General features: G+C 62.8%; 55 protein-coding genes (2 of these 55 only partly in view). 30 read left to right on the plus strand and 25 right to left on the minus strand.

Going from position 1 to position 55,987, the window contains the following annotated elements; translation table 11 throughout:
- The 5 genes in view from ribD to LUA85_RS03055 are tightly spaced (at most 46 nt apart) and all read right to left on the minus strand, a layout consistent with a single transcriptional unit that may run on beyond the window.
- A protein-coding gene (ribD, locus tag LUA85_RS03035) for a bifunctional diaminohydroxyphosphoribosylaminopyrimidine deaminase/5-amino-6-(5-phosphoribosylamino)uracil reductase RibD (protein ID WP_231466862.1) crosses the window boundary here: on the minus strand, positions 1–556 show its 5' portion. It extends 416 nt beyond the left edge of the window; only the first 556 of its 972 coding nucleotides appear in the window; its start codon is at positions 554–556; its stop codon lies off the left edge, out of view.
- Positions 553–1,044, minus strand: a complete 492-nt coding sequence (locus LUA85_RS03040) for a hypothetical protein (protein ID WP_231466863.1) — start codon at positions 1,042–1,044, stop codon at positions 553–555. The genes ribD and LUA85_RS03040 overlap by 4 nt, the downstream gene beginning before the upstream one ends.
- Before the next feature lie 46 nt (positions 1,045–1,090).
- Entirely contained in the window at positions 1,091–1,882 is a 792-nt protein-coding gene (locus LUA85_RS03045) for a M48 family metallopeptidase (RefSeq protein ID WP_231466864.1), read from the minus strand.
- Positions 1,857–2,318: a YcgN family cysteine cluster protein gene (locus LUA85_RS03050; protein WP_231466865.1), complete on the minus strand. Its 462-nt coding sequence runs from the start codon at positions 2,316–2,318 to the stop codon at positions 1,857–1,859. The genes LUA85_RS03045 and LUA85_RS03050 overlap by 26 nt, the downstream gene beginning before the upstream one ends.
- Before the next feature lie 7 nt (positions 2,319–2,325).
- Positions 2,326–2,940 carry an SCO family protein gene (locus LUA85_RS03055; RefSeq protein ID WP_231466866.1) on the minus strand — a complete coding sequence of 205 codons (615 nt, stop codon included), beginning with the start codon at positions 2,938–2,940 and terminating at the stop codon, positions 2,326–2,328.
- Between the two features lie 76 nt (positions 2,941–3,016).
- On the opposite strand from LUA85_RS03055, the gene LUA85_RS03060 reads away from it, so the two are divergent.
- The 5 genes from LUA85_RS03060 (at position 3,017) to ssb (ending at position 7,550) form a co-directional block, all read left to right on the plus strand.
- Positions 3,017–3,634, plus strand: coding sequence for an ankyrin repeat domain-containing protein (locus LUA85_RS03060; RefSeq protein ID WP_231466867.1), 618 nt, complete (start codon positions 3,017–3,019; stop codon positions 3,632–3,634).
- A gap of 2 nt (positions 3,635–3,636) precedes the next feature.
- Entirely contained in the window at positions 3,637–4,293 is a 657-nt protein-coding gene (locus LUA85_RS03065; RefSeq protein WP_231466868.1) for a COQ9 family protein, read from the plus strand.
- A gap of 263 nt (positions 4,294–4,556) precedes the next feature.
- A complete protein-coding gene (locus tag LUA85_RS03070) occupies positions 4,557–4,814 on the plus strand; it encodes a FeoA family protein (protein ID WP_231466869.1) in 258 nt (85 codons plus the stop codon).
- On the plus strand, positions 4,811–6,670 hold the full coding sequence (locus LUA85_RS03075; protein ID WP_231466870.1) for a ferrous iron transporter B: 1,860 nt from the start codon (positions 4,811–4,813) through the stop codon (positions 6,668–6,670). The genes LUA85_RS03070 and LUA85_RS03075 overlap by 4 nt, the downstream gene beginning before the upstream one ends.
- 334 nt (positions 6,671–7,004) lie before the next feature.
- Positions 7,005–7,550 (plus strand): single-stranded DNA-binding protein, encoded by a 546-nt coding sequence (gene ssb, locus LUA85_RS03080; RefSeq protein ID WP_231466871.1) that lies wholly within the window; start codon positions 7,005–7,007, stop codon positions 7,548–7,550.
- A 27-nt stretch (positions 7,551–7,577) separates the two neighbouring features.
- Here the strand turns inward: ssb and LUA85_RS03085 are convergent, their stop codons facing one another.
- Both LUA85_RS03085 and LUA85_RS03090 read right to left on the minus strand, forming a co-directional pair.
- Entirely contained in the window at positions 7,578–8,321 is a 744-nt protein-coding gene (locus tag LUA85_RS03085; protein ID WP_231466872.1) for a 7-carboxy-7-deazaguanine synthase QueE, read from the minus strand.
- 160 nt (positions 8,322–8,481) lie between these two features.
- Positions 8,482–11,514: a valine--tRNA ligase gene (locus tag LUA85_RS03090; RefSeq protein ID WP_231466873.1), complete on the minus strand. Its 3,033-nt coding sequence runs from the start codon at positions 11,512–11,514 to the stop codon at positions 8,482–8,484.
- Positions 11,515–11,654: 140 nt separating this feature from the next.
- Here LUA85_RS03090 and LUA85_RS03095 point away from each other — a divergent pair, with 140 nt between their 5' ends.
- Genes LUA85_RS03095 through LUA85_RS03110 form a run of 4 tightly spaced genes read left to right on the plus strand, consistent with a single transcriptional unit; the run spans position 11,655 to position 15,239 of the window.
- Positions 11,655–12,773, plus strand: a complete 1,119-nt coding sequence (locus LUA85_RS03095; protein WP_231466874.1) for an ABC transporter permease — start codon at positions 11,655–11,657, stop codon at positions 12,771–12,773.
- A gap of 47 nt (positions 12,774–12,820) precedes the next feature.
- The gene (locus LUA85_RS03100) at positions 12,821–13,681 is read left to right on the plus strand and encodes an ABC transporter ATP-binding protein (protein WP_231471749.1); all 861 of its coding nucleotides are present in this window, start codon (positions 12,821–12,823) and stop codon (positions 13,679–13,681) included.
- 9 nt (positions 13,682–13,690) lie between these two features.
- A complete protein-coding gene (locus LUA85_RS03105) occupies positions 13,691–14,650 on the plus strand; it encodes an MlaD family protein (protein ID WP_231466875.1) in 960 nt (319 codons plus the stop codon).
- Positions 14,651–14,663: 13 nt separating this feature from the next.
- Positions 14,664–15,239, plus strand: a complete 576-nt coding sequence (locus LUA85_RS03110; RefSeq protein ID WP_231466876.1) for an ABC-type transport auxiliary lipoprotein family protein — start codon at positions 14,664–14,666, stop codon at positions 15,237–15,239.
- On the opposite strand, the gene LUA85_RS03115 is transcribed toward LUA85_RS03110, so the two are convergent.
- The 6 genes from LUA85_RS03115 to crcB are packed head-to-tail and all read right to left on the minus strand — an operon-like array spanning position 15,236 to position 19,263.
- Entirely contained in the window at positions 15,236–15,931 is a 696-nt protein-coding gene (locus tag LUA85_RS03115) for an ATP12 family chaperone protein (protein WP_231466877.1), read from the minus strand. The genes LUA85_RS03110 and LUA85_RS03115 overlap by 4 nt on opposite strands.
- On the minus strand, positions 15,928–16,161 hold the full coding sequence (locus LUA85_RS03120) for a hypothetical protein (protein WP_231466878.1): 234 nt from the start codon (positions 16,159–16,161) through the stop codon (positions 15,928–15,930). Before LUA85_RS03120 ends, LUA85_RS03115 begins: the two co-directional genes overlap by 4 nt.
- Positions 16,158–16,814 carry an HAD-IA family hydrolase gene (locus tag LUA85_RS03125; protein ID WP_231466879.1) on the minus strand — a complete coding sequence of 219 codons (657 nt, stop codon included), beginning with the start codon at positions 16,812–16,814 and terminating at the stop codon, positions 16,158–16,160. Before LUA85_RS03125 ends, LUA85_RS03120 begins: the two co-directional genes overlap by 4 nt.
- Entirely contained in the window at positions 16,811–17,413 is a 603-nt protein-coding gene (locus tag LUA85_RS03130) for an FMN-binding negative transcriptional regulator (RefSeq protein ID WP_231466880.1), read from the minus strand. Before LUA85_RS03130 ends, LUA85_RS03125 begins: the two co-directional genes overlap by 4 nt.
- Positions 17,414–17,422: 9 nt before the next feature.
- Positions 17,423–18,865: an RluA family pseudouridine synthase gene (locus tag LUA85_RS03135; RefSeq protein ID WP_231466881.1), complete on the minus strand. Its 1,443-nt coding sequence runs from the start codon at positions 18,863–18,865 to the stop codon at positions 17,423–17,425.
- Positions 18,862–19,263 carry a fluoride efflux transporter CrcB gene (gene crcB, locus LUA85_RS03140; RefSeq protein ID WP_231466882.1) on the minus strand — a complete coding sequence of 134 codons (402 nt, stop codon included), beginning with the start codon at positions 19,261–19,263 and terminating at the stop codon, positions 18,862–18,864. The genes LUA85_RS03135 and crcB overlap by 4 nt, the downstream gene beginning before the upstream one ends.
- Before the next feature lie 186 nt (positions 19,264–19,449).
- Here crcB and rpsU point away from each other — a divergent pair, with 186 nt between their 5' ends.
- The 6 genes from rpsU (at position 19,450) to gatB (ending at position 24,969) form a co-directional block, all read left to right on the plus strand.
- Entirely contained in the window at positions 19,450–19,656 is a 207-nt protein-coding gene (gene rpsU / locus LUA85_RS03145) for a 30S ribosomal protein S21 (protein WP_011446475.1), read from the plus strand.
- Between the two features lie 149 nt (positions 19,657–19,805).
- Positions 19,806–20,387 (plus strand): FKBP-type peptidyl-prolyl cis-trans isomerase, encoded by a 582-nt coding sequence (locus tag LUA85_RS03150; protein WP_231466883.1) that lies wholly within the window; start codon positions 19,806–19,808, stop codon positions 20,385–20,387.
- A gap of 106 nt (positions 20,388–20,493) precedes the next feature.
- Positions 20,494–20,796, plus strand: coding sequence for an Asp-tRNA(Asn)/Glu-tRNA(Gln) amidotransferase subunit GatC (gene gatC / locus LUA85_RS03155; protein ID WP_231466884.1), 303 nt, complete (start codon positions 20,494–20,496; stop codon positions 20,794–20,796).
- Complete coding sequence (gene gatA, locus LUA85_RS03160; protein WP_231466885.1) at positions 20,796–22,280, plus strand: Asp-tRNA(Asn)/Glu-tRNA(Gln) amidotransferase subunit GatA; 1,485 nt, start codon at positions 20,796–20,798, stop codon at positions 22,278–22,280. Before gatC ends, gatA begins: the two co-directional genes overlap by 1 nt.
- A complete protein-coding gene (locus LUA85_RS03165) occupies positions 22,274–23,434 on the plus strand; it encodes an acyltransferase (RefSeq protein WP_231466886.1) in 1,161 nt (386 codons plus the stop codon). The genes gatA and LUA85_RS03165 overlap by 7 nt, the downstream gene beginning before the upstream one ends.
- Before the next feature lie 41 nt (positions 23,435–23,475).
- Positions 23,476–24,969 carry an Asp-tRNA(Asn)/Glu-tRNA(Gln) amidotransferase subunit GatB gene (gatB, locus tag LUA85_RS03170; protein WP_231466887.1) on the plus strand — a complete coding sequence of 498 codons (1,494 nt, stop codon included), beginning with the start codon at positions 23,476–23,478 and terminating at the stop codon, positions 24,967–24,969.
- Positions 24,970–25,215: 246 nt separating this feature from the next.
- Here gatB and LUA85_RS03175 read toward each other — a convergent pair whose 3' ends face one another.
- The gene (locus LUA85_RS03175) at positions 25,216–25,512 is read right to left on the minus strand and encodes a hypothetical protein (RefSeq protein WP_231466888.1); all 297 of its coding nucleotides are present in this window, start codon (positions 25,510–25,512) and stop codon (positions 25,216–25,218) included.
- A gap of 69 nt (positions 25,513–25,581) precedes the next feature.
- Positions 25,582–28,437 carry a pitrilysin family protein gene (locus LUA85_RS03180; protein WP_231466889.1) on the minus strand — a complete coding sequence of 952 codons (2,856 nt, stop codon included), beginning with the start codon at positions 28,435–28,437 and terminating at the stop codon, positions 25,582–25,584.
- A 209-nt stretch (positions 28,438–28,646) separates the two neighbouring features.
- Here LUA85_RS03180 and LUA85_RS03185 point away from each other — a divergent pair, with 209 nt between their 5' ends.
- Together LUA85_RS03185 and clpB are read left to right on the plus strand one after the other, a co-directional pair.
- Positions 28,647–30,266: a M28 family metallopeptidase gene (locus tag LUA85_RS03185; protein ID WP_231466890.1), complete on the plus strand. Its 1,620-nt coding sequence runs from the start codon at positions 28,647–28,649 to the stop codon at positions 30,264–30,266.
- 256 nt (positions 30,267–30,522) lie between these two features.
- A complete protein-coding gene (gene clpB / locus LUA85_RS03190) occupies positions 30,523–33,102 on the plus strand; it encodes an ATP-dependent chaperone ClpB (protein WP_231466891.1) in 2,580 nt (859 codons plus the stop codon).
- A gap of 82 nt (positions 33,103–33,184) precedes the next feature.
- On the opposite strand, the gene LUA85_RS03195 is transcribed toward clpB, so the two are convergent.
- The 6 genes from LUA85_RS03195 to ligK all read right to left on the minus strand — a co-directional run bounded on the left by LUA85_RS03195 (position 33,185) and on the right by ligK (position 38,835).
- The gene (locus LUA85_RS03195; RefSeq protein WP_231466892.1) at positions 33,185–33,529 is read right to left on the minus strand and encodes an energy transducer TonB; all 345 of its coding nucleotides are present in this window, start codon (positions 33,527–33,529) and stop codon (positions 33,185–33,187) included.
- A gap of 50 nt (positions 33,530–33,579) precedes the next feature.
- Positions 33,580–35,469, minus strand: a complete 1,890-nt coding sequence (locus LUA85_RS03200; RefSeq protein ID WP_231466893.1) for a methyl-accepting chemotaxis protein — start codon at positions 35,467–35,469, stop codon at positions 33,580–33,582.
- A gap of 188 nt (positions 35,470–35,657) precedes the next feature.
- Positions 35,658–36,074, minus strand: coding sequence for a secondary thiamine-phosphate synthase enzyme YjbQ (locus LUA85_RS03205; RefSeq protein ID WP_231471750.1), 417 nt, complete (start codon positions 36,072–36,074; stop codon positions 35,658–35,660).
- A 26-nt stretch (positions 36,075–36,100) separates the two neighbouring features.
- Positions 36,101–36,985, minus strand: a complete 885-nt coding sequence (locus LUA85_RS03210) for an amidohydrolase family protein (RefSeq protein WP_231466894.1) — start codon at positions 36,983–36,985, stop codon at positions 36,101–36,103.
- A 121-nt stretch (positions 36,986–37,106) separates the two neighbouring features.
- On the minus strand, positions 37,107–38,168 hold the full coding sequence (locus tag LUA85_RS03215) for a 4-oxalomesaconate tautomerase (RefSeq protein WP_231466895.1): 1,062 nt from the start codon (positions 38,166–38,168) through the stop codon (positions 37,107–37,109).
- The gene (ligK, locus tag LUA85_RS03220; protein ID WP_231466896.1) at positions 38,161–38,835 is read right to left on the minus strand and encodes a 4-carboxy-4-hydroxy-2-oxoadipate aldolase/oxaloacetate decarboxylase; all 675 of its coding nucleotides are present in this window, start codon (positions 38,833–38,835) and stop codon (positions 38,161–38,163) included. Before ligK ends, LUA85_RS03215 begins: the two co-directional genes overlap by 8 nt.
- A 105-nt stretch (positions 38,836–38,940) precedes the next feature.
- Between ligK and LUA85_RS03225 the strand changes: the two genes are divergently transcribed.
- The 9 genes from LUA85_RS03225 to LUA85_RS03265 all read left to right on the plus strand — a co-directional run bounded on the left by LUA85_RS03225 (position 38,941) and on the right by LUA85_RS03265 (position 47,719).
- Positions 38,941–40,092 carry a LysR family transcriptional regulator gene (locus LUA85_RS03225; RefSeq protein ID WP_231466897.1) on the plus strand — a complete coding sequence of 384 codons (1,152 nt, stop codon included), beginning with the start codon at positions 38,941–38,943 and terminating at the stop codon, positions 40,090–40,092.
- Between the two features lie 62 nt (positions 40,093–40,154).
- A complete protein-coding gene (locus tag LUA85_RS03230; protein ID WP_231466898.1) occupies positions 40,155–40,994 on the plus strand; it encodes an NAD(P)-dependent oxidoreductase in 840 nt (279 codons plus the stop codon).
- Positions 40,991–42,016: an amidohydrolase family protein gene (locus LUA85_RS03235; protein ID WP_231466899.1), complete on the plus strand. Its 1,026-nt coding sequence runs from the start codon at positions 40,991–40,993 to the stop codon at positions 42,014–42,016. The genes LUA85_RS03230 and LUA85_RS03235 overlap by 4 nt, the downstream gene beginning before the upstream one ends.
- Positions 42,013–42,459 carry a protocatechuate 4,5-dioxygenase subunit alpha gene (gene ligA, locus LUA85_RS03240; protein ID WP_231466900.1) on the plus strand — a complete coding sequence of 149 codons (447 nt, stop codon included), beginning with the start codon at positions 42,013–42,015 and terminating at the stop codon, positions 42,457–42,459. Before LUA85_RS03235 ends, ligA begins: the two co-directional genes overlap by 4 nt.
- 1 nt (position 42,460) lies before the next feature.
- The gene (locus LUA85_RS03245; protein WP_231466901.1) at positions 42,461–43,303 is read left to right on the plus strand and encodes a class III extradiol dioxygenase subunit beta; all 843 of its coding nucleotides are present in this window, start codon (positions 42,461–42,463) and stop codon (positions 43,301–43,303) included.
- 135 nt (positions 43,304–43,438) lie between these two features.
- Positions 43,439–44,383, plus strand: a complete 945-nt coding sequence (locus tag LUA85_RS03250) for a Gfo/Idh/MocA family oxidoreductase (protein ID WP_231466902.1) — start codon at positions 43,439–43,441, stop codon at positions 44,381–44,383.
- A gap of 89 nt (positions 44,384–44,472) precedes the next feature.
- Positions 44,473–45,264, plus strand: coding sequence for a CmcJ/NvfI family oxidoreductase (locus LUA85_RS03255; RefSeq protein WP_231466903.1), 792 nt, complete (start codon positions 44,473–44,475; stop codon positions 45,262–45,264).
- Between the two features lie 50 nt (positions 45,265–45,314).
- Positions 45,315–46,799 carry a carotenoid oxygenase family protein gene (locus LUA85_RS03260; protein WP_371823639.1) on the plus strand — a complete coding sequence of 495 codons (1,485 nt, stop codon included), beginning with the start codon at positions 45,315–45,317 and terminating at the stop codon, positions 46,797–46,799.
- Positions 46,796–47,719, plus strand: a complete 924-nt coding sequence (locus LUA85_RS03265) for an NAD(P)H-binding protein (RefSeq protein WP_231466904.1) — start codon at positions 46,796–46,798, stop codon at positions 47,717–47,719. Before LUA85_RS03260 ends, LUA85_RS03265 begins: the two co-directional genes overlap by 4 nt.
- 11 nt (positions 47,720–47,730) lie before the next feature.
- On the opposite strand, the gene LUA85_RS03270 is transcribed toward LUA85_RS03265, so the two are convergent.
- Together LUA85_RS03270 and LUA85_RS03275 are read right to left on the minus strand one after the other, a co-directional pair.
- Positions 47,731–48,105 (minus strand): Rap1a/Tai family immunity protein, encoded by a 375-nt coding sequence (locus LUA85_RS03270; protein WP_231466905.1) that lies wholly within the window; start codon positions 48,103–48,105, stop codon positions 47,731–47,733.
- A 108-nt stretch (positions 48,106–48,213) separates the two neighbouring features.
- Positions 48,214–49,095 (minus strand): dienelactone hydrolase family protein, encoded by an 882-nt coding sequence (locus tag LUA85_RS03275; RefSeq protein ID WP_231466906.1) that lies wholly within the window; start codon positions 49,093–49,095, stop codon positions 48,214–48,216.
- Positions 49,096–49,254: 159 nt separating this feature from the next.
- On the opposite strand from LUA85_RS03275, the gene LUA85_RS03280 reads away from it, so the two are divergent.
- A complete protein-coding gene (locus tag LUA85_RS03280) occupies positions 49,255–49,974 on the plus strand; it encodes a nuclear transport factor 2 family protein (RefSeq protein WP_231466907.1) in 720 nt (239 codons plus the stop codon).
- 9 nt (positions 49,975–49,983) lie between these two features.
- Here the strand turns inward: LUA85_RS03280 and LUA85_RS03285 are convergent, their stop codons facing one another.
- Positions 49,984–50,475 (minus strand): MarR family winged helix-turn-helix transcriptional regulator, encoded by a 492-nt coding sequence (locus tag LUA85_RS03285; protein WP_231466908.1) that lies wholly within the window; start codon positions 50,473–50,475, stop codon positions 49,984–49,986.
- 175 nt (positions 50,476–50,650) lie between these two features.
- On the opposite strand from LUA85_RS03285, the gene LUA85_RS03290 reads away from it, so the two are divergent.
- Together LUA85_RS03290 and LUA85_RS03295 are read left to right on the plus strand one after the other, a co-directional pair.
- Positions 50,651–53,032 (plus strand): TonB-dependent receptor, encoded by a 2,382-nt coding sequence (locus LUA85_RS03290; protein ID WP_231466909.1) that lies wholly within the window; start codon positions 50,651–50,653, stop codon positions 53,030–53,032.
- A gap of 133 nt (positions 53,033–53,165) precedes the next feature.
- Positions 53,166–54,635, plus strand: a complete 1,470-nt coding sequence (locus LUA85_RS03295) for an aldehyde dehydrogenase (RefSeq protein WP_231466910.1) — start codon at positions 53,166–53,168, stop codon at positions 54,633–54,635.
- Between the two features lie 51 nt (positions 54,636–54,686).
- On the opposite strand, the gene LUA85_RS03300 is transcribed toward LUA85_RS03295, so the two are convergent.
- Positions 54,687–55,343 (minus strand): alpha/beta hydrolase, encoded by a 657-nt coding sequence (locus tag LUA85_RS03300; protein WP_231466911.1) that lies wholly within the window; start codon positions 55,341–55,343, stop codon positions 54,687–54,689.
- 116 nt (positions 55,344–55,459) lie between these two features.
- On the opposite strand from LUA85_RS03300, the gene LUA85_RS03305 reads away from it, so the two are divergent.
- Positions 55,460–55,987, plus strand: the 5' portion of a protein-coding gene (locus LUA85_RS03305) for a cysteine desulfurase family protein (protein ID WP_256448213.1). Its footprint extends 492 nt past the window's final position; 528 of the gene's 1,020 nt are visible here — the first part of the coding sequence; the start codon lies at positions 55,460–55,462; the stop codon falls past the right edge of the window.

Consider the following 55,987-nt stretch of genomic DNA (forward strand, 5'->3'; position numbering starts at 1 on the left):
CTACATGGCAATGCGCGCGCGCCTCCGGCCCGGTGATCCACTGGCTCGATCCATCGGCCAGCGCGATCCTGCCATCGAGTGACGTGGCCAGTTTCAGCGTAATGTGCGGCCGCCCCATCGCCGAGCGCTTGAGATATCCCGCCAGTGAGGTGCGCGCGGCGGGGGAGGGCAGTATTTCAGCGGATATGCCTGCTTCCAGCAATGCCGCAATGCCGCTGCCTGCCGTGCGTGGATCGGGGTCTTCCACACCGATCACCACGCGGGCAAGACCGCTGCCAAGCACCAGCGATGTGCACGAAGGCCCGCGCTGGCTGGCATGGGCGCACGGTTCCAGCGTGACGTAAAGCGTTGCTCCGCGCGCGGCATTGCCCGCCATGGCCAAGGCTTCCGCTTCGGCATGGGGCCTGCCGCCGGTGCGCGTCCATCCGCGCCCGACGACTACTCCATCTCTGATGATAACCGCGCCGACCGCCGGATTCGGGCGGCTCAGCGGACGTCCGCGCAGGGCCAGCGCAGCAGCCGCATCGAGCCAGCGCAGATCATCGGCGCGGCTCATTGCGCTTCAGTTTGCTCTGCCTGTTGGGCCTTGTCAAACACGGGATTGTCGATCAGGTGCTTGTCGAGGATCGACTTGCGCTGGGCATCGATCCGGGCCTTTTCGGCGGCGCGTTCGGCCTTGCCCTTTTCATAGGCGTCCACCGTATCGACGCCGGTTGCGTTGCCCACCGCGCGATACATCTGGCGAACGCGTTCCTGGCTGGCTTCCTCTTCGGCTTCCTCGGCGCGGGCCTTGGCTGTAGCCGCACGGTTCTCCGCAAGGATTTCGGCGTCGGTGCGGCCTTCGATGAAGCTGGGGAAATAGACCACCTTTGGTGGCAGCGGCAGCCCGCGTCCGCCCTGGTTGCTCATCACGAAAAAGATGCCGCCGGTCACCGCTGCGGACAGTACCAGCGCAATCGTGCGGTATTCGCTGGGAGCGCCAAGCACCTGCCACAGATCAACCAGGGCGCGGCGTGGCGAAACATTGCGGAAAAAGGCTTTCATGCGCGCCTAGATAGGGCGTGCGGGCGGCTTGCGCTACCCTTCTGCGTCAGCCGAAAGGCGCATAAAGCGAACGCCCGTTCCGTTTCAGCCAGCGATTGGCCGCTCCCACGTCTCCTTCGAACAGCATTTCCAGATGGGCGTGGAAGGCTGGACTGTGATCGAAGTGCGTCATGTGCGCCACTTCATGCGCAACGACCGAGCGCCGGACGAAATCCGGCGCCATGATCAGCCGCCAGTTGATGCGGATCGCACCGTCCGCTGCGCAACTGCCCCAGCGCCGTTGCGCCCGCGACAGTGTGAGGCGCGGGACCGCATGAGCCGCCTTCGTGCAATAGTGGGCCAGATCGATCGCGAGCAATGCCAGGGCTTCGGCTTCGAGCCATCGCTGCAAGCGGCGGCTCAACGATTCGCGCGGGCCACCGATGACGACGGCACCGCCCTCGATCACCGGCTTGCGCCGTGCCGCCTCGGTCCAGGCGATCACCAGCGCCTCGCCGCGCAAGTGCAGGGTGGTGCCGGGCGCGATCATCCGCGCTTCTGGAAGATTGGCGAGCTGGCCCGCCAGCCAGTCCGCACGATCCCGCGCGAAGGCCTCTGCATCGCCGACGCGGCCCCATGCCGGGATCGAAACCCGTGCCTCGCTGCCATCGGGGGCCAGCCGCAGCGTCATCCGGCGGGCATGGCCCAGCTTGCGGATGACCAGCGGCAATTCGCGTTCTCCCACCACGACCGTCCTTGGGGCGGGCGCGCGTACTGCTACCTTGCGTGGAGCAGGGGTTTCCTTTGCGCGGGTATCGGCACGGCGCAGCCAGTCAAGCATCGCGGGTGCCTTTGCCATCGAAGTAGTCCGCCGGAACGACATGCTCTTCCAGCGGCCCTGAAACCGTTTCGCTGATCGCCTTGCCGATGACGGATTGCCCTGCCCGATGCACTGCCTCGCGATCACCCGAAATCAGGTAATGCCAGTCTGGCAGCGGATCGCCATCGGCGCGCAGGCGATAGGCGCAGGTATCGGGCAACCACGGCAGATCACGCGCGAGCTTGGGCGTCAACCGCAGGCAATCGGGCACATAGACGCGGCGATGCTTGTAATCGCTGCAACGCCCGGTCTTGAGGTCAAGCAAACGACATGAGACATTGGTGTGGTAGACTTCGCCGGTGATGTCGTCTTCCAGCTTGTGCAGGCAGCACTTGCCGCAGCCATCGCACAGCGCCTCCCACTGTTCGCGGTTCAGCGTTTCGACCGGACGGTTCCAGAACGGGTCTGCGCTCATCGGGCGATCAGCGCACCCATCTGGCGAGGTCCGCAGCCACGGCCTTGGCGTCTTTTTCAGCAGGCAGCAGCGCAATCGGTTCGCCCTGCGGTCCCATCAGATAGGCCGCGCGGCTGTGGTCCATCAGGTATTCGGTGGGGGACCCACCATCGCGCTTCTCATAATAGACCGCCCACTGCTTGGCTACGGCGGCGATCTGTTCGGACGTGCCCGAAAGGCCGATGACCGAAGGGCCGAAATTGGCAGCATAAGCGCCGACCACTTGCGGGGTATCGCGTTCGGGATCGATGGTGATGAATATCGGCTGGATTTTCGCTGCGGCCTCAGGCTTGTCCTTCGCGAACAGCCTCAGCCCTTGGGCGATGTTCTGCAGATCGATCGGGCACACATCCGGGCAGAACGTGTAGCCGAAATAGACGATGCGGTATTTGCCGGAAAAATCGGCGTAGCGTACCGGCTTTCCATCCTTTCCCGTCAGCGTGAAATCGCCGCCGATCGTCGCGCCTTGCAACGGTGGGCTTTCAGTGGGCGCGCCTCCGCAGGCGGCAAGTGCGAAAGTGCAGGTTGCGGCAATCGCGGCGAAAAGGGATCGAAGGTTGTGGGCCATGGCGCGGCGGTTCATGCTCTGCTAACCGTGCCCTTGCAAGAGGCGAGTCCGTCAGGCCCGACAGGGCAGGGGCACGCAACAGGAGGAAACAATGCTGTCGATCATGCGCAGGGCATCCGCCATTCTGGCGATCCTGCTCGCCGCTGCGGTCTCTATTCCTGCGCAGGCCCAGTTTTCCGACAGCTACAAGTTTCTGGAAGCCGTCCGCAAGAAAGAGGGCGATAAGGTCACCGAGGCCCTCAATGAGCCGGGCACCCAGATCATCAATACGCGCGATGTTACCACCGGCCATTCGGCACTGCATATCGTGGTTGCGCGGCGCGACTTGACGTGGATGCAATTCCTGATCGGCAAGGGTGCGAACGTGAATATTCGCGACAACAAGGGCATGACTCCGCTGGTACAGGCTTGCGAGCTTGGCTTTATCGAAGGCGTGGACGAACTGATCAAATCCGGCGCGCGCGTTGAAGATGCGAACAATACCGGCGAGACTCCGTTGATCAGCGCCGTCCACCGCCGCGACCTCGCCCTCGTCCGTCTGTTGATCAAGGCAGGTGCCAATCCCGACCGTCCCGACAACTCCGGCCGCTCGGCGCGCGATTACGCGGTGCTTGAAGGCAAGAGCAGCCCCGTGCTGGGCGAAATCGAACGTGCCACAAAGGACGTCAAGGCCGCTGGTCCCAAGAAAACCTACGGGCCGTCTTTCTGACCATGACCGAAGATTTCAGCCTTGACGCCCTCCGCCTTCGCATTGCCCCGGCAATTGCCGAATCCGCCGTATTCGACGGCTGGACCGACGCCGCCGTAACCGCAGCCGCCGGGGTGGAAGGTGTTGATCCGTCAGTCGCCCGATTTGCCTTCGATGGCGGCGCGATGGCGATGATTTCCGCATGGATCGCCCGGATCGATGCCGACATGGCCGAAGCGTTGCCGCAGGTGCAGTTGTCCAACCTGCCGATGCGCGAACGCATCCGCCGCCTTGTCCAGTTCCGGCTCGATGCGCTGGTGGGCAAGGAGGAGGCCCTTCGCCGGGCGCTGGCGATCATGGCCATGCCGCAGAACGTCGCCGCCGCCACCCGCCTCGGCTGGTCGAGTGCCGACAGGATGTGGCGGCTGGCGGGCGATACCGCCACCGATTACAATCACTATACAAAGCGCCTGACGCTGGGCGCGATCTATGCCGCGACGCTCTCGGTGTTCGCAAGCGATACCAGCGACAATCACGCCGACGCCCGCGCCTTCCTCGATCGCCGGATCGATGGCGTGATGAAGTTTGAAAAGGCCAAGGCCAAGTTGACCAAGCCGCGCGAGGGTGAGACGTTCTCGTTTACCCGCTTGCTTGGCCGTCTGCGTTATCCAGCGACCTGAAGTCGGTTTCGCGCAGAGGCGCAAAGGAAGCAGAGAGCGCAAAGGGGTGGCGCTTGCGGCAAGGCAGCCTTTTGATCGTCACTTGCGCCAAGCCCGGCGTCTGCAAAAATAGGGTTCTTGTTCGCCCAGAGCTACATCCCGGCGGCCTTTGCTTCCTCTGCGCCTCTGCGCGAAGCGTCCTATCCTGACCCAGCATTTTTGATGCAGCGCAATTCTATTGCGAATGACTTGCAAAGTCTTTCGTGCTATGGCAGCGCGGTCGGGTGACACTCGACGAACTCCCCCTTGGCACGCCTGCGCGAATCGCGTCGGTTGATTGGTCCACGCTTGTCGCTGAAGAGGCGCAGCGGCTGCAGGCGCTTGGCCTTGATGTGGGCGCGCGGGTAACGCTGGCCTATCGCGGCGTGTTCATGGGGCGCGATCCGCTGGCCGTGGAGATCGGCCGGATGACCGTGGCGCTGCGCCGCGTCCACGCACGGGCGATGACAGTCGAACCCATCACGCAAACCGCCATCGCATGAGCCGTATGCCCATCGTCGCAGCCCTTGTCGGCAATCCCAATGCGGGCAAGAGCGCGCTGTTCAACGCGCTGACCGGCGCGCGCCAGAAAATTGCCAACTATCCCGGCGTCACGGTGGAGCGGAAGGCGGGGCGGTTGCTGCTGCCCACGGGCGAACCTGTCGAGCTGGTCGATCTGCCCGGTTCCTATGGCCTTGATTCCACCAGTCCCGATGAGGAGGTGACCCGCAAGGTCATCATGGGCGAACAGGCGGGGCAGGCCAGGCCCGACGTGATCGTGCTGGTGCTCGATAGCTCGAACCTCGAACAGCATCTGGTGTTTGCGCAGGAAGTGATCGAACTGGGCCGACCCACGGTGGTTGCGCTCAACATGGTCGATCTGGCCGAGCGTGACGGGCTGGTGCTCGATCCCGCCGCGCTGGAAGGGGCGCTGGGCGTTCCTGTGATTCCGACAGTCGCTGTGCGCCGCCGTGGCCTGAACGAACTGGCCAGTGCCATCGGCGAGGCCCGCGACCGTGCGACCGCGCATGAAGCGGCACCGCGCCCGCATGTGACTCTGCCCGAACGGCGGATGCTTGCGCATGAAATCGCCAACGCGGCGATCATTTCGGAAACCGCAAAGCACCGTATTCACGCGCGGATGGACAAGCTGCTGCTGCATCCATGGGCCGGGCCGCCGATCCTGTTTGCGCTGCTGTTCGTGGTGTTCCAGGCGGTGTTCACCTGGGCCACGCCGTTTGCCGATGGACTCGACGCGGGCGTATCGGCGCTGGGCGATCTGGTCCGGGCCAGCGTCCCGGAAAGCCTGCTGCGTGATCTGGTAACGGACGGGATCATCGCCGGCGTCGGTTCGGTCGTCGTGTTCCTGCCGCAGATCGTGATCCTGTTCTTCTTCATCCTGACGATGGAGGCGACCGGCTACATGGCCCGCGCCGCTTTCCTGATGGACCGGATGATGGCGGGCGTCGGCCTTTCCGGGCGCAGCTTCATTCCGCTGCTGTCCAGCTTTGCCTGCGCCATTCCCGGCATCATGGCCACGCGCAGCATCACCGATCCCAAGGACCGCCTGACCACGATCCTGATTGCGCCGATGATGACCTGTTCGGCGCGCCTGCCGGTCTACGCCGTCATCATCGCGGCGTTCATTCCCAACACTTCGGTCGGACCCGGCATAGGGCTTCAGGGGCTGGTGATGTTCGCCCTCTATGTTGCCGGGATCGTCGGCGCGATGGTCGTCGCGCTGGTCCTGCGCCGTTCGGTGACCAAGGGGGCGGCTTCGGGCTTCATCATGGAACTGCCCAAGTACCAGCTGCCCACGATCAAGGACCTTGCCATCGGCCTGTGGCAGCGCGCGTGGATATTCCTGCGCCGCGCAGGCACGATGATCTTCACGGTCACCATCGCGCTTTGGATACTGCTGAACTTCCCGCGCGCCGAACCGGGGCAGGACCAGATCAACGCCTCGGTCGCGGGCACGCTGGCAAACGGACTTTCGGTCGTTCTCGAACCCATCGGCTTCAACCGCGACATGAGCCTGGCGATCATCCCCGCCATGGCCGCGCGCGAAGTGGCGGTCAGTTCGCTCGCCACCACTTACGCGGTCGGCACCAGCGACGATGAAGATGCGCAGGCGATGGCGCTGGGCGATCAGCTCAAGTCACGCTGGACCCTGCCCATGGCGCTGTCGTTCCTCGCCTGGTTCGTGTTCGCGCCGCAGTGCCTTTCGACCATCGCCGTCGCACGGCGCGAGACGAACGGCTGGAAGTGGCCCGCCTTCATGCTCGCCTATCTCTTCGCACTTGCCTACCTTGCGGCCTTCGCCACGTTCTGGACTGCTACTGCTTTAAGGTTGGGTTAGTTTCGGTTTTGCGCAGAGGCGTAGATGGCGCTGAGAAGGTTTTAAGTTTGTTCGCGCAAAGGCGCAAAGAGAAGGAAGGCGCGAAGGTGTCGCTCCTGCGGCACACCCCCTCAATTTCACCAATTCCGCGTACCGCCGAGTTCAAGTTAAGGCCCTGCCGGGCAGAAAAACCCCTTCGCGCCTTTCTTCTCTTTGCGCCTTTGCGCGAAACCCAAAACACTTTCAAAGCTGCGCTACCGCAAAGCGAAACCATAGGGAAAACTCGGTCATCTGACTCGCCGCAGCCTATGCCGATGCGCTAGGCAAACCGCCAGATCACAAGGGACTCGATTCGATGGCAGGCAGCGTCAACAAGGTCATCCTCGTCGGCAATCTGGGGGCAGACCCTGAAACGCGCTCGTTCCAGAATGGCGGCAAGGTGTGCAACTTGCGCATCGCCACTTCGGAAAGCTGGAAGGATCGCAACACCGGCGAAAAGCAGGAGCGCACCGAATGGCACACCGTCGCCATCTTCGGTGAAGGGCTTGCAGGCGTTGCCGAACGCTTCCTCAAGAAGGGCAGCAAGGTCTATATCGAAGGCCAGTTGCGTACGCGCAAGTGGCAGGACCAGTCCGGTGCGGATCGCTATTCCACTGAAGTCGTGCTCCAAGGCCCCGGCGCGGTGCTGACCATGCTCGATGGTGCACCGGGCGGCGGCGGCGGCGGTGGTGGCCGTTCGGGCGGCTGGAATGAAGGCGGCTCGTCGGGCGGCGGTTCACGCGGTGGCGCAGGCGGCGGCTGGAATCAGGGCGGCGGCGGCGGTTCGTCCGGCGGCTTTGGTGGCGGCGCTGCGACAGGCGGCGGTTTCGGCGAAGATCTGGACGACGATATTCCGTTCTGATCTGCGTCTGTAACTATCGCGTCGCGCTCACGTCCCTCGCGTATCGCCATACAAATGGATGTGCAGGCGGTCGGTAAAGCGCCAGCCGCGCTCCAGCGCCTCTTCGGCCAGCCAGCGTGACCGTTCGCGCAAGGTTGCGCTGGTCGTGCCTTCGGGCATTACGAACAGGTGATCGGCGGCAATCCGGTAACGATGCTGTAGCGCGGCGATTTCGGCAAGGTCCGCAGGCGTCGCAACCACGAACTTGAACCATGCGCGCGGATCGCTGGCCCATGCCTCAAGCCGTTCGGGCGGCAGTGCAAGGTCTGCCGCATTGCCCGAATGGGCCAGCTTGGGGCTGACATTGTATTGATCCACCAGCGGGTCCAGCGCCGGGTGAGGGGCAACCGTTCCGTTCGTCTCGATCTCGATATTCAGGCCGGGCCGCGCGTCCTTCAAGTGCTCCACCAGACGCACCAGTGCGGCACCTTGCAGCAAGGGTTCGCCGCCGGTGATGACCAGCCGGTCTTCCGGGTGCCCAAGGATCAGCGCGGCAACCTCCGCCTCGTCGAGCGCCAACTGGTTGTCGCCACGCTCGAACGCCACTTCATCGCGGTGGGGGCGATTATCCCCGGTGAAGCGCCAAGTGTAGGCGGTGTCGCACCAGCGGCAGGCAAGGTTGCAACGTGACAGGCGCACGAAGATCGAAGGCCGCCCCATGGATGGCCCTTCGCCCTGCAACGATGCGAAGATTTCCGGTTCGCCGGGATTGACGGTGGCGAGGGTCAGCATGACGGCAACAGCAAACGCCATCCTCCCCGGCACGGGGAGGGGGACCGCCGCAGGCGGTGGAGGGGGCTATCGTCCTGGCGTTGCGTGGGAGGAGAGTCCCCTCCACCACGCTTCGCGCGGTCCCCCTCCCCGTGCCGGGGAGGATGGGCGTTGCGATTCGTCACCCCAGCCGCTTCAGCGCTGCGGCCAGACGCTCGGCCTCGGCGGCATGCATCGCATGGTCGGCACGGGCCTTTTCGACGGCTTCGGGCTTGGCCTTTTCGACGAATGATGCGTTCGAGAGGCGGCCTTCCAAGGATTTGGCTTCCTTTTGCGAAACCGCCAGCGCCTTTTCCAGACGGGCCTTTTCCGCCGCGATGTCGATCACGCCTTCCAGCGGCACGATCAGGTTCGCATCGCCCGCGCCGATCTGCATCGCCGCGCCCGCAGGCGCTGCCTCGAAACGGATTGCGGTCAGGCGGGCGAGGCGCTCGATCGCTGCCGGATTGGCTTCGATGATCGCGCGCGTTTGCGCCGATGGTTCGGGCAGGTAGGCTTCCAGCCGCGCGCCCGGTGCAATGCCCAGTTCGTTCTTGGCGGTTCTAATATTGGACACGAGTGCAATCAGCCATTCGACCTCACGTTTAGCTGCTGCATCGATTGTTGTTTCAGGTTTCGGCCACGCAGCTACGATCAGCTCACTCTCGCGGTCACCAAGTGAATGCCACAGTTCTTCTGTAACAAAAGGCATGAATGGGTGGAGCATAACGAGGATCTGGTCGAGAACCCAACCCGCGACAGTGCGAGTCTCACCTTCCAGGATAGGGTCGCTCACCGCGCCTAAAATCGGCTTGAGGAATTCGATGTACCAGTCGCAGAACTGGTCCCAGACGAAGTGATAGACGGTGTTCGCCGCCGCATCGAAGCGCAGGTCGGCCATCGCCTGATCGAGCGCGGCGACGGTTTCCACCACTTCGCCGATGATCCATTTATTGACTGCGGAGGTTGCAGTAGGAGCTGCTACTGACGAGCTAGCCCCTATTCCGACATTTTGGCAGAAGCGCGCGGCGTTCCACAGCTTCGTGGCAAAGTTGCGGTAACCCTCGACGCGGCGCTCATCCATCTTCACGTCGCGGCCCTGGCTTTCCATGGCGCACATGAAGAAGCGCAGCGCATCGGCCCCGTACTTGTCGATCAGCAGCAGCGGGTCGACCACGTTGCCCTTGGACTTGGACATCTTCGCGCCGTCAGCCGCGCGGACAAGGCCGTGGAGGTAGAGCTTTTTCCACGGGTTCTGCCCGGTCATCGCCTGCCCCATCATCATCATGCGGGCATCCCAGAAGAACAGGATGTCGAAGCCGGAAACGAGCAGGTCGTTGGGGTAGTGCTTGGCAAGGAGCGAACGATCCTCCCCGGCACGGGGAGGGGGACCGCCCGCAGGGTGGTGGAGGGGGCTATCGTCCGGGCGCGACGCCGAGGGGGTGGCATGATCCGGAGAGTCCCCTCCACCATGCTGCGCATGGTCCCCCTCCCCGTGCCGGGGAGGATTGTCTTCGGGCCAGCCGAGCGTGGCGAACGGCCACAGCGCGGAGGAGAACCATGTGTCGAGGACGTCTGGGTCGCGGGTTAAGAACACTCGACGTTTGTTTTCTGAGGTTTGGAAACTCAGTCGATTAACTTCGCGCTCAGTGTCCGAATCTAGGCGAACCTCGAAGTCATCTCCGTAATAGTCTTGTGCTTTTTGGAGTGCGGAAGCGTCATCTTCAGCAACAAAACATTGCCTTAGTGATCCTGTATCGCGGACGGGCCTAACTGTGTGGACGAGCAAACCGTCGTCATCTTTCCTGGGTCCATACCACGCCGGAATCCGGTGTCCCCACCACAGTTGCCGCGAAACGCACCAGGGCTGGATGTTTTCCATCCAGTTGAAAAAGGTTTTTTCCCAGGTCTTGGGCACGATTTCCACCGCGCCGGACTTCACCGCTTCAATGGCCGGTTGAGCCAAGGTCTCGGCATCGACATACCACTGATCCGTCAGCCAAGGCTCGATCACCACGCCGCCACGATCACCGAACGGTGTCTGGATCGTCCGCGGTTCGAAATCGGCGGCAACTTCGTTGCCTTCCTTGTCCTTCGTGATGTGCGGGATGAGGAAACCTTGTTCCTTCATCCGTTCCACAATCAGCTTGCGCGCGTCGAAGCGGTCCATGCCGATGAATTCGTCCGGCACCAGTCCGTCCGCGGTCTGCACCACCTTGGCCTCGGCATCGAACATGTTGAGCATGTCACCCGCCTTGATCCCGGCGCGCTTGCCCACTTCGAAGTCGTTGAAGTCATGCCCCGGCGTGATCTTCACGGCGCCCGAACCCAGTTCCGGGTCGGCGTGTTCATCGGCGACGACGCGCAGGCGACGCCCGGTCAGCGGCTGATCAATGAACGCGCCGATCACCGACTTGTACCGTGCATCCTCAGGATGAACCGCCACGCACATATCGGCCAGCATCGTTTCGGGGCGCGTGGTGGCGACCTCGATGTAGTCCAGCCCGTCATCGCGAGTCACGCCGTCAGCCAGCGGATACTTGAAGTGCCAGAAGCCGCCCTGCGTCTCGCGGGTTTCCACCTCAAGGTCGGAAATCGCGGTCTTCAGCTTGGGGTCCCAGTTCACCAGCCGCTTGTCGCGGTAAATCAGGCCCTTCTTGTGCAGGTCCACGAACACCTTGACCACGGCCTTGGTGAAGTGCGGGTCCATCGTGAACTGTTCGCGGCTCCAGTCCATCGAACAGCCGAGGCGGCGAAGCTGGCCGGTGATCGTGCCGCCGCTCTCGTGCTTCCACTCCCAGACTTTTTCGATGAACTGCTCGCGCGTGTAATTGGTGCGCTTGTCCTGTTTCGCCTCCATCTGGCGTTCGACCACCATCTGCGTGGCGATGCCTGCGTGATCGGTGCCGACCACCCACAAGGCATCCTTGCCGCGCAGGCGTTCGTAACGGATCATCACGTCCTGCAACGTGTTGTCCAGCGCGTGGCCGATGTGGAGGCTGCCGGTCACGTTCGGCGGGGGGTTCACGATGGTGAAGGGCGCAGCGTCGGGGCGTTTGGGGCGGAACAGACCGTTCTGTTCCCAATGGGCATACCATTTGGCTTCAAGGCCGGCCGGCTCGAAAGTCTTGGCGAGTTCTGCGGGATCGTTTCCTGCGGGATTCTGTGCGCTCATGGGGCCGCGCCTTGCCATCTGGCATGCGTGGCTGCAAGTGCACAAGCGGTTCCCGCGCGGAACCTTCCGCACAGTTCCCGCGTTATGGCGCATGTGTTGCACTTGTCGCCTTGCCAGATTTCCCGCATGAAGCGGACAACATGCGGGCTTTAACAGATTTTCAGCTTACGCCGCGGTCCGGGGACCAGGGGGCGGTGCTCGTTTTCAGCGGGCCTATGACCGTGTCTGCGCTGGGCGTGGCCGACCGCAGCCTGCGTGATCTGGACGATTCCCTTGCGGAAATCGATGTTTCTGCGGTTACCGTCATGGATACTGTCGGCGCGTGGACGGTGTGGCGCCTTTCGCGCGATACCGGCGCGAAGATCGTGGGGTGCAAGGAAGAGCCGCAGAAACTGATTGATGCGATCAGCAAGGCCGATTCCAACGCCCATTCGATCCGCGCCCCGCGCCTGCCTTTGTTGCAGCGCGTACCCGAACATGTCGGCGATGTGATGATCGGGCTGGGCATGGGCTTCCTGCGCGTGATCGGCTTTCTTGGCCAGATCGTGCTCTCGGTCGGCTCATTGGCCCGCCACCCCTCGCGCTTCCGAATCAAGGCCCTGGTCCATCAGATGGAACTGGTCGGGGTCAATTCGCTCGCCATCATCGGGTTGATGAGCTTCCTTGTCGGCATCGTGATCGCACAGCAGGGCGCGGTGCAATTGCGCCAGTTCGGGGCGGAGATCTACACCGTAAACCTCGTTGGCCGCCTCACCTTGCGCGAACTGGGCGTGCTGATGACCGCGATCATGGTGGCGGGCCGCTCCGGCTCGGCTTTTGCCGCGCAACTCGGCACGATGAAGCTGACCGAAGAAGTTGACGCCATGCGCACGATCGGCGTCTCGCCGATGGATGCGCTGGTCGTTCCGCGCATTCTTGCCACCATGCTGATGATGCCGCTGCTCGGCTTCTATTCGGCATTTCTGGGAATCATTGGCGGCGCGTTCCTCTCCAGCCTCACGCTTGGCATTCCGTTTTTCACCTTCCTGGCGCGCATTCAGGAAGTTGTGCCGCTGCATGACGTTTGGGTGGGCATCACCAAGGCTCCGGTATTCGGCCTGATCGTGGCGCTGGCAGGATGCTATCAGGGCATGCAGGTGAAGAACAACGCCGAGGAAGTGGGCACACGCACCACGGCTGCGGTGGTCATGGCCATTTTCACCGTGATCGTGCTTGATGCGTTCTTCGCGGTGTTCTTCACGGAAATCGGGTGGGGCTGATGGCCGAGGTTCAAACCCCAGAGGCAGCCGTGCAGGAATTGCCCGACATGCCCGATGCGTTTGAGGGCGATTACCCCATCCGCGTTCGCGGCATCCGCAACGTGTTTGGCGAAAACGTCATTCACGATGGTCTCGATCTCGATGTGCGCAAGGGCGAGATCATCGGCGTCGTTGGTGGATCGGGCACGGGCAAATCGGTGCTGATGCGGACGATCATCGGATTGCAGACGCCGGAATCGGGCGAAGTCGAAGTGCTTGGCCAGTCGATCACCGATGCGCGCGACGATGCCGATATCGACATTCGCAGCCGCTGGGGGGTGCTGTTTCAGGGCGGGGCGCTGTTTTCCACGCTGACCGTGGCCGAAAACGTCGAAGTGCCTCTGCGCGAGTTCTATCCTGAGATCAACGATGAACTGCGCCACGAAATCGCGCGCTACAAGGTGCTGCTGTCCGGCCTTCCGGCGGACGCGACCAGCAAGTATCCGTCCGAACTTTCAGGCGGCATGAAGAAGCGCGCCGGACTGGCACGGGCGCTTTCGCTCGATCCTGAACTGCTGTTCCTGGATGAACCGACCGCGGGCCTCGATCCCATCGGAGCAGCGGCGTTCGATCAGTTGATCCTGCAATTGCAGCAGACGCTAGGCCTTACCGTGTTCCTGATCACGCACGATCTTGATACGCTGTACGAGATATGCGACCGGGTGGCGGTAATCGCTGACAAGAAGGTGATTGCGGTGGGCACCATCGAAGAATTGCTCGCGCTCGATCATCCGTGGATTCAGGAATATTTCAACGGTCCGCGCGGGCGGGCCGCTCAGGATTCGCAGGCACGGCACGATGCCGTGCGCGCAAACGTGGCGGCGGACGACACGCCACAACGCAATGCGCCGGTAAAGGGCGAGGCATAAGGACAGGCCATGGAAACGCGGGCAAACCACATATGGGTCGGTCTGGTCACACTGGCGCTGCTGGCGGCAACGGCCATGCTGACCATCTGGATCGCACGCCTGAACCAGGGCGAACTGGCTGAATACGATATCTTCTTCAAGCAGTCGGTCGATGGGCTGGCAAAGGGATCGGAGGTATCGTTTTCAGGTGTACCGTTCGGGCAGGTCAAGAACATCGAACTGTGGGAGCGCGATCCCGAATTCGTGCGGGTGCGGATTGCGGTCGATCGCAAGGTCCCGATCCTGCAGGGCACCACCGCCAGCTTGCAGGGCAGCTTCACCGGGGTTTCCACGATTCAGCTTTCGGGTGCGGTAAAGGGGGCGCCTGCCATCGAATGTCCGCGCGAAAACAAGCGCGCGACCTGCCCTGAAGGTGTTCCCGTGATCCCGACCAAGCGTTCCGGCCTTGGCGAAATCCTGTCCAACGCACCGCTTCTGCTTGAACGGCTGGCGACGCTGACCGAGCGGTTGACGATGGTGCTTTCGGACAAGAACCAGAAGTCGATCGAGAACATCCTGACCAATACCGACAAGCTCAGTGGGAACCTTGCTGATGCTTCACCCGACGTGAAGCGGACAATGGCGGAACTGCAGGCGACCTTGCGGCAGGCCAACTATGCCCTGGTAAGCTTCGAGAAGCTGACCAATTCGGCTGATTCCATGATCAATGATGAAGGCAACGGCCTTGCCCGGCAGATGCGCCAGACGCTGAAATCGGCCGAGGGCGCGGCCAATGAATTGAAAGTAACGCTGAGCGAGGCGCGCCCTGCCGCGCGCCAGTTGAACGAACGCACCCTGCCCGCTGCCGAAGCCGCGATCCGTGATTTGCAGGCGACCACCAAGTCGCTGCGCGAGGTCACCGACCGGATCAACGACCAGGGTGTCGGTGGCTTCGTGGGCGGTCCCAAGCTGCCCGATTACAAGAACTGAGGAGGCGAGAGAGATGATCCGCAAAACCCTGATCGCGATGTCGCTCTCCACCGCGCTGGCGGGCTGTGTCAGCCTTGGCCCGAAGGTGCCCGACACGCTGCTCTCGCTCCGCCCGACCAGCGCACCCGCCGCGGGCGCGACATCAAGCGGTACGTTCGGCACCGCGCTGGCCGTGATCGAACCTGCGGCCGAAGCGCGGCTTGCGGTCAATCGCGTTCCGGTGCAGATCGATGACGCCAATGTCGCCTATCTCAAGAAGACGATGTGGGTGGAACGCCCCTCGCGGCTGTTCCAGCGCCTGCTGGCGGAAACGATCCGGGCCAGAGGCAATCGGCTGGTGATCGAAGGCGATCCGGGCAGTGACGGACCGAAACTTTCGGGGCGTCTACTGGACATGGGCTATGACGCGCGCACCCGCTCTGCGATTGTCCGCTACGATGCGATCAAGGAAACCGGCGGGGGCAGAATCGAAACCCGCCGCTTCGAAAGCGTGGTCCCGGTCACCGATGCCGAGGCGAAATACGTCGGCCCGGCGCTGAACGAAGCCGCGAACACCGTCGCGCAGGCCGTGGCGGAGTGGGTGGGCTAACCCCGCGCCAGCGCCGCAAACCGGGCCGCTGCGGCAAAGGCAGCGGCACGCCTGGCGCGCAGTTCGATGGCTTCCCAGTCCTTGCCCCAGAGTTCGGCCTGCCAGTCTTCTTCCAGATTGGCGGCATCCCACAGCGCGTCGATGTCTGCGTTGGGGGCAAGCGCGGCAAGGCCGATCACCAGTGATGCGGCAAGGCCTGCGGTATTGCGCAGCGCTGCCAGCGAAAAGGCATCCAGCATGGCAAGTTCGTCGCGCAGCCGCGCCAGCGTTTCGGGTGGCTGGGGCTTGTGGATCACGCCTGCGATCCGCACGAACCGCACACCAAGCCGCGTTTCGGCCTCTGTCAGCAACGGTTCCCACATCAGCCGCTGGCGCGCAGCAAAAGCCTCGTCCGGCTCTGCGCGATAGCACAGCGTGTCTGTATCGGCATAAGGCAGCAGGCTTTCGATGGCGGCTGCGGGATCGCGCGCAACAACGTCCAGCGCAAAGTCGGCCATGTCGCGCAGAAGGAACAGCGCCGGGTTGATCTCGTCACCCTGTTCCGCCCATTCCTGCGCCATGGCTTCCGCCAGCGCGCGCGTTGGCACGATCTGCGGACGCGCGCTGACCGTCTTGATCGCCCGTCCATCCAGATGCACCCCGAAGCCGCCTGCGGCCTCGGCAACGGTCACGTCACGGTAAAAACGCTTCATTCTCGTGGAGACCTCCAGCGGCGCGCAAGGAAGCGCGGCAGCGCGTAGAATTCGATCAGGCCGATGGCGGCCAGGGTATAGCCCGCTTCGGGCGGCAGGCCGGCGGCCCATGCAGGCGCCTTGCCTGCAATCAAGACGACCGCCAGCAGCACCAGCACCGCGCCCGAAAGGCGCGCCAGTTGCAGAACGGCGAAGCGCTTCGCCGCAAGATCGTCGGGCGATGTTGTCATGCCATGCCTTTCAGCAGATCGCGCAAGTGGCCAACGCTGATGGCGACTTCCGCAGCCCCGGCGGCGATCAGTTCATGCGAATCGTGATACCCCCAGTCCACTCCGAAGCCGGTTACCCCGGCGTTGCAGGCCATGGCGATGTCATAGACGGTATCGCCGATCATCGCAGTGCGCGCGCGGTCTGCGCCCGCATCGGCGATGCATTGTTCGATCATCGATGGATCGGGCTTCGACGGGTGCCGGTCCGCGGTCTGGAGCGATACGAAATGCTTCGTCAGCCCGTGCGCGGCAAGGCAGTGGGCAAGGCCACGGTCCGACTTTCCCGTGGCGACGGCCAGTTGCCAACCGTCGTCCGACAATTCCTCGATCAACCCGGCGATACCTTTGTACAACGGCTCTCCTACCGCGCCTGCATCGCGGCGCGCGCGGAAAGCATCCTTGTAAAGCTGGGTCAGGTCAGCGTGGACCGCATGCGCGCCCTGAGGGTGCAACTGACGCATCGCCTCATGCAGTGAAAGACCGACGACGCGGCGGGTGGCGTGTCGTTCGGGCGGGACGAGACCGGCAGCGGAAAATGCGGCGTCCATCGCGGCACAGATATCGGCCTGGCTGTCCACCAGTGTACCGTCGCAATCGAATATCGCCAATTTCATGGGATCAGCCTGCGCATGAGTTCAGCCATCGCCGGAGAACCTTCGGCTTCAAGCCCTGCGGCAATCTGTGTGCGCTCCTCAGCCGACTTGTTCTGCGAAAGCTTGAACGTGGGTCGCCACGCTTGCACTTCCATCTCGAAGCCGACGATGGCAGTCATCATCTTGCGCAAGGCATCGGGCGGGGTCTTGTCCATCGTCCACGGCTTGCCATCGGCAATGCGCGCTTCGTTTGCGGCGGTCAGGTTTTCGAGCAGGGCGAGCAGCCCGTCCTGATCCATTCGCCGCACCCGGCCTTCCAATTCCAGCGCCACGTAGTTCCATGTCGGGACTTGTGCCTGATCAGCATACCAGCGTGGTGAAACATAGCCGTCCGGCCCGTTGACCACCGCCAGCGCGGTCATCCCGTCCAGATGCCGCGCCAGCGCATTGCCGCGCGCCAGATGGAATTGCACCGCCCCGTCCCCGGTCGAATGCAGCGGTACATGGGCGACGCGCGGGCCATCGGGCGTGGCAGCAAACACCATGCCGAAGCCGACTTGCGCGATCAGCGCCTCATGCAGATCACGGTCGTCATGGCGGAAGGCAGGGTTGGGATGCATCGGCGCGCGTCAGCCAGCCTTGCCCTTCGGCGGACCCTTGGGCCGTGCGGGCGCGGCGCGGGGGGCAGCAGGCTTGCGCCCCGCAGGTTTGCGCCCCGCAGGTTTGTCGCCCGCCGGTTTGCCACCCGCTGACTTGCCACCGACAGGTTTGCCCGCAGCGGGCTTGCGCGGGGCAGGCTTCCTGTCCCCAAGCGGGGGCTTGCCAACAGGCTTTGTGCCAGACCGCGCGGGCGCACCGTCCACGGGCTTCCTCACGCCGGACTTGCGCTTGGGTGCCGCTGCCGCTTCGGCCACGGCGCGCTTGCCTGTGGCCTTGCGACCGCCGCCGCCCGAAGCCGTGCCGCCATCGGCGCGCTTGCGGCGTTCGCCACGGCGCTCCTTGCGGTATTCCTTCGAATGCGCCTTGGCCGCGCGCTTTTGCATGGTCTTTTCGGGGATCGGCTTGATCGGATCGATTGCCAGATCGCCGTCTTCTTCGTGGAAGCCAAGCTGCGCCATGCTGGCCGCGAAGTGATCGGGCAGGGGGGCGGTCACGTCGATCAGATCGCCTTCGGGATGTTCGATCCGCAGGCGGCGCGCGTGCAGATGCATCTTGCGGCTGATGCTGCCAGTCAGGAACGCGGCCTGCCCGCCATACTTGCCATCACCCACAATCGGATGCCCGATGGCGGCCATATGTACGCGCAACTGGTGGGTGCGGCCGGTCAGCGGTTGCAGCTCGACCCATGCCGCCGAATTGCCCGCACGGCTGATCACGCGATAGCGGGTGCGGGCAGACTGCCCTTCGCCGCTTTCATCGACCATCATCTTTTCGCCGCCGGTGCCCGGCTGCTTGGACAGCGGCAATTCGATCATGCCGTCCTTGATATCGGGAATGCCGACGATCAGCGCCCAGTAGATCTTGCGCGCGGTGCGGCCGGAAAAGCGCTTGGAAAAGAACGCCGCACTGTTGGCCGAGCGCGCAATGAGCAGTACGCCCGACGTGTCCTTGTCGAGCCGGTGGACCAGACGCGGGCGCGCATCGGTTTCGCCCACGAACGCATCGAGCAGTCCGTCGACATGCTCATAGGTGCCGCTGCCGCCTTGTGTGGCAAGGCCCGGCGGCTTGTTGAGGATGATCGCCGCGCGATCCTGTTCCAGCACCATCGATTCGGCGAGTTCGATCTGGGCATCGGTCAGCGGCTTGCGGACACGCGGTCCCCTGGGACCGGGAGGTAGCGCGCCGCCCGGCGGTACACGCACGACCTGGCCCTTCAGGACCCGCGTATCGACATCAGCGCGCTTGCCGTCCACGCGGATCTGCCCGGTGCGCGCCCAGCGCGATACCATGGCAAAGCCAACCTCCGGCAGATGGCGCTTGAACCAGCGGTCGAGCCGCACGTCGTCATCGTCATGCTGGACGGTGAACTGGCGGACGTGATCGTCGCCCGATTTCTTCGGTGCCTTGCTCATGCGATGGCCCTTGTAATGAAAAGGCCGATAAACAAGCCTGCAATTCCTGCGATGACTGACCCGGCGGCATAGAGTGCCGCCATGCCGAACATGCCCTTTTCGATCAGCAATGCCGATTCAAGGCTGAAAGCCGAGAACGTGGTAAAGCCGCCCAGCACACCGACGCCGACCAGCAGCCGCCACACTTCTCCGGCGGTTCCCTGGCGGGCAAGCCATCCGGCCAGCAGGCCCATCAGCAGGCTTCCGGCAAAATTGATCGAAAACGTGCCCCAGGGGAACACGGCATTGGGACCGGCAGCCACGCCGATCAGGCGCCCGGCGTGGTAACGCAGCACCGCCCCGCTTGCGCCGCCAAGGGCGACCAGCGTAGAGGCCTGCAATGTCGAAGGGTGGTTCATGCCGCGCCCCTTAGACTGTCAGTGCGCGAATTGCACGACTTTGCTTGCCTTTGCTGCCCAATTTGGGTAGTGGCCCGCCGGTCCGAGCCGATCCCGTTGGATTCGGCCCGTTTAGTGTTTCCATGAATTGTGGTGACTCCCGCAGGCATAGCGGGCTCTCGCCGTAAGATTGAGGTATAGCGGTTTATGCAGATTCTCGTTCGCGATAACAACGTCGACCAGGCCCTTCGTGCGCTCAAGAAGAAGCTGCAGCGCGAAGGTGTGTATCGCGAAATGAAGCTGCGCCGTCACTTCGAAAAGCCGTCGGAAAAGCGCGCTCGCGAGAAGGCTGCCGCCGTTCGCCGCGCTCGCAAGCTTGAACGCAAGCGCCAGGAACGTGACGGCGCGAAGTAGGACCGGAAGGGGCCATCGCGCCCCATCTGGCTACTTGCCGTTTCGGCCCGCTTGGGCCAAGAGGGCGCCGTAACCCGGCGCCCTTTTCTGTGTCCGGGACCCATCGAATCCGGCGCGACTCGTGCGAGTCGCGACTCCAGGGGGAAAACATGTCGGAAGTCACCCGCGTTCCGTTGCAGCCTGTCGCCAAAGGCTCGCTCACCAAGATATGGCTTGGCGTGATCGTCGCCGTGCTGATCGGTTCGGGCGTTGCCTATGCCACCCGTTACAAGGGCGTTTCGATCGAAACGGTGAAGGCCGGTGCCGGCGCATCGCCTACCAAAAGCGACGTTGCTCTGATCAACTATGTCGGTCGCCTGGCCACCGGCAAGGAGTTCGATCGTGGTGAGCGCGCCGTGCTGCCGCTCGAAACCGTGATCCCCGGTTTCTCCGAAGGTCTGGCCAAGATGCAGAAGGGCGGCAAGTACGTCCTCGAAATCCCGGCCGACAAGGCTTACGGTGCCGAAGAGAAGCGCAATCCGCAGACCGGCGAAGTCGTCATTCCTGCCAACAGCGATCTCGTTTTCGAAATCGAACTGATCGACTACAAAAGCTCCGCCGAGCTTGAGCAGCAGCGCATGATGCTCGAACAGATGCAGAAGATGCAGGGCGGTGCAGGTGGCGCTCCGGGCGGTATGCCGCAGGGCATGCCCCAGGAGATGCCGATGCCCGAAGGCGCGCCACAACCCTGATCGCGCCGGGGGAGGGGCCATCCGGTCTCGCCTCGGCTTGAAGCACGCCGCGCGCTCTGGTAGCGCGCGGCGTTTCCATGTTATCGCGCGTTGAAAGTATCCGACCATGTCCGTAGATACCGCCACGGTGGCAAAGATCGCCTCGCTGGCCCGCATAAAGGTCTCCGAGGCAGAGCTTGAGGCGATGGTGCCCGAACTGAACGGCATTCTCGCCTGGGTCGAACAGCTCGCCGAAGTCGATGTTACCGGGATCGAGCCGATGACTGCCGTCATCCCCAACACACAGCGGCTGCGCGACGATGTGGTGAACGCCGATCCGCTGACCGGCGGCAACATGCGCGATGCGGTGCTGGCCAATGCCCCTGCGCCGGAACACGGCTTCTTCGGCGTTCCCAAGGTGATCGAATAATGACCAATCTGACCGATCTTGGCATCGCTGCCATCCGCAAGGGCGTGGTAGATGGTGATTTCACTGCCACCGAAGTGGCCACCGCGTTCAACGCGGCGGTTTCCGAGGCACAGTCCGCGCTCAATGCCTTCATCATCACCACGCCGGAAAAAGCGCTGGAAGCAGCAGCGCAGGTTGATGCGGACCGCGCTGCCGGAAAGCCGCTCGGCACCATGGCAGGTGTGCCCATCGGCATGAAGGATCTGTTCGCCACCCATGGCGTACAGACCACCGCTGCCTCGAAAATTCTCGAAGGCTTCAAGCCGCAGTACGAATCGACCGTTTCGCGGAATCTGTGGAACGCAGGCGCGGGCATGCTGGGCAAGCTCAATCTCGATCAGTTCGCGATGGGTTCTTCCAACGAAACCAGCGCCTTCGGCAATGTCATCTCGCCGTGGCGTCGGCCGAACGACACCGCGCCGCTGGCACCAGGCGGCTCGTCGGGCGGCTCGTCCACTGCGGTTTCCGCGCGCCTTGCACCTGCGGCCACCGGCACTGACACCGGCGGTTCGATCCGCCAGCCCGCTGCGTTTACTGGTATTTCGGGCATCAAGCCGACGTATGGCCGCTGCTCGCGCTGGGGTATCGTCGCTTTCGCCTCGTCGCTCGATCAGGCAGGCCCGATGGCGCGTGATGTGACCGATTGCGCGATCATGCTCGAAGCCATGGCCGGGTTCGATCCCAAGGATTCGACCAGCCTTGACCTGCCCGTGCCGGAATGGACGGCGAACCTTTCCGGCGACATGCGTGGGCGCAAGGTTGGCATCCCGCGCGAATACCGTCTCGACGGCATGGACCCGGACGTGGCGAAATCGTGGGATGATGGCATCGCCTGGCTGAAGGACGCAGGCGCGGAAATCGTCGAGATCAGCCTGCCCCACACCAAGTATGCGCTGCCGACGTATTACATCATTGCACCCGCCGAAGCCTCGTCGAACCTCGCCCGCTACGATGGTGTGCGCTATGGCCTGCGTGACCTTCCCGATGGCGCGGGCTTGCAGGACATGTACGCCGCCACCCGCGCCGCAGGGTTCGGGCCGGAAGTGAAGCGCCGCATCATGATCGGTACTTATGTGCTCTCGGCGGGTTTCTATGATGCCTATTACACGCAGGCGCAGAAGGTCCGCGCGCTGATCGCGCGTGATTTCACCGAAGCATTCAAGTTGTGCGACGTGATCCTTGCCCCCACCGCGCCGTCCTCGGCCTTCGCGCTGGGCGAAAAGAGCGCCGATCCGCTGGAAATGTACCTGAACGACGTGTTCTCGGTGCCCGCCAGTCTGGCAGGTCTGCCCGCGATGTCGGTTCCGGCCGGGCTTGACCGCAGCGGTCTGCCGCTCGGCCTGCAAGTGATCGGCAAGGCGTTCGACGAACAGGGCGTGCTCAACGCAGGACTGGCCATCGAGACCCGCGCCGCATTCACCGCGCGCCCGGAGAAGTGGTGGTAACTTTCGCGCAGGATCGCAATGGCGGGGGCGCGGTCGCCCGTTATCCGGTCCTTGATGCCTTGCGCGGCCTTGCGGCGCTGGGTGTGGTGTTTCACCACATCCCGGCCAGTTCGGGCCTTTCCGCCGCTGGATGGGACATCAATTTCGGCAGGCTCGTCGATTTGTTTTTCGTAATCTCCGGCTTCGTGATTACCTCGGCCTACGGCACACGCCTTGCTGGCGGATTTTCATTCCTGCGGTTCGCATGGCTCCGCTGGGGTCGTATCTGGCCTTTGCACGCGGTGATGCTGGCGCTGTTCCTGATCGCGATGGCCGGGCTAGGGCTCGCACGGCCAGACATGCGTGTGAACGGCATCCTCGCGGGGCGTCAGGACATCGCCGATCTGCCTGCCGCCTTGCTGTTGCTCAATGGCTTCGTGCCAATCACAGGCATGGCGTGGAACCACCCAAGCTGGTCGGTTTCCATCGAAATGGTGTTGTACGTCCTCGCTGCGCTGGCTTGGCGCTGGCTGGGGCAAGGCGCGGTGGCAGCGGCACTGATCGCAGCAGCTCTGGCGCTGGCGATGCTCTTGCTTGATCCCGAAGCGCTGGGCCTTGCCTATGACCTGGCACGCGGCATCGCCGGTTTCGGTCTTGGCATGGCCCTGCATGCTGTTTTCACTGCGCTTCGCCCGTCTGCAAATTCATCTTCGGCGCTGTTTACTGCACTGGAAATCACCGCGCTCGTTGCGCTTGGTGCCGTTCTGTGGGGTAGTGGCAATATTGCCGCGTTTGATCTTGCCGCCGTGGCCTTTGTCGGCCTTGGGGCAATTGGCAAGGGGATGGTGTCAAAGCTCCTCGAAACCCGTCCGTTCCAGTTGCTCGGTACGCTGTCCTACGCGCTCTACATGGTCCATGTCTTCGTGATCGGGCGCGTGTTCGATCTGCTCGGCGTGGTGCAGGGCAGGCTGGGCATGACCATCGCCGAAACCCGATTTGGCGGAGCCGATACATTGGTGGGGCCGGACTGGCAGGCAGACCTCGCCAAGCTGACAATCATCGCCATCTGCCTTGCGGCCGCATGGCCCGCCGCCGTCCTGATTGAGCGCCCTGCGAGAGCGTGGTCGCGCCGCAAGGCTGCTTCATTTCCCTCAACGCCAGTTTCGGGCAACTGACCTCTTCCCAACTGCACACTCACACCTTATCGGGCAACACCATGAGCGACTATCGTATCCAGGGCGACACCGGCGAATGGGAGGTCGTGATCGGCCTTGAAGTCCATGCGCAGATCACCACCCATGCCAAACTGTTCTCCGGCGCAGCGACAGCATTCGGGGCTGAACCGAACACGCAGGTCAGCCTGGTCGATGCGGCAATGCCCGGCATGCTGCCCGTGCCCAACCGCGAATGCATCCGGCAGGCCGTGCGCACCGGCATGGCGATCAACGCCCAGATCAACAAGTGGTCGCGGTTTGACCGGAAGAACTACTTCTACGCCGATCTTCCGCAGGGCTACCAGATCAGCCAGCTTTACCACCCCATCGTGGGTGAAGGCGCGATCGAGATCCAGATCGATGACAAGAACCCGGACGCGACCAAGACCATCGGCGTCGAACGCATCCATGTGGAGCAGGATGCGGGCAAGCTGATGCACGATCAGCACCCGACGATGTCCTACGTCGATCTCAACCGGTCGGGCGTGGCGCTGATGGAAATCGTCAGCCGCCCGGACATGGGTTCGCCCGCCGAAGCCGGAGCCTATCTGTCGAAGCTGCGCACGATCCTGCGTTTCGTCGGTTCGTGCGATGGCAACATGGATCAGGGATCGATGCGCGCAGACGTCAATGTCTCGGTGCGCAAGCCCGGCGGCGAACTCGGCACCCGGACCGAGACCAAGAACGTCAATTCGGTCCGTTTCGTGATGGCCGTGGTCGAACAGGAAGCAAAGCGCCAGGTCGCGCTGATCGAGGACGGCGGCAAGGTCGTGCAGGAAACGCGCCTCTACGATCCCGATCGCAATGAAACGCGCTCGATGCGTTCGAAGGAAGACGCGCACGATTATCGCTACTTCCCCGACCCCGATCTGCTGCCATTGGTGCTGGACGACGCCTTCCTGGACGAATGCCGCGCAAGCCTGCCCGAACTGCCCGACGCCAAGCGCCGCCGTTACGAATCCGCGCTCGGCCTTTCGCCCTACAACGCCAATGTCCTGACCGCCGATGTCGAAACCGCGCGCTGGTTCGAACTGCTGCTGGCTGAAACGGCCGCCAAAGCCAGCAAGAGCGAGGCCGAAGTTGCCAAGCAGGCTGCCAACTGGCTGATCTCCGAACTGTTCGGCGCGCTGAACAAGCTGGGCAAAAGCCTCGAAACCTCGCCGGTCAGCCCGGCTGCGGGGGCGGAACTGCTCGCGCTCGTGGCCGATTCCACCATCTCCGGCTCCATCGCGAAGCAGGTGCTGGAAAAGATGCTGGAAACCGGCGATGGTGCCGCCCTGATCGTCGAACGCGATGGCCTGAAGCAGACGACCGACACCGGCGCCATCGAAGCCGCCATCGACACGATCCTGGCCAACAACGCCGACAAGGTGGAGCAGTACAAGGCTGGCAAGGAAGCGCTGTTCGGCTTCTTCGTCGGCCAGACGATGAAGGCGATGCAGGGCAAGGCCAACCCGCAGATGATCAACGAATTGTTGAAAAAGAAACTGGCCTGATCGTCATCTCATCCGCAAACGAACGGCGATCATGTCGGTTGCAAACATCACGCCGTCATTGCGAGGAGGCGAAGCCGGCGAAGCAATCCAGTGTCGTTACACACCGCTCTGGATTGCTTCACCTAGCTGCGCGAGGCTCGCAACGACGAAGCCAGCGCTTGTGTTCGCAACCGATATAATCGCCAAACGAAAAGGGGGAGGGCCGCAAAGCCCTCTCCTTTTCGTTTCTGCCTGAAGCGGCGTCCTTCAGGCTCGCACACCCTCCATCGGGAACGAACCGAACATCCCTGCGGTTACGGTGCCGCTCAGCGTATCGCCGTCGACCGTCGCCGTGCAGTCCAGCGTCATCGGCATGGGCACGGTCATGTTCATCTGCCAGGTCAGGGTGTTGCCATTCACCTTGCCGTTTTCGACGTGCATCGATCCCATTTGGCCGCTGTTGGTCCCGGTGAAGCTGTCGCCATCAGGGTTGACGGTGAATGTGCTGATCTGGTCGCCCATCGGGGTGTGGGTTACACAATTGTAGCTGCCGGCAACGGACATGGGTCACTCTCCATTTGGTGTTGCCGGCAGATTATCTACAATCATGTCAATAGCAAGACTGCTCCGGTCTCACTTTGTCGCAGCCACTTCCTCGATCGGCAGGCCAAGGTCGGCAAGCTGTGGCTTCACGGTGGCCGCATCGCCAACCACCACCCATACCATGCCATCGCCCGAAATTTTCGAGCGGAACGCCTTGTCGGCATCGGCCGTGGTCATCTTGCCATAACGCGTGGCCAGCGTTTCGTAGTAATCGTCGGGCCGCTTGTAGTTCACGATCTTGGCCATGCCGTCGAGCACGGCGGCGCTGGTTTCGAACATGCCGGGCAGTTCGCGGGCGCTGCCCTTGGTCGACCAGTCGAGTTCCTCCGGCCTGACCCCGCCGGTGCTGGTGAAAGTGTCGATTTCCTTGCGGATTTCGGCGATGGCCGCGCCGGTCTTGTCGCTCTGTACCGGCGCGATCACGCGGAAGCTGATCCGGTCGAGCGGTTCGGTCACGCCATTGTACGTGCCATAGCTCCAGCCTTTGCTTTCGCGCAGGTTCATGTTGATCCGGCCCAGGAAATTGCCGCCCAACACGTCATTCGCCGTGCCGAGCGCCACGAGATCGTCGGTGCCCTTGGCATCGATCACCTTGCCACCGGAGATATACGATTGCGGCGATCCGGGGCGATCGACCAGAATGACGCGCGCCTTGGGGGCAGGGACCGGAACCGTGAAGTCCTTGATCGGGCGCGCCATGCGATTGGCCTTCCAGTTGCCGAACGATCCGTCGAGCATCTTCACCACCTGATCCAGCGTGGTATCGCCCACCACGAAGATCCGCGCCGTATCCGGGCGGAACCAGCGCGCGTGGAACGCGGCCAGATCATCGCGTTTCAGGGTTTTCACCACTTCGGGATCGCCCTTGCCGCTTGGCGGGAAGGCATAGGGAAATTGCGTGCCGAACAGCGCGGGGTTCAACACGCGATTGGCCAGTGAAGCCGGGTCCTTCATCTCGGCCGCGATCCCGGCGAGTTGTTGTGTGCGGACGCGCTCCAGCTCGGCCGGATCGAGCCTGGGATGCAGCACCACGTCCGAAAGCAGGCCCAGCGAGGGTGCAAGGTTCGATGACAGCGCATCCAGTTGGAACGATGTCATGTCTGGATTGGCAGAGAGGCGGATGCTGGCTCCCAGCCGTTCCTGCTCGCGCGCCAGAGCGGACGCATCCAGCGTCTGTGTGCCTTCGTCTATGAGATTCAGCAGCAGCGATTGCGTGCCCAGCGCAGACTTCGGATCGGCGGCATAGCCTGCATCGAAGCTGACCCGAACCGATACGGTCGGCACCACAGTCCGCCGCGCGAAGTAGACCGGAATGCCGTTCTTGAGCATCGCCCGCTCGATCGTCGGGAAATCCAGTGGAGTGAGTTCACCCACCGCAGGCAGCTTCGAACGGTCCGCCGGGGTGACATTGGAAACCGGCGCACCCTTGGCCATGGCATCGGGATCGCGGAAGTAGGCGGGGCGGCTGCCCGTCGCCTCGCGCGTGAAGAATCCGCCGCGCCCTTCGCCACCCTCTGTACGCGCCCCCGGCTCCACGGTCAGCGCGAAGACCGGGCGCGTCAGCCACTTCTGCATGGCGGCGGCCACTTCGCCCGGCTGCATCGCGGCAATGCGGGCGAGTTCCGTGCGATAGTGCTGCGGATCGCCGTTGTAGAGCAGGCCTTCAGCCAGTGTCGGCGCCTTGCCGCTGCCGCCGCCGGTGCGCTCAAGCCCGCGAATTTCGCCCGCCGTGGCCGATGTCGCCGCGCGCAGCATTTCGTCTGCCGTCGGCCCTTCCTTGATGAACTTCGCGATCTCGGTGTCCAGCGCGGCAGCGACCTTCGCGGCATCCTGCCCCGGAGTCACATCGGCCTGCACCACGAACTGCCCGGCCTGCGCAAAGATCGAGGCGCTGGCGGCAACCGCCACGGCCACCTTCTGCTGGCGCACCAGCGCATCGTCGAGCCGCGACGAGGCAAGCCCGCCCAGTACCGATGCGGCCAGATCGAGCGGCAGGTAATCGGGATTGTCCAGCCCCGGCACGGCCCACATGCGATAGATGCGCGTGGTTGCCACCTGATCCCTGATCGTCTTGGCCAGCGGCGCGGGCAGGGTCGGCACGGGTGCGCTTACCGGCCTGATCGCGGGGCCGGAGGGGATAGCGCCGAACCATTTGGCGACCTTCGCCTTTGCCGTCGTCACATCCACATCGCCTGCCAGCACCAGGATCGCGTTGTTCGGGCCGTAGTTGTCCTTGAACCATCCCTTCACGTCATCAAGGCTGGCCGAATCGAGATCCGCCATCGAACCGATGGTCGAGTGATGATACGGATGGCCGGACGGGTAGAGGTTTTCGAGCTGTTCGTATTCGACCAGGCCGAATGGATCATTGTCGCCTTGCCGCTTTTCGTTCTGCACGACGCCGCGCTGATTATCGAGCACACCCTGTGTCACCGCGCCAAGCAGGTGCCCCATGCGGTCGCTTTCCATCATCAGCGTCATGTCGAGCGCGGCTGTGGGCACGGTCTGGTAGTAGTTGGTGCGGTCGAACCATGTCGTGCCGTTCAGGTCGGTTGCGCCCACCTGTTGCAATGGTTGGAAGAAATCGCCGGGCACGTTTTCGGTGCCGTTGAACATCAGGTGTTCGAACAGGTGGGCAAAGCCGGTCTTGCCCTTCGGCTCGTTCTTTGAACCCACCCCATACCAGATCGATACCGCCACGACCGGAGCCTTGCGGTCGGTATGGACCAGTACGGTCAATCCGTTGTCCAGCTTGAAGCTTTCGTAGGGGATCTGCACTTTGGCGACGAGATCGGCCAGTGGAACCGGTTTCGCCGCTTGCGCAAGCGCCTGGGCGGGAAGTGTGGCGGCGATGGCAAGCAGGCTGGCGGTAAAAAGTCGCTGCATGATGTTCCCGAAGGCTGGCGGCGGCATCTTGTGATGCTCGCGATGAAGATAACGGTCCTGATGGAGTCCAGCCTGAATGCAGACCAGCGATCGATCAAGATTTAGTTTGTGCAGAAACTTTCTAGTGCTCATCATCGCGCGCGCAAGGGGGCCATGCCGATAGGGCTGGTGCCGCTTTCACCAATTCGACAAACGACGAAGAGAGACCGATGAACGTCAAGCCAGCCCTGATCGCCGCCCTTCTCGCCACTGTTGCCACGCCCGCCTTCGCGCAAGGTCCGGTGTTCGATGCAGAGGCGGTCCGCGCTCACGTCACCTTCCTTGCCGACGATCTGCTCGAAGGCCGCGATACGGGATCGCGCGGGTATGACATTGCGGCGAATTACGTCGCATCGCAGTTCATCGCCATGGGCCTGAAGCCTGCTGCGGCAGATGGCACGTTCTTCCAGAAGCTGACGGTGCGCGAGGCGCGGCTGGACGGTGCGCCGAAGCTGATTCTGAACTTCGGCGGCAAGGACACGGTGCTGTCCGATACCGCCCAAGTGCTGGTACGGCCAAGCCTTGCCGAAAAGGCGGTCACGCTGGATGCGCCGATGGTGTTTGCAGGCTTCGGCTTCGATCGGCCTGACCTGGGTTTCGATGACTACAAGGGCCTGGATGTGACGGGCAAGATCGTGGTCGTCCTCACCGGATTCCCCAAGGGCATGCCAAGCGAACTGGGCGCGCACCTCAATTCGGAAAAGGCGGTCATGGCGATGAAGCGCGGCGCGGTTGCCCTGATCGCCATTCCCACCATCGAGGACACCGCCCGTCGCCCGTGGGAGAAACGCGTTGCGATTTCCGATGGTCCGGCCAAGGGCTGGGTTGGCGCCGATGGCAAGGCGTTCAGCCGCGCGCCCGGCATCAAGGCCTCGATCACGCTGAACCCCGATGCCGCCGCGCCGCTGTTTGCCGCTGCGAAAAAGCCATTGGCGAAAGTTCGGGCGGCTGCGGACAAAAAGGGCGGTAGGCCCAAGGGCTTTGCGCTGCCGGGCAAGGCCAGTCTGTCGCTCGCCAGCACATGGAAGGACGTGACCAGCGCCAATGTGGTCGCCATGCTGCCGGGAAGCGATGCGAAGCTGGCGGGTGAATTCGTCGGCATGACCGCGCATCTCGATCACATCGGCATCCACGGCAAGGGTGAGGATACGCTGCATAATGGCGCGATGGACAATGCGTCGGGCGTCGCCACCATGCTCGAAGTCGCCAAGGCCATCGCAACGGAAAAGCCGCGCCGTTCGGTGCTGTTTGCTGCGCTGACCGGCGAGGAAGGCGGGCTGATCGGTTCCGACTTCCTTGCGCGCCACCCGGTCGCCAGCAGTGATCTTGTCGCCGTCGTCAATTTCGACATGCCGGTGCTCACTTACATGTTCACCGATGTCGTCGCGTTCGGCGCGGAAAACTCTACCATGGGTCCGGTCGTGGCCGATGCGGCGCGCAAGGCAGGCATCAAGCTTTCGCCTGATCCCATACCCGAAGAAGGTCTGTTCACGCGGTCGGATCACTACCGTTTCGTGCAGCAGGGCGTGCCTGCCGTGTTCATGATGACGGGCTTCGAAGGCCCCGGCGAAAAGGCGTTCCGCGATTTCCTCAAGACCAATTATCACCAGCCCAGCGATGACCTGAAGCTGCCGTTCAACTGGGATGCTGCGGCGCTCTTCGCCAAGGTCAATTACTTCACCGTGCAATCGCTCGCCAATGCCGATGAACGCCCGCGCTGGTATGCGAACAGCTTCTTCGGCAAGGAATTTACACCGGGTGCTGCGAAGGCAAATGATCCGGCGAAATGATGGGGAGCGGATGCCCACCCCGCTGCGACTAACCTCGCCTACGGCTCGCTAAGTCTCGCGGCCCTCCCGCAAGCGGTAGGGCCGATCACAACAACGCCCCCCTCCCGTTTACGGGAGGGGTTGGGGGTGGGCTTGCACAACTTGCGTTCAATCAACGCACCGCCCCTGATCGAGTGCTAAACCACTTTTGTCCGCACAGCCCTTGTGTTGCGAAAAAGCCACACCATGTTCTGCGCAACAGGAGGACGCTCTACCCATGAACCTCGAAAAATTCACTGACCGCGCCAAGGGTTTCCTGCAAGCCGCGCAAACCGTTGCCATCCGCATGAGCCATCAGCGGATTACCGCCGAACACATCCTCAAGGCCCTGCTCGAAGACAGCGAAGGCATGGCGAGCGGGCTGATCCAGCGTGCAGGCGGTAATGCCGCCATTGCACAGGCCGAGGTAGACAAGGCGCTGGCCAAACTGGCCGCCGTGTCCGGTTCAGGCGCACAGCAGACGCCCGGTCTGGACAATGATGCCGTGCGTGTGCTCGACCAGGCCGAACAGGTCGCCACCAAATCGGGTGACAGCTTCGTCACCGTCGAGCGCATGCTCGTCGCGCTGGCGCTCGCCACCACCACGGCTGCGGGACAAGCGCTAAAGGCTGCGAACGTCACCCCGCAGGCACTCGAAGCCGCGATCACCGCCTTGCGCGGTGGCCGCAGCGCTGACAGCGCGAGCGCCGAAAACGCCTATGACGCGATGAAGAAATACGCCCGCGACCTGACCGAGGCCGCGCGCGAGGGCAAGCTCGATCCGGTGATTGGCCGCGACGAGGAAATTCGCCGCACCGTGCAGATTCTTGCCCGCCGCACCAAGAACAACCCCGCGCTGATCGGCGAACCCGGCGTCGGCAAGACCGCCATCGCCGAAGGACTTGCGCTGCGCATCGCCAATGGCGACGTGCCCGACAGTCTCAAGGACCGCCGCCTGATGGCGCTCGACATGGGCAGCCTGATTGCAGGGGCCAAGTATCGTGGCGAGTTCGAGGAACGCCTCAAGGCGGTGCTTGACGAGGTGAAGGGCGCCGAGGGCGAGATCATCCTGTTCATTGACGAGATGCACACCCTGATCGGGGCAGGCAAGGGCGAGGGCGCTATGGATGCGTCGAACCTGCTCAAGCCCGCTCTCGCGCGCGGCGAACTGCACTGCATCGGCGCCACCACGCTCGACGAATACCAGAAGTATGTCGAGAAGGACCCCGCGCTGCAACGCCGGTTCCAGCCGGTGTTCGTGGGCGAGCCGACCGTGGAAGACACGATTTCCATCCTGCGCGGCATCAAAGACAAGTACGAGCTGCACCACGGCGTGCGCATCGCCGATGGCGCGATCGTGGCGGCGGCCACTCTGTCCAATCGTTACATCGCCGACCGCTTTCTGCCGGACAAGGCCATCGACCTGATGGACGAGGCCGCCAGCCGCATCCGCATGGAAGTGGAAAGCAAGCCGGAGGAAATCGAGAAGCTCGATCGCAAGATCATCCAGCTAAAGATCGAGGAGATGGCGCTCGCCAAGGAAGTCGATACCGCGTCGAAGGACCGGCTGGCGAACCTGCGCGAGGAGCTTGCCAATCTTGAGCAACAGTCTTCGGAATTGACCACTCGCTGGCAGAACGAGCGTGACAAGATCGCCGCCGAGGGCAAGATCAAGGAAGCGCTCGACGCTGCCCGCAGCGAACTGGAAATGGCACAGCGCGCTGGCGATCTCGCCAAAGCCGGTGAGCTTGCCTATGGCCGCATTCCCGAACTGGAAAGGCAGTTGGCCGAGGCCGAAGGCGTCAGCCAGAACGCCATGCTGCGCGAGGAAGTGACCGCCGAGGACATCGCCGCCGTCGTCAGCAAGTGGACCGGCGTTCCGGTCGACCGGATGATGGAAGGCGAGCGTGAAAAGCTGCTCAAGATGGAGCACGTGATCGGTGAACGCGTGATCGGCCAGAAGGACGCGGTCCTTGCGGTGTCAAAGGCCGTGAGGCGTGCGCGCGCGGGGCTTCAGGACCCGAACCGCCCGTTGGGCAGCTTCCTGTTCCTCGGTCCCACCGGCGTCGGCAAGACCGAACTGACCAAGGCGCTGGCAGGGTTCCTTTTCGATGACGACAGCGCGATGGTCCGCATCGACATGTCGGAGTTCATGGAGAAGCACTCGGTCAGCCGGTTGATCGGCGCGCCTCCAGGCTATGTTGGTTATGATGAAGGCGGCGTTCTCACCGAAGCGGTTCGCAGGCGACCCTATCAGGTCGTGCTGTTCGACGAGGTCGAGAAAGCGCATTCCGATGTGTTCAACGTGCTGCTGCAAGTCCTCGACGATGGCCGCCTGACCGATGGTCAGGGCCGCGTGGTCGATTTCACCAACACGCTGATCATCCTGACCAGCAACCTCGGCAGCCAGTATCTCGCCAATCTGGAAGAGGGGCAGGACGTTGCCAGCGTCGAACCGCAAGTGATGGATATCGTGCGCGGCCATTTCCGCCCCGAATTTCTCAACCGGCTGGACGAGATCATCCTGTTCCACCGCCTGGGCCACGAACACATGGCCCCGATCGTGGAAATCCAGGTCGGCCGTGTGCAGAAGCTGCTCAAGGACCGCAAGATCGTGCTCGACCTGACCGACGCTGCAAAGCGCTGGCTGGGGCGTGTCGGCTACGACCCGGTCTATGGCGCAAGGCCGCTCAAGCGCGCGGTCCAGCGGCATTTGCAGGACCCGCTCGCGGAGCGTCTGCTCGCGGGAGAGATTCCCGACGGCAGCACCGTCACCATTGACGAAGGCGATGGCGCGCTGTCGTTCTCGGTGGGCTGAACGTGAAAAAGGGGGCGGTCCCTTGCGGGGCCGCCCCATTCATCCTGCCGGCAAGGGGGGACCGGCGGCGTATTGCGTCACATCAGAGCAGTTTCCACGTTACCGGCACGACCAGAGAAGTGGCACCGCCCGGCGGTGGTGGAACAGTGCCCGCGCGCGTGGCCATCGCCAGCGCTTCCTTGTCGAGCGTTGCCGAGCCGGAGGGTGCGACCAGTTCGGTACGTTCGATCGCGCCGCCCGAACCGACGTAGACTTTCACACGCGCCGTGCCTTCCTCGCCGCGCATCTGTGCCGAGCGCGGATAGGTCTGCTTCGAAGCGATGATGCGCGAAACCTGGCGCTGCCATTCCGGCGACTGGGCGAACGATGCTGTCGTCGTCATCGAAAGCGCGGTCATTCCAAGTGCGATTTTTCCGATCAGTTTCATGGGATACAGTCCTTGCAGTTTGATGGATGATTCAGGGCGGTGGATAGGCGTCAGAACTCGTTCCAATCTTCGGCATCGGCCTTCAGCGCGGTGTTCCCGTAAGTTGCGGCAGGGCGCGGTGCCGGTGCAGGGCGGGGTGATGGCGCTGGCGGCGCATATGCCGCAGTCGGTTCGCGCGATGGCTGGCGCTGCGGCGCCAAGCTTGCCGTGCCACTGCCCAGTTCGAAGCGGCCAAGCTGGTCGACCAGCGCCACGGTCTCGGTCGCAAGGTTGCGTGTGCCTGCCGAGCTTTCCTCGACCATCGCGGCATTCTGCTGGGTGAATGCGTCCATCGAACCGACCATCGAGGAAATGTCGGCGATGCCCGCAGCCTGCTGCCCGGCGGCTTCGGCAATCTGTTCGACCAGAGCCGAAACCGCGCTGACTTCGGCGACGATCTGGCGCAGCGCCTCACCGCTCGATTCCACCAGGGCAACGCCGCCGCTGACTTCATCGGTGCTCTTGCTGATCAGTTCGCGGATCGATTTGGCAGCGTCCGACGAGCGCTGGGCCAGTGCCCGCACTTCGGTGGCGACAACCGCAAAGCCCTTGCCCGCATCGCCAGCGCGCGCCGCCTCGACGCCGGCGTTCAGCGCCAGCAGGTTGGTCTGGAAGGCGATCCCGTCGATGACGTTGACGATTTCGGCCATTTCGCGCGAGCTGGTCTCGATGCTGCGCATGGCGGCCACCGCGCGATTGGCGGTATCGCCCACGCTGTCGGCAGTGCTGCGCGCCACGGTCAGCCGCGAACTGGTCTGCTTGGCGTTTTCCGCAGTCGTCTTGACCGATGTGGTGAACTCGCTGAGCGTGCGCGAGGTTTCGGCCAGCGAATTGGCCTGCTGTTCGGTGCGCAGTGACAGATCGGTGGCCGCGCTGGCGATTTCGTCGGTGCCCAGCCTGATCGTATTGCACCCGTCGGCGATCTTGCTGAGAACCCGTTCGAGCGAGGCGACAGCGGCGTTGTAATCGACATGCAGCTTGGCCAGCGCGCCGCTGCCGTTTTCGGGCACGCGGAAGGTCAGCTTGCCATCGGCCAGTGCGGTCAGGCCTTCGCCGATGGCGTCGATCGTCATCTGCGTTTCGCGGGCATTGGCCTTTTCGGCTTCAGCACGGGCATGATCGGATGCAAATACATCGCGGAACTGGTCAAGCGCGCGGGCAAGTTGACCCAGTTCGTCATTGCGGTGCAGGCCCGGCACCACGACGGCGTGATCGCCGCCGATCAGACGCCCCACGGCTTCGGCCATGCGGACCACGGGCTTTGCGACGTTGCGCATCAGGAAGGCCAGCAGCCCCAGTGCTGCGACAAGTCCGAGACCGATCGCCGCCAGCGTGAACTTGCGAGCAGCAGCATAGATTTCTTCGCTATGGGCAGCGACTGCGTCGGACGCTTTCTGGTTTACCTCGATGGCAGCCAGAATCGCATCTTCAAGCGCGTAGAAGGTGTCCAGCGCTTCGGAATTGTGGATCGCCTGTGCGGCGCTGCTGTCGCCTGCCAGCGCCAGAGACTGCATCTGGTCGTCCTGGCCGATGGAGGTGTTCCACGCCTCGCGGATGGCGCCGAGGGCGGTCTTCTGTTCGGGCGTCGAAGCCAGCTTCTCATAATCGCTCAAACCGCCATCGATGGCGACGCGCGCGTTCTTCAGCAGCTTCTGGCTGCGCGCTACCGCTTCGGGCGATGGCGCATCGAACATCTCATCCTGCTTCAGGCGATATTGCGATGTGTAGGCGTGAATATCGCCAAGCGTGGCGGCGGCGGGCATCCAGCGGTCGCGCTGTTCGGCGGCAATCGCGTTGACCTCGCCAATCTTGATGATGGCGAACAAGCCCATACCGCCCATCACCGCCAGAAGCAGCGCAAAGGCGGCGATGAACTTGGCCGAAATGTTGAACTTGAACATCGTCACTCCCCGATAGCCGATCCGGCATGGTGCCTTGGGTAACGGGGGAAGCGGAATCTTGCGTAAGGCGGGGGCTTCGTATTGCTGCGCAGGGTCAGGCAGGAAAATTTAACCTGATCGTCAGGCGATAAGTCGCGTTATCGGGCCGAAGTCGTGGTTGCAGGCATCACCGGATGGTTAACCGCAAATCAAGTTCCGATAAGATGCAGCATGATCAGGCGGCGGTGCGGTGCGTGGCGGTGCTCGCAAAGGTAGATCCCTTGCCATGTGCCAAGCGCCGGGCGCCCCGCCAGGACCGGAATGGACAAGGAGACCCCCGTGAGGATCGATTTGAGGTGAGCGGGCATGTCGTCCGGCCCTTCGTCATCGTGGGCGTAACCCGCATTTTCGGGGGCAATCCGGTTCAGCCAGCGCGCCACGTCGCCCCGCACTTCGGGCGCGGCATTTTCCTGAATGCACAGCGAGGCGGACGTGTGGCGGCAGAACACGGTCAGCAGCCCGGTGGCCATGCCCTGCGCCTCTACCCATTGGCAGACTTCACGGGTCATTTCATGCAGGCCCTGTCCGGGCGTGGCGATGGCGAGTTCGGTCGAGGACTGGCGCAAGGTCATGCGCCAGCCCCTTACACCATTCAATCCGCCCAGTAGAGCCGCATCGGATTGTCGATCAGCAACTTGTGCTGCAATCCGGCGGTGGGCGCGATGCGCGGGATCATGTCCACCAGGTGGCCGTCGTCGGGGATCTCGGTGTCCATGTTCGGGTGCGGCCAGTCGGTGCCCCACAATACGCGGTCCTGATAATCCGCCACCAGCGGGGCGACCGCATCGGCAAACGCGTTCCACGGATCGCCCGCGCCGCCTTCCTTGATCGCGTCTAGCCGGTCGGGGCAGGTCGCCTTGAACCAGATATCATCGCGGCTGTTCAGGAAATTGCGGAACGCCTTCATGTCCGCGCCGTCCGGCCCTTGGGTCACGTCAGGACGGCCCATGTGATCGATGACCAGCGGCACCGGGATCGCGTCCATGAAGGGGCGCAGTTCTTCCAGAATGTCGGCTTCGAAATAAATCACCACGTGCCAGCCCTTGGGCAACCGTTGCGCCACTTCCAGGAACTTGTCCCTGGGGGCATTATCCACCAGCCGCTTCAGGAAATTGAAGCGGATGCCGCGAATGCCGCCGTGATGCAGCGCATGCAGGTCAGCCTCGGAAATCGCTGGATCGACCACGGCCACACCGCGCGCCTTTCCGTTCGACCTGGCAATGGCATCGAGCGTGGCGGCATTGTCCGTGCCGTGGCAGCTCGCCTGCACGATCACGTTCCTGTCGAAGCCGAGATGATCGCGTAAACCGAACAGCATGTTTGGCCCTGCGTCCTGCGGCAGGTACTTGGCCTTGGCGCTGAACGGGAACTGCGCCATCGGCCCGAACACGTGGCAATGCGCGTCGACGGCGCCTGCGGGCGGGGTGTAGCGCGGCTTTGACGGGTTGGAATGCCAGCTCAGAATGCGGTCGCTCATGGTCTACGTTCCTGTTTTGTCATTGCGAGGAGCCGATGGCGACGCGGCAATCCAGAGTTGTTCAGTGGGACTCTGGATTGCGTCGCTGCGATCGCAGTGACGAAGTGATCGGGGTGGGCTTTTAGCTGAATACAACTCCGTCCATCAGCTTGCGCGCGGTGCGCAGCAGGGCGGCGGTGCGCACCGCTCCGCTGTCATCCACTTCCAGAACGCAGCTCATTTCGCCGGTGGGGTGCTCAACCGAAAGCAACTTGCGCGAACCGTCAGGAATTCTGGCAACGTCGGCCGCGGGCGAACCCTTGATCAGGCAGGCTGTGGCAACGCTGACCGCGCCGAGAACGCCGATGGTGGCATGCGCGCGGTGCGGTATGAAGCTGCGCACAGTTACCGCGCCGCCGTTCCGTGGCGGGGCCACCAGCATCATCTTGGGCACCGACTTTTCCTTCACATCGCCCAGATTCATCATCGGCCCGACGATCAGGCGGATCGCCTCGATCTTCGCTTTCAGGTCGGTGGCATTGTCCAGCCAGTCGCGATCCTCATAGCCGGTGATACCAAGATCGTCGGCCTTCATCACCACGCAGGGCATGCCGTTGTCGATCAGCGTTACGGCCACGCCGTTCACCAGGTCCACGGCATTGCCGGTCGGCAGCAAAGCCCCGCACGAGGAACCCGCAGTATCGCGAAACTCCAGCGGAACCGGCGCATGGCGGCCGGGCACACCGTCAATTGCGGCATCGCCCTGGTACGTCACCGCGCCGCCCGGCGTCGCCACGCTGGCCACTGCGACCTGCCCGGTGTTCTCCATGAAGATCGCAACGCGTGTTTCTTCGCCTGTCGCTTGCACCAGTCCGCGCTCGATCGCGAACGGGCCAACGCCTGCAAGGATATTGCCGCAGTTCTGCGCATCCGTGACAATCGCCTGATCGACGAACACTTGCAGAAACAGGTAATCCACGTCGATGCCATCGCGCGCAGACTTCGAAACGACCGCAACCTTGCTGGTCAGCGGGTCAGCGCCGCCCATCCCGTCGATCTGGCGTGGATCGGGCGAACCCATCACGCCCAGCAAAAAGCCGTCGCGCGCGGCGGTGTCGGCAGGCAGGTCATCCTTCAGGAAATAGCCGCCCTTCGATGTGCCGCCGCGCATCCACATGCAGGGGGCAGACAAGCCCTCAGACATACTTCAGGCCTTCCTTCTCCAGTCGCTCGCGCATCTTGTACATGTCGAGGCCGAGCACACCCGATGCCAGCTTCGCGCGCTTCTCACCCTCGTTGGCTTCGCGCGCCTGTGCAGCTTTCAGCACTTCGGCGGCATTCTCGCGCGGGATCACGCACACGCCGTCATCGTCGGCCACAATCACGTCGCCCGGATTGACCAGCGCGCTGGCGCAGACGATCGGCACGTTGACGCTGCCGAGCGTGTTCTTGACCGTGCCCTGTGCGTAGATCGCCTTGGACCACACCGGGAATCCCATCTCGGTCAGGTCGCGCACATCGCGCACACCCGCATCGATCACAAGTCCGCGGCACTGGCGGGCTTGTGCAGAGGTTGCCAGCAGATCGCCGAAGTATCCGTCTTCACATGGGCTGGTAGGTGCCAGAACCAGAATATCGTTCGGCTTCAGCTGCTCTATGGCCACATGCACCATCCAGTTGTCGCCCGGAGCTGCGCTGATCGTCACCGCGCTGCCCGCGATGCGCGCTCCTGCATAGATCGGGCGCATGTAGGACGCGAGAAGACCGGTACGATTCTGCGCTTCATGCACTGTGGCAACGCCACACGCGGCAAGGCCATCGATCACCGCCTGATCTGCGCGTTCGATGTTCTGGACGACGATACCCGACATGGCTTGCTCCCGCGAAAACTGTAGCGCTTGTCCATGCGTCCGTGATGCCGGACCAGCCAATGCAATGTTTGCCCCTCGCCATAAGGAAATGCTAAGCGATCTTTCATGGTTGAAGCTGTATTCAACATCCGTCATATCGCCGCCTTCGCGGCAACCGTTCGCCATGGCAGTGTCACGCGGGCCTCTCGCGCGGTCAATCTCACGCAGCCAGCGCTTACCCAAGCCATCGCAAGGCTGGAGGAGCACCTGGGTTGCGCCCTGTTCATACGGGGTCCTTCGGGGATGAGTCCCACCGAACCCGCGATGTTGCTGGCGCCACGCGCAGAAACGGCGCTTGCCCATGTCGGCAGCCCGCGTGTGACCGGCACACAAGTGCGCGCGTTCCTCGCGCTGGCCCGCGCCGGAAGCTATGTTGTCGCGGCTGAGGCAACGGGCCTGTCGTCGGCCTCGCTGCATCGCGCAGTGGCGGACCTTTCGGTGGCGCTTGGCCAGCGGTTGGTAGACCGCAGGGGGCGTTCGGTCATGCTGACGCCTGCGGGACAGCGGCGCGCGCGCGGTTTTGGCCTCGCAATGGCAGAGTTGCGCTCTGGCCTTGCCGAAGTGGCGGCTTGGCAGGGCAAGGCGGCGGGGCGGATCGTGGTGGGGGCCATGCCGCTCAGTCGCGCGCGCTGGTTGCCCGAAACCATCCTGCGCTTTGCCGCGCGGCATCCCGGAGTGGACGTGGCGGTGGTGGAGGGGAGCCATGCAGAGCTTTCGGGGCCTCTGCGTGATGGTGACGTGGACCTTATGCTGGGGGCGCTGCGCGATGCGAAGGCGCTGGACGATCTACGGCAGGAGGCGGTGTTCGAGGACCAGCCCGCGCTGGTGATGCGCAGCGGGCATCCTTTGCTTTCATCACGCGTCGATGGTGTGGCTCTGGCGCAGTTCCCGTGGATTTTGCCGGGCCGTGACACCCCGCTGCGGCACTATTGGGAGGGCATGATGCGCGCTGCCGGGGCAGAGCCGCCACATGTTGGGATCGAGTGCGGATCGGTGCTGACGGTGCGGCAATTGTTGCTGGGGTCCGATGCGCTGACGCTGCTTTCTCCGGCGCAATTGGCGGTGGAATTGCAGGCAGGCGTGTTGGCCGCGCTGCCCCCGCCCGCGCCGGTGACGCGCACAATCGGCATCACCACGCGCCAGGACTGGCGACCTACGGCCTCACAGGGAGCATTCGTGAGCCTGCTATATGAGGTTGCCGCGGAAGGCTTTGCATAAATTTATGCCTGCGGCGATGTTTGCATTTGTTCTGCTGGGCATCCCGACGCAGGACCGGCGGAATGGAGAGCGCAATTGCCCTGATCGGCTTCGGTGAGGCCGGGTCCACTTTTGCCAAGGCGGCAGGCTGGGAGTCTGCGGCGCTGGCGTTCGATATCAACCCGGCGCGCCATGCGGTGATGGAAGAGGCGGGGGTGGTTGCCTGTGCGACTGCGGAATTCGCGCTGTCCGATGCCGATATGGTGCTGTCGCTGGTCACGGCCGATGCCGCGCTGGCGGCGGCGCAGGACTATGCCGCATTGCTGAAGAAGGGCGCCATCTGGTGTGACATGAATTCGGTCGCCCCGGATACCAAGCGCGCTGCGGCCAGAGTGATCGAGGCGGCTGGCGGACGTTATGTCGACGTGGCGGTGCTGGCGCCAGTGGACCCTTCGCGAATGAATGTGCCGCTGCTGGTTTCGGGCGCTCATGCGGACGAGGCCGCGGCGCGGCTGCGCGAGGCTGGCTTTACCAGGACCCGCGTCGTGGGCGACGAAATCGGGCGCGCCAGCGCGATCAAGATGATCCGCTCGATCATGGTCAAAGGCATCGAGGCGCTGACCGCCGAGATGATGCTGGCGGCGACGAAGGCAGGCGTAGTGGACGAGGTTCTGGCATCGCTCGACGCCAGCGAGAAGACACAAAGCTGGTTTGCGCGGGCGGAATATAATGTCGAGCGCATGACGACGCACGGGCTGCGCCGCGCTGCCGAGATGGAAGAGTCTGCCAGGACGCTGGAAGCGCTGGGCATCGAACCGCTGATGACCAGCGGCACTGTCAAACGTCAGCGCGAAATGGCTGGAAGAACCCTCCCGTTCGTGTCGAGCGAAGGCCAGGTTGGGATTGGAGTTATGAGCGAATGACCATGATCATCGACTGCCACGGTCATTATACCGTGCTGCCCAAGGCGCACGATGAATGGCGCGAAAGGCAGAAGGCCGCGTTCAAGGCCGGGACCGAATGTCCCCCATACCCGGACATCTCGGACGATGAAATCCGCGAGACGATTGAATCGAACCAGTTGCGCCTGTTGAAGGAGCGCGGCGCGGACATGACGATCTTTTCTCCGCGCGCCTCCGCGATGGCCCCGCATGTGGGGGACCAGTCAGTTGCGGTGAAGTGGGCGCAGGTGTGCAACGACCTGATCGCGCGCGTCGTCGGGCTTTATCCCAATATCTTCGCAGGCGTGTGCATGTTGCCGCAGTCGCCCGAAGCGGACATGACCAGTTCGATTGCAGAGCTGGAGCGGTGTGTAAACGAGTTGGGCTTCATCGGTTGCAACCTCAATCCCGATCCCGGCGGCGGGCGCTTCACCCATCCCCCGCTGACGGATGAATACTGGTTCCCGTTTTACGAGAAGATGGTGGAGCTTGACGTTCCGGCGATGATTCACGTTTCGGGTTCGTGCAACCCGGCGATGCATGCCACTGGCGGCTACTATATCGCCGCCGATACCATCGCCTTCATGCAGCTGCTGGAAGGCGATCTGTTCAGCCGCTTCCCCACCTTGCGCTTCATCATCCCGCATGGCGGCGGCGCGGTGCCCTATCACTGGGGCCGTTATCGCGGGCTGGCCGATATGCTCAAGAAGCCCGATCTATCGGGCCATCTGATGAACAACGTCTATTTCGATACTTGCGTCTATCACCAGCCGGGGATCAACCTGCTGGCCGACGTGATCGAGAACAAGAATATCCTGTTCGGGTCTGAAATGGTCGGCGCGGTGCGCGGCATTGACCCTACCACGGGCTTCTATTTCGACGACACCAAGCGTTACGTCGATGCGCTCGACATCACGGACGCTGAACGCCACGCGATCTTCGAGGGCAACGCCCGCCGGGTATTCCCGCGCCTCGACGCCAAGCTGAAGGAGAGGGGCCTGTGACACAGGGAACGCCCAAGCAGAACATCCACGAATACCTTGCGGAGCTGGACGATATTCCCGGTACGCGGATCTATACCGCCGCCCGCGCCCGCAAGGGGTACTGGATCAACCAGTTCGCGATGAGCCTGATGAAGGCCGAGAACCGGGACCGCTTCAAGGCGGATGAGCGCGCCTATCTCGATGAGTGGAAAATCTCGGAAGAGGCCAAGCAGGCGCTGCTCGCGCGCGACTACAACAAGCTGCTGGACCTGGGCGGCAACGTCTATTTCCTGTCCAAGCTGTTTTCTTCCGACGGACTGCCGTTCGCCGAAGCGGTCAGCACGATGACCGACATGACCTGGCCCGAATATCGCCAGATGATGATGGACGGCGGACGTTCCGCTGAGGGCAATCGCTCGATCCGGGCCAATCTTGCCGCTGCCGCCAACAAGGGAGCCAACTGACATGGCCAAGATTACCGCTGGCGTCGGCTCCAGCCACGTTCCGCTGCTTGGCGTCGCTGTCGATCAGGGAAAGACGCGCGACGACTATTTCGGCCCGATCTTTGCCGGCTATGACTGGACGAAGCAGTGGGAAGCCGAGAGCAAGCCCGACGTCGTCATCCTCGTCTACAACGATCACGCCTCGGCGTTTGATGCGAATATCATCCCGACCTTCGCGATCGGCTGCGGAGAACACTACAAGTCCGCCGACGAAGGCTGGGGACCGCGCCCTGTGCCCGATGTCGAAGGTCATGCAGACCTTGCCTGGCACATCGCGCAAAGCCTGATCCTCGACGATTTCGATATGACCATCATCAATGAGATGGACGTCGATCACGGCCTTACCGTGCCGCTTTCGATGATGTTCGGCCAGCCTGAAAAGTGGCCGGTCAAGGTCGTGCCGCTGGCGGTCAACGTGGTTACCTATCCTGTTCCTTCGGGCAACCGCTGCTGGGCGCTGGGCGAGGCGATTGCCCGCGCGGTCGAAAGCTACCCCGAAGACCTCAACGTGCAGATCTGGGGCACCGGGGGCATGAGCCACCAGCTTCAGGGACCGCGCGCCGGGCTGCTGAACCGCGAGTGGGATAACAAGTTCCTTGATATGCTCGAAGCCGATGACGATGCCGTCCGCTTCATCCCGCACATCGAATATCTGCGCGAAACCGGCTCAGAAGGCATCGAAATGGTGATGTGGCTGATCATGCGCGGCGCGCTGGGCCATAAGGTGAAGACCTTGCACCGCCACTATCACATCCCTTGCAGCAATACGGCCATCGGCCACATCGTGCTCGAACCTGCGGACTGAATCTTGGCCCCTCCCGCTTGCGGGAGGGGCCGGGGGTGGGCCGTTCCGCCTCCATCGCTAAACAACCAGCCCGCTATCGCGGGTGCCCACCCCTGACCCCTCCCGCAAGCGGGATGGGAAGTATGGAGAAACCCCATGCGTATTGCCCTCGCAGGCGCCGGCGCGTTCGGCGAAAAGCATCTCGATGGTCTGAAGAACATCGATGGCGTCGAGATCGTCTCGATCATCAGCCGCACGGCGGAACAGGCAGCCGCCGTAGCGGAAAAGTATGGTGCGAAACATAGCTCTACCGAACTTGAGGACGCGCTCGCCCGTGACGATGTGGATGCGGTGATCCTCTGCACCCCCACACAGATGCATGCCGAACAGGCCATCGCCTGCATGAAGGCGGGCAAGCATGTGCAGGTGGAAATCCCGCTGGCCGATAGCTGGGCGGATTCGGAAGAAGTGCTGCGCGTCCAACGCGAGACCGGCAAGGTCTGCATGATCGGCCACACGCGGCGCTTCAATCCTTCGCACCAGTACGTGCACAACAAGATCGTGGGTGGGGAATTCAACATCCAGCAGATGGATGTGCAGACCTACTTCTTCCGCCGCAAGAACATGAACGCCAAGGGTGAGGCCCGGTCGTGGACCGATCACCTGCTGTGGCACCATGCCGCGCACACGGTTGATCTCTTCGCCTATCAGGCAGGCAGGATCGTGAAGGCCAATGCGGTGGAAGGCCCGATCCACCCCGAACTCGGCATCGCCATGGACATGTCGATCCAGCTCAAGAGTGAAAGCGGTGCGATCTGCACCCTGTCGCTGTCGTTCAACAATGACGGGCCGCTGGGCACATTCTTCCGCTATATCGGCGATACCGCGACCTATATCGCGCGCTACGACGATCTGGTGAATGGCAAGGAAGAACCGATCGACGTTTCCAACGTCGATGTGTCGATGAACGGCATCGAGTTGCAGGACCGCGAATTCATCGCGGCAATCCGCGAGGGCCGCGAGCCGAACAGCTCGGTCGCCCAGGTGCTCGACTGCTACCGCGTACTGGGTGAACTCGAACAGCAGCTTGCCGCAGGTTGATCGATCGCAAGGCCCGCCAGCAATGGCGGGCCTTTTTCGCTGGGGGTGGGCACGGCAGACCTGCGTCAGGCAGGCTGCCGCAGGAGAGCATGATGGAAGCAGTGATCGCCTATTCGGGTCGCATGTTTGCCCGCCCGGTCTATTATGCGAATGCGCATGAAAAGGACGAGGTGGACATCATCCTCGTGCCCATGCCGATGTACGACGCGCGCCTGGCGGGCACGACCATCGACCGCGAGGGCTTTCAGATCGTCGCGCACAAGAGCGTGGTAAGCGACTTTGCCGACCGCGAAGAGGTCGCCCGCGTCCACATGCGCGAGATCGAGGAACTGGTGCAGGCCGCTACGGGTGCGGACTTCGTCCATGTGGGCGCGCCCGGCCTGCTGCGCTTTTCCGAAAGGTCGGGGAAGGCCGGAAGTCTTAACAATTCGATGCCCGCGCGCTTTGCCCACATCGACATTTCCGACGCCACGGCCTGTGCCTTTGCCGGGCGCGGCGCGGCTGGCCGGCCCTTTCTGCGTTGCGCCCATTACAATGTCTGGCGCGCCATCTCCCCGCCGCCGCAGGACGTGCCGCTGGCCTTCTGCGATGCGCGCAGCCTTTGCGCGCAAGACCTCATCGCCGCCGAAGCCGTGTTCGATGCGCCCGATCAGCCCGAATGGTCGTTCGAAGGGCTGGTGGTGGCGCATAATCCCGCACACCGCTGGCATTACTTCCCGCAGATGACCATCGACGAGGCTGTCCTGTTCAAGACCAATGACAGCGATCCCGCCCGCGCGCATCACGTGCCGCACGTGGCCTTCGATCTGCCGGATTGCCCGGCCGACGCATCCCCGCGCGTCAGCATCGAAATGCGTGCGACGGCCTATTGGTGGGCTTGATCCGATCACGGGAGATGCTACACAAATAATAACAATTGATAGGGTGAGGCATGGTCATGGGCGCGTTTCCGCAGACGATCTATTTCATGGGCGCCAATGCGCCGGTCGGTCAGGAAGTGGACCTGCGCGGGTTGAAGGTGGAAGGCGATCTCCCGCCTGAAGTGCGCGGCAGCTTCTATCGTGCCGTGCCCGATCCGGCCTTTCCGCCCAAGTTCGAGAACGACCATACGCTGTCGGGCGATGGGATGATCAGCCGCCTGTCGTTCAATGGCGATGGTACGGCCGACTTCACGATGAAGTCCGTCGAAACCGCGCGCTACAGGGCAGAGAAGGCAGCGGGCAAGGCCCTGTTCGGCAAGTACCGCAACCCTTTCACCGATGACGCGGAAGTGCAGGGCGTGGACCGCACCGTGGCGAACACCACGCCGGTCTGGCACGCCGGAAGGCTGCTGATGGCCAAGGAAGACGGCCGCCCGTACCGCGTCGATCCCATGACGCTCGCCACCATCGGTTCCTACGATTTCGGCGGTGCGCTCAATAGCGAGACCATGACTGCGCACGTGCGGATCGACGCACAGACCGGCGAGCTGTTCTTCTATGGATACGAAGCCGATGGCCCGGCCTCCGCGAAGGTCGCCTATTGCATCGTCGCGCCGGACGGCACACTCACATCCGAACAGTGGTTCGACGCGCCCTATTGCGCGATGATGCACGATTTCACGATCAGCGAGAACTACGCCCTGTTCCCGGTCTACCCGACGACCTCCGACCTCGACCGGCTGAAGGCAGGCGGCGAGCATTGGCATCACGAACCCGAACGCGATTCATGGCTCGGCGTCATGCCGCGCTATGGCGATGTGTCGGAAATCAAGTGGTTCAAAGGCCCCAAGGGCTGCCATTCATACCACATGATGAACGCGTGGGAGGATGTGGATGGGATGCTTCACTTCGACGCGTGCCTCAACAGCACCAACGCCTTCGCCTTCATCCGCGAGCCTTCGGGCATCTTCCTCCAGCCGCAGGACATTCAGGGTGCGCTTACCCGCTGGACGGTCGATCCCAAGGCGGACGGCGGCGAGGTGACCGAATCCGTGATCGGACCTCCGGGCGATTTCCCGGTGATCCCGGCGAAGATGCAAGGACAGCCCTACTCGTTCGGCTTCATGCTTTCGATGAACCCCGCGCTGCAAGGCCCGCCGCTGTTCGCAGGCCCCGTTGGCGTCAGCTTCAACATGCTGCTCCGCCTTGACGGCATGGACACGCCCGCCCCGCGGGTGACAGGCGCGCTGCCGCTTGCGCCGATGGCGGGATACAACGAACCCGTCCACGTCCCCGCCGCCGATCCCGCGCGTGACGGCTGGCTGGTGTTTATCGTCGACAGCCAAATTGGCGACGACCAGTTCCATCACGAGGCCTGGGTGGTGGATGCGGGCGACATTACGGCAGGCGCGGTTGCCAAGGTAGTGATCCCCACCCACCTGCGCCCGCAAGTGCATGGCTGGTGGGTGCCTCAGGAGCAACTGGACGCGCTGTGACCGTGGGCAGGATCGTCATCACGGGTGCGTCGGGCAATTATGGCCGGGGCGTTTCCGACCGCCTGATCGCAATGGGCCGCGCTGCCGAACTGATCCTGATCACGCGCAGGCCGGACAGGCTGGCTGAACGTGCTGCACAAGGCTGCACCGTCCGCTACGGCGATTTCGACCAGCCCGAAACGCTCGCCGCAGCGGTACAGGGGGCGAGGAAGATGCTGCTCATCTCCGGCACCCGCGTCGGCGCGCGGGTGGAGCAGCACAAGGCTGCGATCTACGCCGCCACCGCTGCGGGCGTGGCTCACATCATCTACACCAGTTTCATCGGTATCGACGATCCCGCCAATCCCGCGGAAGTGCGCCACGATCACATCGAGACCGAAGCGCTGATGAAAGCCAGCGGTGCCGCGTGGACGATGCTGCGCGATGCCCACTATGCCGATGCCATGATCCTCATGGCAGGACCCGGCGTGATGCAGACCGGCAAGTGGTTCTCAAACGCAGGCGAGGGCCGCGAGGCGATGGTCTGGCGCGATGACTGCATCGAAAGCGCCGTCGCGGTGCTGACCGGCGAGGGCCACGAGAACCGCACCTACAACATCACCGGTCCCGAACTGCAGACCTTCCGCGAAGTGACGGCAATGATGGCGGAAATGACCGGCAGGCCGCTCGAATACGTCCCACTGGATGATGACGCCCAATACGCGATGTTCGACGCCATGGGCATCCCGCGTCGTCCGCGGGACAATCACGAAGTGGGCGGCATACCGTGGAACAGTGATGACATGGTCACGTTCGGTCGCGCGATCCGCGAGGGGTTCCTTGCGCTGTGCACCGATGATGTCGAGCGCCTGACGGGGCACAGGGCGCGTTCTGTGCGCGAGATGATCGAGCAAAATCGCGCTTTCCTGGCGGGCGGTTGAGCCGGAGGATCTCAGCGCTTCTTCTTGGGCTTTGGCTTTGGCTTGATCGCGGGTTTGAGTTGGAGCGCGGGCCATGCGTCGATCACCGCTGATCGGATGATCTTTCGTGCCGGAAGAGTCCGGCTTTCGGGATGGTCGACCAGATACCTGGCCACGACATCGCGTACCTGGCCACCGGTCGCGCCCTTGGGTGTGCCAGGAGGCGCGTCGAGATAGCGTGTGCCGTCCAGCACGCCCATCACGTAAGTAAGGCATAGTGCCTGGTCGACCGGGCTGCTGGCCGAGCACATGTCATGCAACTGGTTGCCGCTCATCCATTCCGCATGCGCGGGTGTGGCAGCCCACCCAAGACCTGCGGCAAGGGCCAATTTCAGATTGCGATGCATGACGTTCCCTGTTGCGGACAATGCACTTGAAACGCTCTTCACCCAGATATCATGGGCCTGAGGTTCACGACTCGCAGCGCTTTTCAAACCGTTCGGCGCATCGCGCGTTCATAGATTGGTGGTGAACAGCGCGATCATCCGCCCCCAGGCCTTTTCCGCCTGTTCCCGGTCATAAATCGGTGCATCAAGGGTGCACCAGCCGTGCTGTGCCGGATACACCTCTATTTCGGCAGGCCGCCCTGCGGCGTCTGCGGCGGCGCGCAGAATCGTCTTTTCTTCCGGGGCACGCTCATCGTCGTTCTGGGCGATGGCGATCAGATAGGCGGCCTTGGTGCTGGCGATCAGCTTGTTCGGTGCATCGCGATCATCGCCGACAAGGCCCCCGCCGTGGAACGAGGCGGCGGCGCCCACGCGCGCAGGGTTGGCAAAGGCGGTACGCACGGTGAACGGCCCGCCCATGCAGTAGCCGCACGTTCCGATCCGCTTCTTCGTATCGACTTCCTTCTGGCGATCGAGCCACCCGACGAAGGCCGCTGCATCGGAAATCGTGCCGGCAGGCGTGATCTTGGCGATCATCGGCTTGAGCTTGGCCTGTCCCGCAGGGGTACGCCATTCCATCAGCGAGCCGAGGATCGGGGCAGGGCTGGAGCGGTAATACTGGTTGACCACCAGCACGGCAAATCCCGCCGCAGCAAGCCGCGTTCCCATAGTCATATACGCATCGCGCAAGCCCGCAATATCCGGCCACATGATCACCGCGGCGTGTTTGCCTTTGGATGGATAGACGAAGAATGCGTCGGCCTTTCCGTCGGGCGTATCGATGATCACCGTCCGGCTGGCCGTGGCAGACCCCGTCTCCTTTGCAGTCGTGCACCCCGGCAGCAGGGAAAGCGCCGCCGCGCCTGCGCTTATCGTGGCAAACTGTCTCCGGTTCGGGCCGCCGTTGCGCAACCATTGCGCGTTTTCGGCTTCGGTCATTTCATCGCACATGGGCAGCATCCTCCGAAACCCGTCCAGCGCGCAGAGTAGCGCGAGCGCGTGACGAAACAAGTCATCAATCATCACTTTCCGAGGCGCATTTTTCCTCTCGCAATCCCACCAAAATTTGTTAGTGTTGCTTACAAATATACGAGACTTGGGAGAGTCGGGATGAGTGATGCCGATACGCGTCTGGCTGCGCTTGAAGCGCGCGTGACGGAGCTTGAAGATCTGAACGCCATTCGCCGCCTGCAATGGGCCTATGGCTACTACATCGATTACAACCGTCCCGAAGAGGTTGCGGGACTGTTTGCGAAGGACGGGGCTGTCGTTTTCCTGTCGGGCGAATATCGCGGTTATGAAGGCGTCATGCGCCTTTACGGCACGTGGTTCCAGAATCTGTTTACCGGCGGCCGTCGCGGCCCCGTTCATGGCCTCCTGCTCGATCATTTCCAGTTGCAGGACGTGATCACGATCGCACCCGACGGATTGACCGCAAAAGGGCGTTTCCGGGGCATTCTCGCAGGGGGCTGGCACGATGACATCGTCGGTTCAAAGCCGGACGGTATGCCCCAGCAATTCTGGGAATCGGGCATGTACGAGAACGATTACGTCAAGGAAGACGGCGTCTGGAAGATCAAGCGGCTGGACTACCTGATGCAATGGCAGGCCGATTACGAAACTGGCTGGTCCAAGACCGTTGCGCATCTTCAGCCCGCTGTTGTGTGCTATCCTGAAAATCCCGTAGGGCCTGACGTGATCCTGCCTGAAAAGGAAGTGCGCCAGACCTGGCCGCATCGCCAGGAAGTGCCGATGAGCTTTGCTCATCCCGTGCTCGCCAAATCCTTTGCCGTCGGCGATTTCACCAGACTGCAGGAGAAGTGGCCGTGATGGCGGCGATCAACTGCCGAAGCGCCCGATCCGTGTCAGGACGGATGCTGCAACCCGGCGAAACGCTTCACGGTCGCGCGGGGGTACGCCCTTGAACAAATCAGCCCCGACAACGGCCATGGCCGGCAACGTCTGGGCAAACAATGCCCGTCCCTGTTCGGACAGGCGCACCGGCTTGCGCCTGCGGTTCGACAGGTCGAGACCCGGCTCGACCAGGCCGCGTTGCATCAGCCCGGTAATGGCACGGCTGACGTTCATCGGCGCAAGACCCATGATGTCTGACAATTCGTGGCCTGCCAGTTCGCCTTCCCCACCCAGAGCCAGTACGATCCGCAGGTCCGTGGCTGTGAGGCCCATCGGATCTGCCACGCCTTCGCGCATTGGCCCGCCGATGAAGCTGCCCAGTTTCAGAAGGTCGACGAGCAGTGCGACATCGCCGTTGCGGGCAATGTCTTCCAGCGGCGAATGCGGGTCGGGTCGCGATGGCGGCGTGTTGGTCATTGCCCGCTTCTATCGCCGCGTTGACCGTAGGGGGCAAGAGGCGAGGTGTGGACTTTTTGCATCACCCGAAATTCGCGGGAACTTGATCAAATGTTAGACTTGCAAAGCGCAAATTAGTATGTCTTACTAACAAACATCAAACCGACCCCGCAGAGGGTCATACAGGAGAGGGGATATGGCAAAAGCCAACGTCAACAATTCATTTGTGCGCCTTTTTGCTGCGGCAGGCACTGCAGCAATCGCACTGGGAATCACCGCGCCGTCGTATGCGCAGGAAGCGCAGGCCGATACAGCGCCGACGACGAACGAAATCGTCGTTACCGCACAGTTCCGCGAACAGCGCCTTCAGGATACGCCGCTGTCGATCACGGCGGTCGATGCTGCACTGCTTGCCTCCCGCAACCAGACAGACATTTCGCAGATCGCAGCACAGGCGCCGAACGTCCAGTTGACCCAGATGGGCGCTGCGTTCGGTTCTTCGATGGCCGCATACATTCGCGGCATCGGCCAGTACGATTTCAACCCGGCCTACGAACCCGGTGTCGGTATCTATATCGATGATGTGTACTATGCCACGCTGACCGGCAGCGTCATGGATCTGCTCGATCTTGACCGTGTCGAAGTGCTGCGTGGCCCGCAGGGCACACTGACGGGGCGCAACTCGATCGGCGGTGCGATCAAGCTGTTTTCGGCCAAGCCAACGGCGGGTGACAGCGGGACGGTTGAGGCCACTTACGGGTCGCGCAACCGCGTCGACCTTCGCGCGACTGCCAATTTCGAGCTTACGGAAAATCTCTTTGCGCGCCTCTCCGGCGTGTACAAGCGCCAGGAAGGCTATGTCGATCAGGTCGATTATGGCTGCGAAAATCCGGGCAATGCGCTTGGCATCGGCAGCAACGCGGCATCGCCATCGGACTGCGTCACTGCCAAGCTGGGTGAGCGGAGCTATTCGGGCATTCGTGGTTCGCTGCGCTACAATCCGGGCGACAACCTCGACTGGATCGTGACCGGCGACTACACTTATGAAAACCGCACCAACGCCGCTGGCGTCATCGGCGCAACCAATCCGGTATTGACCGGCGGCGTCGATTTCTCGTGCGGGCGCTTCTGCACATATGCCAACTTCTACATGCCCGCCGGTGGCCAGGCCACGCAGGCATACTACAGCCCGAACACGACGAAGTTCGAAGGCTGGGGCGTTTCCAGCAATCTCACCATCGGGCTTGGCGACAATCTCAACGTCCAGGCCATTACCGCGTATCGCCGTTACGATCAGGTGTTCGGCACGGATGACGATTACACGCCCTACAGCCTGATTGCCGGCGCTGGCTACAATGACCTCAGCTTCAAGTTCTTCAGCCAGGAACTGCGCCTCAACGGCCAGATCGGTGACAACATCGATTGGACCATTGGCGGCTTTTACAATAACCAGACCTCGGTCTACTTCACCCGCCAGGACATCCGCTACATCGTGCCGATCGGCAATCCGGCGCTGTTCCTGCAGTTCCAGGGTGATGATCCTGTCCGCGCCAACAGCAAGGCCGCCTTCGGTACAGTCATCTTCCGTCCCGTGGAGAACATGACCGTGACAGGCGGTTTGCGCTACACCAAGGAGCACAAGGACTATACCTTCGTGCGTACCCAGTGGGATGGCGGCACATTGACCGATATCTTCGGCGTCGGCGCGCTGAACGGCTCGAAGGCCAATTACGATGGCGACAAGGTCGACTGGCGTCTTTCGGTCGATTACCGCTTCAGCCCCGAAGTGCTCGCTTATGCAACGGTCAGCACCGGGTTCAAGGGCGGCGGCGTGACCGCGCGTCCGTTCACCAAGAATCAGGCCGTCAACGGCACGTTCGATCCTGAAACCCTGCGCGCCTACGAAATTGGCCTGAAGACCGATCTGTTTGATCGCAAGGTTCGCCTGAACCTTTCGGGCTTCTACAACGATTACAAGAACATCCAGCTTCCGATTGGTGACTGTTCGGTTCTGGATGGCTTTGCGCCGGGCACCGGACCGTTCCCATGCGCAGCCATCCAGAATGCAGGCGATGGCGAGATGTACGGTCTTGAAGCCGAATTTGCCGCCTCTCCGATCGAAGGTCTCGATATCGATGCCTCGCTGAGCTGGATTGACGGCAAGTGGAAGCGCATTGATGTGGCCGCACAGGGCGCACTGCGTGTCGAAGATCCCATCACCACGCCGGCATGGCGCGGCAGCCTGGGCATCCAGTATCGTGCCGATCTCGGCACCTCTGGCTCGATCACGCCGCGGTTCGACTTGTCCTACGTTGGCAAGCAGACCATCGGTCGCCTGATCAATGGTGGCGTGTTCGGACCTCTTGACTACAACCCGTCGATCACGCTGGGCAACGCGCGCCTTACCTGGCGGAACGAGGACGAAAACCTCTCGATTTCGCTTGAGGTGCAGAACCTGTTCGACAAGTACTACTATCTGCCGATCCGGTTCGCTGCGGTCTATTCCTTCGTTGGAACGTCGTATTCCAATGTGGGCCGCCCGCGCGAATGGGCTGTTTCCGTGCGCAAGACGTTCTGATCCGCGCAGGGCTTGACCTGAAAAAAGGGGCGGTCGGCAACGGCCGCCCTTTTTCTGTTTGCGCATATAATATCAAATGTTAGCGTTATGGCAGAAGCCGAATCCGGTCGCAGCCTTGAGAGGATCCCAAGCCATGACTCCAGAAGGCGTGAACGTCGTTCATCATGACAAGCTATTCATTGGCGGACGATGGGTGGCTGCCCATTCGGGCCGGATGATCGATCTGGTCTCGCCAAACACCGAACAGGTCGTCGGGCGCGTGGCAGAAGCTGACGAAGCCGACATGGACGCCGCCGTTGCCGCCGCCCGCCAAGCCTTCGATCACGGGCCATGGCCAGCCACGCCGCCACAAGAGCGTATTGCGGCCTTCCGCCGCATGGTTGGGCACCTTGAAACCCGCGTACCTGAACTGGCGAAGGCGTGGACCGCGCAGATGGGCGGCCTCGCCTCTTTCGCAGGCCCGATGCATGGCGGCAGCGTGATGGCGCTGGCCCAGATCACGGGCTTTGCCGAACAGTTCGAATTCGTCCAGCGTCGGCCCAGCATGGCCGCCGATACCGCGCTGATCGCCTATGAGCCGGTCGGCGTGGTGGCGGCCATCGCGCCGTGGAACGGGCCGTTTGGAATCATGGCGAACAAGGTCGCCTATGCACTGATCACCGGCTGCACGGTAATCATGAAGCCATCGCCCGAAACCCCGCTGGAGGCCTATATCATTGCCGAAGCGGCAGAGGTGGCGGGTATTCCGGCAGGCGTGGTCAATCTTGTTACCGGCCACCGCGAGGCGAGCGACCATCTCGTCTGCAACGAAGGAGTCGACAAGGTTTCGTTCACGGGATCGACCTTGGCGGGCAGGCGCATCGCCAGCGTTTGCGGCGCGCGCATGGCACGATGCACCTTGGAACTGGGCGGCAAGTCCGCCGCGATCATCCGGGATGACTTTCCCATCGACGTTGCGGCCAGGATACTGGCCGGTACGATCACCATGATGAGCGGGCAGGTCTGCGCGATGCTCAGCCGCGTGATCATTCCGCGCCATCGCCATGATGAACTGGCTGATGCGATTGCCGCTGAAATGCAGCAGGTGCGAATCGGCCACTCCGACGATCCCGCGGCGCAACTGGGACCGGTGGCGATGAAACGCCAGCTCGAACGTATCGAGATGTATATCGACGAGGGCAAGCGCAGCGCTGATCTGGTGACCGGGGGCGGACGGCCAGCGCACATGAACCAGGGCTTTTTCATCGAACCGACGCTGTTCGCCAATGTGAAAAACGACAGCCGCATCGCGCAGGAAGAAATTTTCGGCCCGGTGCTCAGCCTGATCCCGGTGGACGACGAGGAAGACGCGATCCGCACCGCCAACGCCAGTGCTTATGGCCTCAACGGTTCGGTGCTGACGACCGACGCCGATGCGGCCTATCGCATTGCCCGCCGCATCCGCACTGGCGGCGTCGGGCAAAACGGGTTGCGCATGGACTTCGGACTGCCGTTTGGCGGCTTCAAGCAATCAGGCATCGGGCGCGAAGGCGGGCCGGAGGGGTTGCTGCCCTATCTTGAAATGAAGACCATCCTGATCGACGGGATGCCGACAACGCTTTGATCGCAGTCCCACCCCCGGCCCCTCCCGCCAGCGGGAGGGGGGAAGCGTTGATCAGCGGATGGGGCAGTCCGGCGACAGGCGCATGTCGAGGTAGTTATCGACCGCGCGCATCATGTCGTCCATTTCGTTTTCAAAGAAATGGTTGGCGCGGGGCACTTCATCGTGATGGATGGTGATGTGCTTCTGCGTACGCAGTTTGTCGACCAGCTTCTGCACGGCGTTGGGTGTCACGACCGTATCGGCCGTGCCCTGCACGATGATGCCCGATGCGGGGCACGGTGCAAGGAAGCTGAAATCGTACATGTTGGCGGGCGGGGCGACCGAGATGAAGCCGCGGATTTCCGGGCGGCGCATCAGCAACTGCATGCCGATCAGCGCGCCGAACGAATAGCCTGCGATCCATGTGGTGCTGGCTTCGGGGTGGATCGACTGGACCCAATCCAGCGCCGCCGCCGCATCGGACAGTTCGCCGATGCCGTTGTCAAAGCTGCCCTGGCTGCGGCCGACGCCGCGGAAGTTGAAGCGCAACACGGCGAAGCCGCGCGCCACGAACGTCTTGTACATCGCCTGGGTGATGCGATCGTTCATCGTGCCGCCCGCTTGCGGGTGCGGATGGAGGATCATCGCCACTGGCGCGCGCGGGCGCGAAGCGGGCTGGAAACGGCCTTCGAGACGGCCTTCGGGGCCGGGAAAAATGACTGCGGGCATTGCCTGTCCTGGTTGCCTGTGTTCTGGCCGCGACGGCGATGACTGCCGGGGCTGGGAATTGGTCAAAGGGCTATATAGAAACCAGCCTCACGAAAGCAACTTTTCCGGGATTTCCATTGCCGATCTATCTTGACCACGCTGCGACCACCCCGATCCTGCCGCAGGCGCTTGCCGCGATGGAGGAGGGATTCCGCATCTGGGCCAACCCCTCCAGCCCGCACAAGGCAGGCCGCGCGGCGCGGGCAGCGCTTGAGGATGCCCGCGCGCGGATCAAGGCGGCGCTCGGCTGGACCGGCGAGGTGATCTTCACCAGCGGGGCCAGCGAGGCGATTGCGCTGGCGATCCGGGCTTGCGTGAAACCGCTGGCGGCGGTCTCTACGGTGGAACATGAAGCCGTGTTGCGCCTGGCAGGCGATGCGGCGCGATTGTCGGTCGACGGCGACGGCGGGGTCGTCAAAGCCGAGATGGCACCGGGAGTGCTTGTCGCCGTTCAACAGGTCAACAATGAAACCGGGGTGATTCAATTTCTGACCGGGATCTGGTCGAGCGTCAATCTGGCCGGCGGACTGCTGCTGGCAGATTGCGCACAAGGCGCGGGCAAGATCGCGCTGCCCCACGCTGATCTGATTGCCATTTCGGCACAC

Source organism: Novosphingobium sp. CECT 9465 (genome assembly GCF_920987055.1).
GTDB lineage: Bacteria > Pseudomonadota > Alphaproteobacteria > Sphingomonadales > Sphingomonadaceae > Novosphingobium.

Coding starts and splice junctions, on each gene's coding strand:
- LUA85_RS03040 (WP_231466863.1), bottom strand. CDS start 1,044: ATGAAAGCCTTTTTCCGCAATGTTTCGCCACGCCGCGCCCTGGTTGAT.
- LUA85_RS03045 (WP_231466864.1), bottom strand. CDS start 1,882: ATGGCAAAGGCACCCGCGATGCTTGACTGGCTGCGCCGTGCCGATACC.
- LUA85_RS03050 (WP_231466865.1), bottom strand. CDS start 2,318: ATGAGCGCAGACCCGTTCTGGAACCGTCCGGTCGAAACGCTGAACCGC.
- LUA85_RS03055 (WP_231466866.1), bottom strand. CDS start 2,940: ATGAACCGCCGCGCCATGGCCCACAACCTTCGATCCCTTTTCGCCGCG.
- LUA85_RS03060 (WP_231466867.1), top strand. CDS start 3,017: ATGCTGTCGATCATGCGCAGGGCATCCGCCATTCTGGCGATCCTGCTC.
- LUA85_RS03065 (WP_231466868.1), top strand. CDS start 3,637: ATGACCGAAGATTTCAGCCTTGACGCCCTCCGCCTTCGCATTGCCCCG.
- LUA85_RS03075 (WP_231466870.1), top strand. CDS start 4,811: ATGAGCCGTATGCCCATCGTCGCAGCCCTTGTCGGCAATCCCAATGCG.
- ssb (WP_231466871.1), top strand. CDS start 7,005: ATGGCAGGCAGCGTCAACAAGGTCATCCTCGTCGGCAATCTGGGGGCA.
- LUA85_RS03085 (WP_231466872.1), bottom strand. CDS start 8,321: ATGCTGACCCTCGCCACCGTCAATCCCGGCGAACCGGAAATCTTCGCA.
- LUA85_RS03090 (WP_231466873.1), bottom strand. CDS start 11,514: ATGAGCGCACAGAATCCCGCAGGAAACGATCCCGCAGAACTCGCCAAG.
- LUA85_RS03095 (WP_231466874.1), top strand. CDS start 11,655: ATGCGGGCTTTAACAGATTTTCAGCTTACGCCGCGGTCCGGGGACCAG.
- LUA85_RS03100 (WP_231471749.1), top strand. CDS start 12,821: ATGCCCGATGCGTTTGAGGGCGATTACCCCATCCGCGTTCGCGGCATC.
- LUA85_RS03105 (WP_231466875.1), top strand. CDS start 13,691: ATGGAAACGCGGGCAAACCACATATGGGTCGGTCTGGTCACACTGGCG.
- LUA85_RS03110 (WP_231466876.1), top strand. CDS start 14,664: ATGATCCGCAAAACCCTGATCGCGATGTCGCTCTCCACCGCGCTGGCG.
- LUA85_RS03115 (WP_231466877.1), bottom strand. CDS start 15,931: ATGAAGCGTTTTTACCGTGACGTGACCGTTGCCGAGGCCGCAGGCGGC.
- LUA85_RS03120 (WP_231466878.1), bottom strand. CDS start 16,161: ATGACAACATCGCCCGACGATCTTGCGGCGAAGCGCTTCGCCGTTCTG.
- LUA85_RS03125 (WP_231466879.1), bottom strand. CDS start 16,814: ATGAAATTGGCGATATTCGATTGCGACGGTACACTGGTGGACAGCCAG.
- LUA85_RS03130 (WP_231466880.1), bottom strand. CDS start 17,413: ATGCATCCCAACCCTGCCTTCCGCCATGACGACCGTGATCTGCATGAG.
- LUA85_RS03135 (WP_231466881.1), bottom strand. CDS start 18,865: ATGAGCAAGGCACCGAAGAAATCGGGCGACGATCACGTCCGCCAGTTC.
- crcB (WP_231466882.1), bottom strand. CDS start 19,263: ATGAACCACCCTTCGACATTGCAGGCCTCTACGCTGGTCGCCCTTGGC.
- rpsU (WP_011446475.1), top strand. CDS start 19,450: ATGCAGATTCTCGTTCGCGATAACAACGTCGACCAGGCCCTTCGTGCG.
- LUA85_RS03150 (WP_231466883.1), top strand. CDS start 19,806: ATGTCGGAAGTCACCCGCGTTCCGTTGCAGCCTGTCGCCAAAGGCTCG.
- gatC (WP_231466884.1), top strand. CDS start 20,494: ATGTCCGTAGATACCGCCACGGTGGCAAAGATCGCCTCGCTGGCCCGC.
- gatA (WP_231466885.1), top strand. CDS start 20,796: ATGACCAATCTGACCGATCTTGGCATCGCTGCCATCCGCAAGGGCGTG.
- gatB (WP_231466887.1), top strand. CDS start 23,476: ATGAGCGACTATCGTATCCAGGGCGACACCGGCGAATGGGAGGTCGTG.
- LUA85_RS03175 (WP_231466888.1), bottom strand. CDS start 25,512: ATGTCCGTTGCCGGCAGCTACAATTGTGTAACCCACACCCCGATGGGC.
- LUA85_RS03180 (WP_231466889.1), bottom strand. CDS start 28,437: ATGCAGCGACTTTTTACCGCCAGCCTGCTTGCCATCGCCGCCACACTT.
- LUA85_RS03185 (WP_231466890.1), top strand. CDS start 28,647: ATGAACGTCAAGCCAGCCCTGATCGCCGCCCTTCTCGCCACTGTTGCC.
- clpB (WP_231466891.1), top strand. CDS start 30,523: ATGAACCTCGAAAAATTCACTGACCGCGCCAAGGGTTTCCTGCAAGCC.
- LUA85_RS03195 (WP_231466892.1), bottom strand. CDS start 33,529: ATGAAACTGATCGGAAAAATCGCACTTGGAATGACCGCGCTTTCGATG.
- LUA85_RS03200 (WP_231466893.1), bottom strand. CDS start 35,469: ATGTTCAAGTTCAACATTTCGGCCAAGTTCATCGCCGCCTTTGCGCTG.
- LUA85_RS03210 (WP_231466894.1), bottom strand. CDS start 36,985: ATGAGCGACCGCATTCTGAGCTGGCATTCCAACCCGTCAAAGCCGCGC.
- LUA85_RS03215 (WP_231466895.1), bottom strand. CDS start 38,168: ATGTCTGAGGGCTTGTCTGCCCCCTGCATGTGGATGCGCGGCGGCACA.
- ligK (WP_231466896.1), bottom strand. CDS start 38,835: ATGTCGGGTATCGTCGTCCAGAACATCGAACGCGCAGATCAGGCGGTG.
- LUA85_RS03225 (WP_231466897.1), top strand. CDS start 38,941: ATGGTTGAAGCTGTATTCAACATCCGTCATATCGCCGCCTTCGCGGCA.
- LUA85_RS03230 (WP_231466898.1), top strand. CDS start 40,155: ATGGAGAGCGCAATTGCCCTGATCGGCTTCGGTGAGGCCGGGTCCACT.
- LUA85_RS03235 (WP_231466899.1), top strand. CDS start 40,991: ATGACCATGATCATCGACTGCCACGGTCATTATACCGTGCTGCCCAAG.
- LUA85_RS03245 (WP_231466901.1), top strand. CDS start 42,461: ATGGCCAAGATTACCGCTGGCGTCGGCTCCAGCCACGTTCCGCTGCTT.
- LUA85_RS03250 (WP_231466902.1), top strand. CDS start 43,439: ATGCGTATTGCCCTCGCAGGCGCCGGCGCGTTCGGCGAAAAGCATCTC.
- LUA85_RS03255 (WP_231466903.1), top strand. CDS start 44,473: ATGATGGAAGCAGTGATCGCCTATTCGGGTCGCATGTTTGCCCGCCCG.
- LUA85_RS03260 (WP_371823639.1), top strand. CDS start 45,315: ATGGTCATGGGCGCGTTTCCGCAGACGATCTATTTCATGGGCGCCAAT.
- LUA85_RS03270 (WP_231466905.1), bottom strand. CDS start 48,105: ATGCATCGCAATCTGAAATTGGCCCTTGCCGCAGGTCTTGGGTGGGCT.
- LUA85_RS03275 (WP_231466906.1), bottom strand. CDS start 49,095: ATGTGCGATGAAATGACCGAAGCCGAAAACGCGCAATGGTTGCGCAAC.
- LUA85_RS03280 (WP_231466907.1), top strand. CDS start 49,255: ATGAGTGATGCCGATACGCGTCTGGCTGCGCTTGAAGCGCGCGTGACG.
- LUA85_RS03285 (WP_231466908.1), bottom strand. CDS start 50,475: ATGACCAACACGCCGCCATCGCGACCCGACCCGCATTCGCCGCTGGAA.
- LUA85_RS03290 (WP_231466909.1), top strand. CDS start 50,651: ATGGCAAAAGCCAACGTCAACAATTCATTTGTGCGCCTTTTTGCTGCG.
- LUA85_RS03295 (WP_231466910.1), top strand. CDS start 53,166: ATGACTCCAGAAGGCGTGAACGTCGTTCATCATGACAAGCTATTCATT.
- LUA85_RS03300 (WP_231466911.1), bottom strand. CDS start 55,343: ATGCCCGCAGTCATTTTTCCCGGCCCCGAAGGCCGTCTCGAAGGCCGT.